Annotated in this window: 53 protein-coding genes (1 of these 53 running past the window's edge); 27 read left to right on the top strand and 26 right to left on the bottom strand. The window is 55.5% G+C overall.

Features of this window, described 5'->3' with window-relative positions:
- Window positions 1-86: 86 nt before the first annotated feature.
- Complete coding sequence (locus ACFX4U_RS19145; protein WP_313507583.1) at window positions 87-1076, top strand: bile acid:sodium symporter family protein; 990 nt, start codon at window positions 87-89, stop codon at window positions 1074-1076.
- Here ACFX4U_RS19145 and ACFX4U_RS19140 read toward each other — a convergent pair.
- The 3 genes from ACFX4U_RS19140 to zipA form a co-directional block, all read right to left on the bottom strand.
- On the bottom strand, window positions 1073-1288 hold the full coding sequence (locus tag ACFX4U_RS19140) for a DUF3820 family protein (RefSeq protein ID WP_200550229.1): 216 nt from the start codon (window positions 1286-1288) through the stop codon (window positions 1073-1075). The two genes, ACFX4U_RS19145 and ACFX4U_RS19140, sit on opposite strands and share 4 nt — an antisense overlap.
- A complete protein-coding gene (gene ligA / locus ACFX4U_RS19135; RefSeq protein ID WP_313507584.1) occupies window positions 1289-3307 on the bottom strand; it encodes an NAD-dependent DNA ligase LigA in 2019 nt (672 codons plus the stop codon).
- Window positions 3308-3377: 70 nt separating this feature from the next.
- The gene (gene zipA, locus ACFX4U_RS19130; RefSeq protein WP_313507585.1) at window positions 3378-4364 is read right to left on the bottom strand and encodes a cell division protein ZipA; all 987 of its coding nucleotides are present in this window, start codon (window positions 4362-4364) and stop codon (window positions 3378-3380) included.
- Between the two features lie 226 nt (window positions 4365-4590).
- Here zipA and cysZ point away from each other — a divergent pair, with 226 nt between their 5' ends.
- The 5 genes from cysZ to crr all read left to right on the top strand — a co-directional run bounded on the left by cysZ (window position 4591) and on the right by crr (window position 9432).
- Window positions 4591-5352 (top strand): sulfate transporter CysZ, encoded by a 762-nt coding sequence (gene cysZ, locus ACFX4U_RS19125; RefSeq protein WP_249881173.1) that lies wholly within the window; start codon window positions 4591-4593, stop codon window positions 5350-5352.
- A 140-nt stretch (window positions 5353-5492) separates the two neighbouring features.
- On the top strand, window positions 5493-6464 hold the full coding sequence (gene cysK, locus ACFX4U_RS19120) for a cysteine synthase A (protein ID WP_017458913.1): 972 nt from the start codon (window positions 5493-5495) through the stop codon (window positions 6462-6464).
- Window positions 6465-6847: 383 nt separating this feature from the next.
- Complete coding sequence (ptsH, locus tag ACFX4U_RS19115) at window positions 6848-7105, top strand: phosphocarrier protein Hpr (protein ID WP_007370907.1); 258 nt, start codon at window positions 6848-6850, stop codon at window positions 7103-7105.
- Between the two features lie 50 nt (window positions 7106-7155).
- Window positions 7156-8883 (top strand): phosphoenolpyruvate-protein phosphotransferase PtsI, encoded by a 1728-nt coding sequence (gene ptsI, locus ACFX4U_RS19110; protein ID WP_249881172.1) that lies wholly within the window; start codon window positions 7156-7158, stop codon window positions 8881-8883.
- A 39-nt stretch (window positions 8884-8922) separates the two neighbouring features.
- The gene (gene crr / locus ACFX4U_RS19105; protein WP_017458915.1) at window positions 8923-9432 is read left to right on the top strand and encodes a PTS glucose transporter subunit IIA; all 510 of its coding nucleotides are present in this window, start codon (window positions 8923-8925) and stop codon (window positions 9430-9432) included.
- A gap of 45 nt (window positions 9433-9477) precedes the next feature.
- Here crr and pdxK read toward each other — a convergent pair whose 3' ends face one another.
- The 10 genes from pdxK to ACFX4U_RS19055 form a co-directional block, all read right to left on the bottom strand.
- The gene (gene pdxK, locus ACFX4U_RS19100; protein ID WP_313507586.1) at window positions 9478-10317 is read right to left on the bottom strand and encodes a pyridoxine/pyridoxal/pyridoxamine kinase; all 840 of its coding nucleotides are present in this window, start codon (window positions 10315-10317) and stop codon (window positions 9478-9480) included.
- Window positions 10318-10334: 17 nt separating this feature from the next.
- Entirely contained in the window at window positions 10335-11246 is a 912-nt protein-coding gene (gene cysM, locus ACFX4U_RS19095; RefSeq protein ID WP_313507587.1) for a cysteine synthase CysM, read from the bottom strand.
- Window positions 11247-11347: 101 nt separating this feature from the next.
- Complete coding sequence (gene cysA / locus ACFX4U_RS19090) at window positions 11348-12442, bottom strand: sulfate/thiosulfate ABC transporter ATP-binding protein CysA (RefSeq protein ID WP_313507588.1); 1095 nt, start codon at window positions 12440-12442, stop codon at window positions 11348-11350.
- Window positions 12432-13307 (bottom strand): sulfate/thiosulfate ABC transporter permease CysW, encoded by an 876-nt coding sequence (gene cysW, locus ACFX4U_RS19085; protein WP_305735369.1) that lies wholly within the window; start codon window positions 13305-13307, stop codon window positions 12432-12434. Before cysW ends, cysA begins: the two co-directional genes overlap by 11 nt.
- On the bottom strand, window positions 13307-14137 hold the full coding sequence (gene cysT / locus ACFX4U_RS19080; protein WP_017458920.1) for a sulfate/thiosulfate ABC transporter permease CysT: 831 nt from the start codon (window positions 14135-14137) through the stop codon (window positions 13307-13309). Before cysT ends, cysW begins: the two co-directional genes overlap by 1 nt.
- Window positions 14137-15153 (bottom strand): sulfate ABC transporter substrate-binding protein, encoded by a 1017-nt coding sequence (locus ACFX4U_RS19075; RefSeq protein ID WP_313507589.1) that lies wholly within the window; start codon window positions 15151-15153, stop codon window positions 14137-14139. Before ACFX4U_RS19075 ends, cysT begins: the two co-directional genes overlap by 1 nt.
- A gap of 163 nt (window positions 15154-15316) precedes the next feature.
- Window positions 15317-16216 (bottom strand): Dyp-type peroxidase, encoded by a 900-nt coding sequence (locus tag ACFX4U_RS19070; RefSeq protein WP_313507590.1) that lies wholly within the window; start codon window positions 16214-16216, stop codon window positions 15317-15319.
- Window positions 16217-16308: 92 nt separating this feature from the next.
- Window positions 16309-16884, bottom strand: a complete 576-nt coding sequence (locus ACFX4U_RS19065; RefSeq protein ID WP_313507591.1) for an RpoE-regulated lipoprotein — start codon at window positions 16882-16884, stop codon at window positions 16309-16311.
- A gap of 60 nt (window positions 16885-16944) precedes the next feature.
- Window positions 16945-17394, bottom strand: coding sequence for a DUF2919 domain-containing protein (locus tag ACFX4U_RS19060; RefSeq protein WP_305735366.1), 450 nt, complete (start codon window positions 17392-17394; stop codon window positions 16945-16947).
- Window positions 17381-17806, bottom strand: coding sequence for a GNAT family acetyltransferase (locus ACFX4U_RS19055; RefSeq protein ID WP_131406597.1), 426 nt, complete (start codon window positions 17804-17806; stop codon window positions 17381-17383). The genes ACFX4U_RS19060 and ACFX4U_RS19055 overlap by 14 nt, the downstream gene beginning before the upstream one ends.
- A 213-nt stretch (window positions 17807-18019) precedes the next feature.
- Between ACFX4U_RS19055 and amiA the strand changes: the two genes are divergently transcribed.
- Window positions 18020-18895, top strand: a complete 876-nt coding sequence (amiA, locus tag ACFX4U_RS19050; RefSeq protein WP_065370399.1) for an N-acetylmuramoyl-L-alanine amidase AmiA — start codon at window positions 18020-18022, stop codon at window positions 18893-18895.
- A complete protein-coding gene (gene hemF / locus ACFX4U_RS19045) occupies window positions 18892-19794 on the top strand; it encodes an oxygen-dependent coproporphyrinogen oxidase (RefSeq protein ID WP_305735364.1) in 903 nt (300 codons plus the stop codon). Before amiA ends, hemF begins: the two co-directional genes overlap by 4 nt.
- A gap of 193 nt (window positions 19795-19987) precedes the next feature.
- Here the strand turns inward: hemF and ACFX4U_RS19040 are convergent, their stop codons facing one another.
- Both ACFX4U_RS19040 and maeB read right to left on the bottom strand, forming a co-directional pair.
- Window positions 19988-21136 (bottom strand): integrase core domain-containing protein, encoded by a 1149-nt coding sequence (locus tag ACFX4U_RS19040; protein WP_380218643.1) that lies wholly within the window; start codon window positions 21134-21136, stop codon window positions 19988-19990.
- A gap of 476 nt (window positions 21137-21612) precedes the next feature.
- Entirely contained in the window at window positions 21613-23892 is a 2280-nt protein-coding gene (gene maeB / locus ACFX4U_RS19035) for an NADP-dependent oxaloacetate-decarboxylating malate dehydrogenase (RefSeq protein ID WP_313507593.1), read from the bottom strand.
- Window positions 23893-24172: 280 nt separating this feature from the next.
- On the opposite strand from maeB, the gene tal reads away from it, so the two are divergent.
- Entirely contained in the window at window positions 24173-25123 is a 951-nt protein-coding gene (gene tal / locus ACFX4U_RS19030; RefSeq protein WP_305735361.1) for a transaldolase, read from the top strand.
- A 20-nt stretch (window positions 25124-25143) separates the two neighbouring features.
- Complete coding sequence (tkt, locus tag ACFX4U_RS19025) at window positions 25144-27138, top strand: transketolase (protein WP_313507594.1); 1995 nt, start codon at window positions 25144-25146, stop codon at window positions 27136-27138.
- Between the two features lie 36 nt (window positions 27139-27174).
- Here tkt and ACFX4U_RS19020 read toward each other — a convergent pair whose 3' ends face one another.
- The 4 genes from ACFX4U_RS19020 to aegA form a co-directional block, all read right to left on the bottom strand.
- Window positions 27175-28113: a hypothetical protein gene (locus ACFX4U_RS19020; protein WP_313507595.1), complete on the bottom strand. Its 939-nt coding sequence runs from the start codon at window positions 28111-28113 to the stop codon at window positions 27175-27177.
- 49 nt (window positions 28114-28162) lie between these two features.
- Window positions 28163-29206, bottom strand: a complete 1044-nt coding sequence (locus ACFX4U_RS19015; RefSeq protein ID WP_313507596.1) for a DUF1176 domain-containing protein — start codon at window positions 29204-29206, stop codon at window positions 28163-28165.
- Between the two features lie 122 nt (window positions 29207-29328).
- Window positions 29329-29904 carry a GDP-mannose pyrophosphatase NudK gene (gene nudK / locus ACFX4U_RS19010; RefSeq protein ID WP_313507597.1) on the bottom strand — a complete coding sequence of 192 codons (576 nt, stop codon included), beginning with the start codon at window positions 29902-29904 and terminating at the stop codon, window positions 29329-29331.
- Window positions 29905-29986: 82 nt separating this feature from the next.
- Entirely contained in the window at window positions 29987-31966 is a 1980-nt protein-coding gene (aegA, locus tag ACFX4U_RS19005; protein WP_313507598.1) for a formate-dependent uric acid utilization protein AegA, read from the bottom strand.
- A 223-nt stretch (window positions 31967-32189) separates the two neighbouring features.
- Between aegA and narQ the strand changes: the two genes are divergently transcribed.
- Window positions 32190-33884, top strand: coding sequence for a nitrate/nitrite two-component system sensor histidine kinase NarQ (narQ, locus tag ACFX4U_RS19000; RefSeq protein ID WP_313507599.1), 1695 nt, complete (start codon window positions 32190-32192; stop codon window positions 33882-33884).
- A gap of 199 nt (window positions 33885-34083) precedes the next feature.
- The gene (gene acrD / locus ACFX4U_RS18995; RefSeq protein ID WP_305735354.1) at window positions 34084-37197 is read left to right on the top strand and encodes a multidrug efflux RND transporter permease AcrD; all 3114 of its coding nucleotides are present in this window, start codon (window positions 34084-34086) and stop codon (window positions 37195-37197) included.
- A 100-nt stretch (window positions 37198-37297) separates the two neighbouring features.
- On the opposite strand, the gene ypfM is transcribed toward acrD, so the two are convergent.
- Complete coding sequence (ypfM, locus tag ACFX4U_RS18990) at window positions 37298-37357, bottom strand: protein YpfM (RefSeq protein ID WP_100181659.1); 60 nt, start codon at window positions 37355-37357, stop codon at window positions 37298-37300.
- Between the two features lie 184 nt (window positions 37358-37541).
- Between ypfM and ACFX4U_RS18985 the strand changes: the two genes are divergently transcribed.
- The 4 genes from ACFX4U_RS18985 (at window position 37542) to ACFX4U_RS18970 (ending at window position 39775) form a co-directional block, all read left to right on the top strand.
- Window positions 37542-37979 carry a GNAT family N-acetyltransferase gene (locus ACFX4U_RS18985; RefSeq protein WP_086870854.1) on the top strand — a complete coding sequence of 146 codons (438 nt, stop codon included), beginning with the start codon at window positions 37542-37544 and terminating at the stop codon, window positions 37977-37979.
- 91 nt (window positions 37980-38070) lie between these two features.
- Window positions 38071-38427, top strand: coding sequence for an ArsC family reductase (locus tag ACFX4U_RS18980; protein WP_200550208.1), 357 nt, complete (start codon window positions 38071-38073; stop codon window positions 38425-38427).
- Window positions 38428-38430: 3 nt separating this feature from the next.
- Window positions 38431-39558, top strand: a complete 1128-nt coding sequence (dapE, locus tag ACFX4U_RS18975) for a succinyl-diaminopimelate desuccinylase (RefSeq protein ID WP_305735352.1) — start codon at window positions 38431-38433, stop codon at window positions 39556-39558.
- 16 nt (window positions 39559-39574) lie between these two features.
- A complete protein-coding gene (locus tag ACFX4U_RS18970; protein WP_017458940.1) occupies window positions 39575-39775 on the top strand; it encodes a YpfN family protein in 201 nt (66 codons plus the stop codon).
- A 41-nt stretch (window positions 39776-39816) separates the two neighbouring features.
- Here the strand turns inward: ACFX4U_RS18970 and ypfH are convergent, their stop codons facing one another.
- From ypfH to dapA, 6 genes are all read right to left on the bottom strand, one after another.
- The gene (gene ypfH, locus ACFX4U_RS18965) at window positions 39817-40515 is read right to left on the bottom strand and encodes an esterase (protein WP_313507600.1); all 699 of its coding nucleotides are present in this window, start codon (window positions 40513-40515) and stop codon (window positions 39817-39819) included.
- A 77-nt stretch (window positions 40516-40592) separates the two neighbouring features.
- A complete protein-coding gene (locus ACFX4U_RS18960; protein WP_313507601.1) occupies window positions 40593-42596 on the bottom strand; it encodes a GNAT family N-acetyltransferase in 2004 nt (667 codons plus the stop codon).
- 10 nt (window positions 42597-42606) lie between these two features.
- Window positions 42607-43473 (bottom strand): neutral zinc metallopeptidase, encoded by an 867-nt coding sequence (locus ACFX4U_RS18955; RefSeq protein WP_380218642.1) that lies wholly within the window; start codon window positions 43471-43473, stop codon window positions 42607-42609.
- A gap of 132 nt (window positions 43474-43605) precedes the next feature.
- The gene (gene purC / locus ACFX4U_RS18950) at window positions 43606-44319 is read right to left on the bottom strand and encodes a phosphoribosylaminoimidazolesuccinocarboxamide synthase (RefSeq protein ID WP_017458944.1); all 714 of its coding nucleotides are present in this window, start codon (window positions 44317-44319) and stop codon (window positions 43606-43608) included.
- A gap of 106 nt (window positions 44320-44425) precedes the next feature.
- Entirely contained in the window at window positions 44426-45460 is a 1035-nt protein-coding gene (gene bamC, locus ACFX4U_RS18945; protein WP_020454676.1) for an outer membrane protein assembly factor BamC, read from the bottom strand.
- Between the two features lie 16 nt (window positions 45461-45476).
- A complete protein-coding gene (gene dapA, locus ACFX4U_RS18940; RefSeq protein ID WP_380218641.1) occupies window positions 45477-46355 on the bottom strand; it encodes a 4-hydroxy-tetrahydrodipicolinate synthase in 879 nt (292 codons plus the stop codon).
- 145 nt (window positions 46356-46500) lie between these two features.
- On the opposite strand from dapA, the gene ACFX4U_RS18935 reads away from it, so the two are divergent.
- The 11 genes from ACFX4U_RS18935 to ACFX4U_RS18885 form a co-directional block, all read left to right on the top strand.
- The gene (locus ACFX4U_RS18935; protein ID WP_305735347.1) at window positions 46501-47073 is read left to right on the top strand and encodes a glycine cleavage system transcriptional repressor; all 573 of its coding nucleotides are present in this window, start codon (window positions 46501-46503) and stop codon (window positions 47071-47073) included.
- Window positions 47073-47543: a thioredoxin-dependent thiol peroxidase gene (bcp, locus tag ACFX4U_RS18930; protein ID WP_020454679.1), complete on the top strand. Its 471-nt coding sequence runs from the start codon at window positions 47073-47075 to the stop codon at window positions 47541-47543. The genes ACFX4U_RS18935 and bcp overlap by 1 nt, the downstream gene beginning before the upstream one ends.
- Window positions 47544-47811: 268 nt before the next feature.
- The gene (locus ACFX4U_RS18925; protein WP_305735346.1) at window positions 47812-48432 is read left to right on the top strand and encodes a 4Fe-4S dicluster domain-containing protein; all 621 of its coding nucleotides are present in this window, start codon (window positions 47812-47814) and stop codon (window positions 48430-48432) included.
- On the top strand, window positions 48432-50453 hold the full coding sequence (hyfB, locus tag ACFX4U_RS18920) for a hydrogenase 4 subunit B (RefSeq protein ID WP_313507603.1): 2022 nt from the start codon (window positions 48432-48434) through the stop codon (window positions 50451-50453). Before ACFX4U_RS18925 ends, hyfB begins: the two co-directional genes overlap by 1 nt.
- 13 nt (window positions 50454-50466) lie before the next feature.
- On the top strand, window positions 50467-51414 hold the full coding sequence (locus tag ACFX4U_RS18915; RefSeq protein WP_305735344.1) for a respiratory chain complex I subunit 1 family protein: 948 nt from the start codon (window positions 50467-50469) through the stop codon (window positions 51412-51414).
- Window positions 51415-51430: 16 nt separating this feature from the next.
- On the top strand, window positions 51431-52870 hold the full coding sequence (locus tag ACFX4U_RS18910; RefSeq protein ID WP_305735343.1) for a hydrogenase 4 subunit D: 1440 nt from the start codon (window positions 51431-51433) through the stop codon (window positions 52868-52870).
- A gap of 11 nt (window positions 52871-52881) precedes the next feature.
- Complete coding sequence (gene hyfE / locus ACFX4U_RS18905) at window positions 52882-53532, top strand: hydrogenase 4 membrane subunit (RefSeq protein WP_017458953.1); 651 nt, start codon at window positions 52882-52884, stop codon at window positions 53530-53532.
- 4 nt (window positions 53533-53536) lie between these two features.
- On the top strand, window positions 53537-55120 hold the full coding sequence (gene hyfF / locus ACFX4U_RS18900) for a hydrogenase 4 subunit F (RefSeq protein ID WP_305735342.1): 1584 nt from the start codon (window positions 53537-53539) through the stop codon (window positions 55118-55120).
- A gap of 20 nt (window positions 55121-55140) precedes the next feature.
- Complete coding sequence (locus ACFX4U_RS18895; protein ID WP_313507637.1) at window positions 55141-56850, top strand: hydrogenase large subunit; 1710 nt, start codon at window positions 55141-55143, stop codon at window positions 56848-56850.
- An 11-nt stretch (window positions 56851-56861) separates the two neighbouring features.
- Entirely contained in the window at window positions 56862-57410 is a 549-nt protein-coding gene (gene hyfH / locus ACFX4U_RS18890) for a hydrogenase 4 subunit H (RefSeq protein WP_017458956.1), read from the top strand.
- On the top strand, window positions 57407-57671 hold the start of the coding sequence (locus ACFX4U_RS18885) for an NADH-quinone oxidoreductase subunit B family protein (RefSeq protein WP_305735341.1). It continues 512 nt past the right edge of the window; the window shows 265 of its 777 coding nt (coding positions 1-265); the start codon lies at window positions 57407-57409; its stop codon lies off the right edge, out of view. Before hyfH ends, ACFX4U_RS18885 begins: the two co-directional genes overlap by 4 nt.

Below are 57671 nucleotides of genomic sequence, written 5' to 3'. Positions count from 1 at the left end.
ATAAATTCATGAATGGATGCAATAAATCAATTTTATTTCTCAAAACAGAAAAAGCACAATAGCGACACCGACTTTCAGGAGTGCACATGAAACTTTTTCGTATCCTTGATCCTTTTACGCTCACGCTGGTGTGTACCGTTTTGCTGGCCTCTTTCTTCCCGGCGCGCGGCGGCTTTGTGCCGTTTTTCGAAGGGCTGACCACCGCCGCGATTGCATTATTGTTTTTTATGCACGGTGCAAAACTGTCGCGCGAGGCGATCATCGCTGGCGGTAGCCACTGGCGTTTACATCTTTGGGTAATGTGCAGCACGTTTGTGCTTTTCCCGGCGCTCGGCGTGCTGTTTGTCTGGTGGTCGCCGGTGAATGTCAGCCAGGAGCTGTACACCGGTTTTCTGTATTTGTGCATTCTGCCTGCGACCGTTCAGTCGGCGATTGCCTTTACCTCACTGGCGGGCGGAAATGTCGCGGCGGCGGTTTGCTCCGCATCAGCTTCCAGCTTACTCGGCATCTTCTTGTCGCCGTTGCTGGTTGGCCTGCTGATGGATCTTCACGGCGCAGAAGGCAGCCTTGAGCAAGTGGGCAAGATCATGCTGCAACTGCTGCTGCCGTTTGTACTGGGCCACCTTTCACGCCCGTGGACCGGCGCTTTTGTGGCGAAACATAAGAAGTGGATTTCAAAAACCGACCAGACGTCGATTTTGCTGGTGGTTTACTCCGCCTTTAGCGAAGCGGTGGTGAACGGTATCTGGCACAAAGTGGGCGTCGGCTCACTGCTGTTTATTGTCGTAGCGAGCCTGGTGTTGCTGGCGATTGTCATCGCGGTAAACGTGGTCGTCGCGCGTAAGTGCGGATTCAATAAAGCTGATGAAATCACTATTGTTTTCTGCGGTTCGAAAAAGAGCCTCGCCAACGGTATTCCCATGGCCAACATTCTGTTCCCGACGTCGGTGATCGGGATGATGGTGCTGCCGCTGATGATCTTCCATCAAATTCAGCTAATGGTCTGCGCCGTGCTGGCGCGCCGTTATAAACGTCAAACAGAGCAACAGCAGGCGCAGGCAGCGGCGAAAGCCTAATTGCGTTTCAGGGGCTGTACCAGATGGCTCAGCCCTTCCGTTTTGATCAGTAATGTTATCTGCATCAACTCACCCAATCGCCCGGCGGGAAACGAATCCTTCCGGGCAAACCACAGCAGATACTCTTCGGGCAGATCGATAAGCCGCCGCCCCTGGTATTTACCAAACGGCATGATGGTATTAGCAATCTCGACGAGTTGTTCCTTTTCCATTTACGCTCCCAGCAGGCGGATCATCTCGGCCTCGTCAATCACCTCAATCCCCAGCTCCTGCGCCTTCGCAAGCTTAGAGCCCGCGGCTTCCCCGGCAATCACCAGATCCGTTTTCTTCGACACGCTACCCGCAACTTTTGCGCCTAGCGCTGTTAAACGTGCTTTGGCGTCATCACGCGAAAGCTGGCTCAGGCTACCGGTCAACACAATAGTTTTTCCGGCAAACGGGCTGTCGATCTCGTCGGCTTTGACGATAACCGGTGCAGGCCAGTGAATGCCAACATCCTCGACTAACTGGCGGATAACCTCGCGGTTGCTCTCTTCATTGAAGAAGTTGTCCACGTGCTTCGCCACGACAACACCGACATCCGGGACTTTTTGCAGCTCGTCAACGCCTGCTGCCATCAGCGCCTCCAGCGTACCAAAATAAGCCGCCAGACCGGCAGCCGTAGCTTCACCAACCTCGCGGATACCGAGCGCGTAGAGGAAGCGGGCAAAGGTCGTCTCTTTGGCTTTCTCCAGCGCATTGACCACGTTCTGTGCCGATTTTGGCCCCATGCGATCAAGCCCGGTCAGCTTACCGGCCGTAAGACGGAATAAGTCTGCCGGTGTATGGACGTACTCTTTTTCCACCAGTTGGTCGATTATCTTGTCGCCCATACCATCCACATCCATCGCGCGACGGGAGACAAAATGCTTCAGCGACTCTTTACGTTGCGCACCGCAGATTAACCCGCCGGTACAGCGGGCAACGGCTTCGCCTTCAACACGCTCAACATCGGAACCACACACCGGGCAGTGTGTCGGAAAAAGCACTTCACGGGTTTCTTGCGGACGCTCGGAAAGCACCACATTGACCACCTGCGGGATCACATCACCGGCGCGGCGAATCACTACTTTGTCGCCAATACGCAGACCAAGACGGTCAATTTCATCGGCGTTGTGCAGTGTAGCGTTGCTGACCAACACCCCGGCAACGTGTACTGGCTCAAGCCTGGCGACAGGCGTAATCGCACCGGTACGCCCGACCTGGAATTCCACATCACGCACAAAAGTCATCTGCTCCTGCGCCGGGAATTTGAAGGCGACTGCCCAGCGCGGCGCGCGGGCGACAAAACCCAGTTGTTCCTGTAAATCGAGCGAATCGACCTTAATCACCACACCGTCAATATCAAAACCGAGCGTTGGGCGATCGGCTTCAACCTGGTGGTAGAAGGCCAACACCTCTTCCGGCGTGCTGCACAGACGTATGCGGTCACTTACCGGCAGCCCCCAGGCTTTGAACTGCTGCAAACGCCCCAGATGGCTGCGCGGCAGTTCGCCCCCTTCGAGAATGCCGATGCCATAGCAGAAGAAGGTTAGCGGGCGTTTGGCGGTGATACGCGGATCGAGCTGGCGCAATGAGCCTGCGGCGGCGTTGCGCGGGTTGGCAAAGACTTTCGCCCCGGTACGACGCGCATCTTCGTTGATTTTTTCAAAACCCGACTGCGGTAAAAACACTTCACCACGCACTTCGAGGCGGGCGGGAATATTGTCGCCGTGCAGCTTGAGCGGGATGGCGCGGATAGTGCGCACGTTTGTGGTGATGTCCTCTCCGGTGGTGCCATCGCCGCGCGTTGCCGCACGCATCAGCACACCGTTTTCGTAGAGAATACTCACCGCCAGGCCATCCAGCTTTAGCTCGCAGCAGTAGGTAAGCGCGTCGGTGCTTTTCAGCCTGTCCTGCACACGTTTGTTAAAAGCGAGGAAACTCTCTTCGTCAAACACGTTGTCCAGCGACAACATCGGCACTTCATGGCGTATCTGGCTAAAAGCCGTAAGCGGCGCTGCGCCAACACGCTGCGTTGGCGAATCAGGTGTCACTAAATCAGGGCGCTGCGCTTCAAGCTCACGCAGTTCACGCATCAGACGATCGTACTCGGCGTCCGGGATCTCCGGCGCGTCCATAACGTGGTACAGATATTCATGATGGCGAAGGCTGGTTCGCAGTTCTGTCAGTTGTTGTTCAATTGAGTCCATATCGCACCATCAATGATAAAAAACCCCCGACTGGCGGGGGTTCTGGAAGGAAATAATGTTCGTGGTCCCGTTACGCGTTGGCGTCTTTGACCTCGCGAATACGATCCTGGTATTCACGTAATTTCTGCGGCGTCATCATCCGACGCTGATCGTCCAGCACCACGCCGCCAACTTCATCGGCGATATGCTGTGCAGATTGCAGCATCAGTTTAAAGTTTTGCAACTCGTCGCCATAGGAAGGCACCTGCATAAAGATGGTGACGCCTGGCGTTGCCATCTCGCTCATCGTATCGACATCAAACGTGCCGGGATTGACCATATTGGCCAGGCTGAAAAGCGCCGGGCCACTGCCGTCCGGGCTGAGATGACGATGAAAAATGCTCATATCGCCGAATTTAAACCCGGCCTGCAAAATGCTGTTCAGCAGCACTTCGCCATTCAACGTGCTGCCATGATGTGCAGCAACGTTCATGATAATGACAGTTTCTTTGCGCTGCGGTTTTTCCACTGGCGCTTCGACAACCGGTTCAGGTTCCGGCTGAGGTGCGGGCTGCGCAATTTCAGGTTGCGATTGATACTGCGGCGCAGGCTGCTGAGGTGCCACTGGCTGTTGTGGCGCTACGGGCTGTTGCGGCGCGTGACGCACCGGTTGTGTTTCAAAGGCAGGAGCTTGCACTGGGCGCTCCGGCTGCTGCTGGGAATAAGGCTGCTGCGCGTGGTGCGGTGGCTCTTCAGGTTGAACAGGCGGTGCCGACGGGCGCGGCTGAGCCGACGCATAGGGCGGCTTATATTGGTGCTGACGCGGCGCGTCCTGCTCGTTACTGGCTCCCGGCGCGTGATTCACTTTATGAACACGCACTTCACCTACGCCTTCGTCTTCTTCGACATCCTCGTCATCCAACTCGTCGTCGTCACGTCTCGACTTCATGCGTTTTAATGGGCGATCCCGGAACATGGACGAACGTTCTTTGCGACTGGTCCAAAACCCATGAACCAGCAAAGCAATTATGGCGATCGCGCCAACAATGATTAATATCAGACGCAAATCCTGCATCATTATATTCTCTGTTGTTCTAACACCTTGCCACCACGGCAAACATTTACTCACTAAGAGTATTTGCCCATTACGTCAAGTGCAAGTGCGCGCGTGTCTTTCGCAGCATAAAGATGAACGAAATTGTGCTTTTTGCTGTTTTTTCGAACATTTCCGAACGGGTTTCCCCCGTCTGATGAATATTATAAGCTGCAGTTTTCGGTCGTCATGAAAGGAGTATGGCCAGATTATGGTTTCATCATCCCCGTCTGTTGCTCGCAGCGGCATGTTTTACTTTTCCCAGGGCTGGAAACTGGTCACACTGCCAGGCATTCGTCGCTTTGTGATCTTGCCGTTAATGGTGAATATTTTGCTGATGGGCGGCGCGTTCTGGTGGCTGTTTACCCGCCTGGATAGTTGGATCCCTTCGCTGATGAGCCATGTGCCGGACTGGCTGCAATGGCTGAGCTATTTACTGTGGCCAATTGCCGTTGTCTCAATTCTGTTGGTCTTCGGCTACTTCTTCTCAACCCTTGCGAACTGGATTGCCGCTCCCTTTAATGGCTTGCTGGCAGAACAGCTGGAAGCACGCCTTACCGGCGCGACACCACCCGACGTCGGCGTTTTTGGGCTGCTCAAAGATGTACCGCGCATCATGAAGCGCGAATGGCAAAAACTGGCCTGGTATCTGCCCCGCGCCTTGCTGCTGCTGGTGCTTTATTTTATTCCCGGTATTGGGCAAACCGTCGCCCCGGTGCTGTGGTTCCTGTTCAGTGCTTGGATGTTGGCTATCCAGTATTGCGACTATCCGTTTGATAACCATAAGGTGCCGTTTAAAGCGATGCGCGTTTCCTTGCGCGAACGCAAGGTTATTAATATGCAATTCGGTGCGCTCACCAGCCTGTTTACGATGATTCCGGTGTTGAATTTGGTCGTGATGCCCGTAGCGGTGTGTGGCGCAACGGCGATGTGGGTCGATTGCTACCGGGAAAAACACGCGGTCTGGCGATAAGGATTTATTCCGTTTCTTATTCCATACTGATTAGCATTATTTCGCCGCAGCATATAGATATGCGATTTCCTTACTTCCCCAACAACAGTAAGTGCGTATGCTGAGGTGGTTCCCAAATTTCATACAGTTAAGGACGGGCTATGAGTAAGATTTTTGAAGACAACTCGTTGACGATTGGTCATACGCCGCTGGTTCGACTGAACCGCATCGGTAACGGCCGCATTCTGGCGAAGGTCGAATCACGTAACCCAAGCTTCAGCGTAAAATGCCGTATCGGTGCCAATATGATTTGGGATGCCGAAAAACGCGGGGTGCTGAAACCGGGCGTAGAACTGGTTGAACCAACCAGTGGCAACACTGGGATCGCACTGGCCTATGTCGCCGCTGCGCGCGGCTATAAACTGACGCTGACCATGCCGGAAACCATGAGTATCGAACGCCGTAAATTGTTGAAGGCATTAGGCGCAAACCTGGTACTGACGGAAGGCGCAAAAGGCATGAAAGGCGCTATCCAGAAAGCGGAAGAAATTGTCGCCAGCGATCCGGCGAAATTTCTGCTGTTGCAGCAATTCAGTAACCCGGCTAACCCGGAAATTCATGAAAAAACCACCGGCCCGGAAATCTGGGAAGACACCGATGGCCAGGTTGATGTGTTTATCTCCGGCGTAGGCACTGGCGGTACGCTGACTGGCGTAACGCGTTATATCAAAAATACCAAAGGCAAAACTGACCTGATCACCGTCGCGGTCGAGCCAACTGATTCTCCGGTTATTTCTCAGGCGCTGGCAGGCGAAGAGCTGAAACCTGGTCCGCACAAAATTCAGGGCATCGGCGCGGGTTTTATTCCCGGCAACCTGGATTTGAAACTGATCGATAAAGTTGTCAAAATCACCAACGAAGAAGCCATCAGTACCGCGCGTCGTCTGATGGAAGAGGAAGGTATTCTGGCGGGTATCTCTTCGGGTGCAGCCGTCGCGGCAGCGCTGAAATTGCAAGAAGACGAAACCTTTACCAATAAGAATATCGTGGTGATTTTACCTTCTTCTGGCGAGCGTTATTTGAGCACCGCGTTGTTTGCCGATCTGTTTACTGAAAAAGAATTGCAACAGTGATGCCAGATTGTTAAATCAGCACAAAAAAGCACCGATTGCGGTGCTTTTTTGTGGCATATATCAAATTTTTGCCCTACCTGGCATTGCCTGAAACCTCCTGGTCTGGTATTTAACCATCACATTTATTTTGATGCGCGAAATTAATCGAAGGCAAGATTTCACCAAGCTGAATCGATTTTATGATTTGGTTCAATTCTGCCTTTCGCTGCATAATGTTTAATGACGAGCGAAACGTCAGCAGCCAGAAGCGCCAGCGTTTGGTTGCGCCAGGCAGGCTTCTGTAGTTTGTCCCGTTGCGCCGGCGCTAACAATACAGGCTAAAGTCATGCCGCCAGGCTAGACTTTAGTTCCACAACACTAAACCTATAAGTTGGGGAAATACAATGTTCCAGCAAGAAGTTACCATTACCGCTCCGAACGGTCTGCATACCCGCCCTGCTGCTCAGTTTGTTAAAGAAGCAAAAGGCTTCTCTTCTGAAATCACTGTGACTTCTAACGGCAAAAGCGCTAGCGCGAAAAGCCTGTTCAAACTGCAAACTTTGGGCCTGACTCAAGGTACTGTTGTGACGTTGACCGCTGAAGGCGAAGACGAGCAAAAAGCGGTTGAGCATCTGGTTAAACTGATGGCAGAACTTGAGTAAGTTTTACTTACGGGTTCTTTTCAAGATCAGTCACAAGTAAAGGTAGGGTTATGATTTCAGGCATTTTAGCATCCCCGGGTATCGCTTTCGGCAAAGCACTGCTGCTGAAAGAAGACGAGATCGTCATCGACCGGAAGAAAATTTCTGCCGACAAGGTTGACCAGGAAGTTGAGCGTTTCCTGAGCGGTCGTGCCAAAGCATCGGCACAGCTGGAAGCAATCAAAACGAAAGCGGGTGAAACTTTCGGTGAAGAAAAAGAAGCCATCTTCGAAGGGCATATTATGCTGCTGGAAGATGAGGAGCTGGAGCAGGAAATCATAGCCCTGATTAAAGATAAGAACATGACTGCCGATGCGGCAGCGCATGAAGTTATCGAAGGTCAGGCAACAGCCCTGGAAGAGCTGGATGATGAATACCTGAAAGAACGTGCCGCTGACGTACGTGACATCGGTAAGCGTCTGCTGCGCAACATCCTGGGTATGCCGATTATCGATCTGAGCGCGATTCAGGAAGAAGTGATTCTGGTTGCAGCTGATCTGACACCGTCAGAAACCGCTCAGTTGAACCTGAAAAAAGTGCTTGGTTTTATCACTGACATCGGTGGTCGTACTTCCCACACGTCTATCATGGCGCGCTCCCTTGAGTTGCCAGCAATTGTGGGCACCGGTAGCGTCACCACTCAGGTCAAAAATGGCGATTATCTGATCCTCGATGCGGTTAACAACAAAGTCTACGTTAACCCGAGCGACGAAGAGATTGAGACACTGCGCGCGGCGCAAACTCAGGTTGCCGAAGAAAAAGCCGAACTGGCGAAACTGAAAGATCTGCCGGCGATCACCCTTGATGGTCACCAGGTAGAAGTATGTGCCAACATCGGTACCGTTCGCGATATCGCGGGCGCTGAGCGCAATGGCGCCGAAGGTGTTGGTCTGTACCGTACCGAATTCCTGTTCATGGATCGCGACGCCCTGCCGACTGAAGAAGAGCAGTTTGAAGCCTACAAAGCGGTGGCAGAAGCCTGCGGTTCTCAGGCAGTTATCGTCCGTACCATGGACATTGGCGGCGACAAAGAGCTGCCGTACATGAATTTTCCGAAAGAAGAGAACCCGTTCCTGGGCTGGCGTGCAGTACGTATCGCCATGGATCGCAAAGAGATCCTGCGCGACCAGGTACGAGCGATTCTGCGCGCTTCCGCTTTCGGTAAACTGCGAATTATGTTCCCGATGATCATCTCTGTCGAAGAAGTGCGCGCACTGAAGAAAGAGATTGAGATCTACAAACAAGAATTGCGTAACGAAGGCAAGGCGTTTGACGAGAGCATCGAAATTGGCGTGATGGTGGAAACTCCTGCTGCCGCGACAATTGCCCGCCATCTGGCGAAAGAAGTCGATTTCTTTAGTATCGGTACCAATGATTTGACGCAGTACACCCTGGCGGTAGACCGTGGTAATGATATGATTTCACATCTTTACCAGCCGATGTCACCGTCTGTACTCACCCTGATCAAGCAAGTTATTGATGCTTCTCATGCGGAAGGTAAATGGACTGGCATGTGTGGTGAGCTTGCTGGCGACGAACGTGCTACACTTCTGTTGCTGGGGATGGGTCTGGATGAATTCAGTATGAGCGCCATTTCTATCCCGCGCATTAAGAAGATTATTCGTAACACAAACTTCGAAGATGCGAAGGTGTTAGCAGAGCAGGCTCTTGCTCAACCGACAACGGACGAGTTAATGACGCTGGTTAACAAGTTCATTGAAGAAAAAACAATCTGCTAATCCGCGAGATGCGCCCAAATTACTGCTTAGGAGAAGATCATGGGTTTTTTCGATAAACTGAAATCTTTGGTTTCTGATGATAAAAAAGACACCGGAACCATTGAGATTATTGCCCCGCTTTCTGGCGAAATCGTCAACATTGAAGATGTACCGGATGTTGTATTCGCTGAGAAAATCGTTGGTGATGGCATTGCTATCAAACCGACCGGTAACAAAATGGTAGCCCCGGTTGATGGTACTATCGGTAAAATCTTTGAAACCAACCATGCCTTCTCTATCGAATCAGATAGCGGCATTGAACTGTTTGTTCACTTCGGTATCGACACCGTTGAACTGAAAGGTGAAGGTTTCAAACGCATCGCAGAAGAAGGCCAGCGCGTAAAAGTTGGCGATCCGGTAATCGAATTTGATCTGCCGCTGCTGGAAGAGAAAGCCAAGTCAACCCTGACGCCGGTGGTTATCTCCAACATGGACGAAATCAAAGAGCTTATCAAACTTTCTGGTAGCGTAACCGTGGGCGAAACCCCGGTGATCCGCATCAAAAAGTAATGCGTAATGCATAAAAGAATGGCGCCGAAAGGCGCCATTTTTGCTTTACTGCGGCGGTAAAATCAGCTCGTCATAGCCTTTTTCCAGCGTATATCCCATCACTTCTACGACCCGATCGCCCGCAGCCTGTATCGCCATGTCAAGCGCTTTTCCCTGAACAATGCCGCTCACCAGTTCAGAACAAAACAGATCGCCAGTGCCTTTGAGATCTGTCGCCACACGCGGATAACCACTCACATGAACCGCATCAGCGGTAACCAGTACCACGTGGATTTGCTCATCGTGTTGCTCAACCGGCGCACTGGTGATCGCCACCCAATGCAGCGATTCCGATAACAGGCCTTTTGCCGCCTCAATCGCGCTTTGCAAATCCCGGCATGGCTGACCACTCAGCACTTCCAGCTCGAAAACATTTGGCGTGATCCCCTGCGCCAGTGGCAGCAGATGTTCACAATATGCCTGCGGAATTTCTGGTTTTACGTAGATGCCGCTGTCGGTATCGCCAATCACCGGATCAACCAGAATTAATAATTGCGGATGTTTTTCCCGCAACACTGTGAGCCATTGAGCCAGCAGTTTTATCTGGCTGGCGCTGCCCATATAACCGGTCGTGACAGCTTTAACGCTGCGCAGAACATCACGCTCTTCCAGCGCCTGTAAATAGCCGCTAAACCACTCGTCGGGAATGACGCCGCCGTAAAAGGTGTCATAGTGCGGCGTGTTGCTGAACAGCACGGTCGGCACGGCCAGTACGTTCAAATGGTGCTGGCGAATATTCGGCACCGCTATGCTGTTGCCCACGCTACCGTAGACAACCTGTGATTGTACGGCAACGATATCGGCCTGCTGCGCCCGGGTCTTATCCCTGAACAGGATCATCTCCATTAGCTCTCCTTAACGGGTTAAATCCCCGCGCCCTGCGAATAACTCTCTTCACCAAATACGCCAGTAGAAAGGTAGCGATCGCCGCGATCGCAAATAATGGCGATGATCACCGCGCCTGGGTTCGCTTTCGCCACCCGCATCGCCCCTGCTACTGCGCCGCCGGAACTGACACCGCAGAAAATGCCTTCCTGCACCGCCAGCGCGCGCATGGTATTTTCCGCTTCGCGCTGATGGATATCCAGCACCTCATCAACCAGAGACGCGTTAAAAATCCCCGGCATATATTCAGCAGGCCAGCGGCGGATACCAGGAATACTGCTGCCCTCTTCCGGCTGTAATCCGACAATCGTCACTTTTTTATCCTGCTCGCGCAGAAAACGCGATACCCCGGTAATGGTACCGGTAGTGCCCATACTGGAGACAAAATGCGTGATTCGCCCGCTGGTCTGTCGCCAGATTTCCGGGCCGGTGGTGGTGTAATGTGCGTAGGGGTTATCCGGGTTGTTAAACTGATCGAGCAGTTTGCCTTCACCGCGCGCCGACATGGCCAGCGCCAGATCGCGCGCCCCTTCCATGCCCTGCTCTTTGCTGACCAGAATCAGCTCCGCACCGTAGGCGCGCATCGCAGCGCGGCGCTCCTGGCTCATATTGTCCGGCATCAACAATTTCATGCGGTAGCCTTTCAGCGCGGCGATCATCGCCAGCGCGATACCCGTATTACCGCTGGTCGCTTCAATCAGTACGTCGCCGGGTTTGATCTCCCCGCGCTTTTCTGCCTGCACAATCATCGACAGTGCAGCTCTGTCTTTTACCGATCCCGCCGGATTGTTGCCTTCCAGTTTGACCCAGATTTCGCTACCGTTATCCGGCGTCAGGCGTTGCAATTTGACCAGCGGCGTATTGCCAATGGTTTGTTCTAATGTGTTCACAATCGCTGTCCAATAAAAAACCCGGTCGCAAGATGCATACCGGGCTTGTAGGCCAGATAAACCTGTATGTTATCCGGCAGAAACCACGTCTGTTTAAGCTATCAGGCAGAATCAGCCAGAGCAAGTTCCACGCGAGCCTCAATGCGTTCATTCCCGTTGTATAAACGGGCATGTTGCAGGCCAACAAACAGACGCTCACCGCGCTGCGGAGGTTGCTCATCGCGCATCACCACCGTCAACGGCTCCGGGTTCCAGCCCAGCGGCTGCACAACCAGTTGGGTGTAATGGCCTTTCGGGCTGGCTTCCAGCACCTGTACCGGCAGCGGAGAATCGAGACTAGTGCGGCGGCTGACATCCACTTCCCACGGGCGCAGGAACAGATCGACATCTCCCTGGTAAGCCGGGGTATAACCGAGAGGCCAGCGGTGCGCGCCCACATGGAACTGTCCGCCGCGCACCGTGCCTTTCAGGCGGTTAACCTCGCCCATAAACTCCAGTACAAAGCGGGTTGCGGGTTCGCGCCAGACCTGATCCGGCGCATCCGCCTGTTCAATATTTCCCTGGCTCATCACGACGACGCGATCGGCAACTTCCGTCGCCTCTTCCTGATCGTGCGTCACGAACACGCTGGTGAATTTCAGCTCTTCATGCAACTGACGCAACCAGCGGCGCAGCTCTTTACGCACCTGCGCATCAAGCGCACCGAAGGGTTCATCCAGCAGTAAAATTTGCGGCTCAACCGCCAGTGCACGCGCCAGCGCCACACGCTGTTTCTGTCCACCGGAAAGCTGTGCCGGAAAGCGTTCTGCCAGATGTGCTAACTGCACCATTTCCAGCAGTTGCGTCACTTTGGCTTTGATCGCCGCCGCATTAGGACGTTCTCGACGCGGCAGCACCGTCAGGCCGAAAGCGATATTGTCGAACACCGTCATATGACGAAACAGCGCATAATGCTGGAACACAAAACCAACGCGGCGCTCGCGCGCATGTAAACGGCTGACGTCAGTACCGTGAAAACGAATACGCCCGCTGCTCTGATGCTCTAGGCCAGCAATAATACGCAGCAACGTTGTTTTACCGGAACCGGACGGCCCCAGCAACGCCACCATCTGGCCGGAAGGGATATCCAAAGAGATATCATTCAGCACCTGGGTGCGACCAAAAGACTTCTTAATATTGGCAATCTCAATGCTCATGATTTCCCTCCTGTTGCTGGCGTTTTTCCTGATTATTCAAACGCCACTGCAACGCACTCTTTAAAAACAACGTCAAAATAGCCATCAAGGTCAGCAGGGCCGCGGCGGTAAACGAACCGACGGTGTTGTAATCCTGCTGCAGTAACTCAATTTGCAGCGGCAGCGACAGGGTTTCACCGCGGATAGAGCCGGAAACCACCGACACCGCGCCAAATTCGCCAATCGCCCGCGCGTTAGTCAGTACCACGCCGTATAACAGTGCCCAACGGATGTTCGGCAACGTCACGCGCTTAAACATCTGCCAGCCGGAAGCACCAAGCAGAATCGCTGCTTCGTCCTCCTGACTCCCCTGGCTTAACATCACTGGCACCAGTTCGCGCACCACAAACGGACAGGTAACAAACACGGTAACCAGCACCATGCCCGGCCAGGCGAACATAATTTGCAGATTATGCGCATCCAGCCAGCCGCCAAGCGGGCCGTTCGAGCCATAAAACAGCAGATAGATAAGACCTGCGACCACCGGCGAAACAGCAAAGGGAATATCCAGCAGCGTCAACAGTAACTGGCGTCCGGGGAAGTTAAAGCGCGTCACCAGCCAGGCCAGCAACGTGCCGAATATCAGGTTCAGCGGCACCGAGATCAGCGCAATCAGCACCGTCAGCCAGATGGCATGCAGCATGTCAGCATCGGCGAGGTTTTGCAGTACTGGTGCCAGGCCTTTGCTGAATGCCTGCACGAAGATATAAACCATCGGCACAACGAGGATAAACGCAGAAACAAGGACGCCCGAACCAATCAAAAACCATTTGCCCCAGTTCACCTGAGGTTTGTCATAGCGTTTCAATTCAGTTATTTCCGCCATTAGTGACCTACCACACGCTGACCAAAGCGGCTTTGCAGAGTGTTAATGGAAAACAGCAACAGCAGAGAAGCCGCCAGGATCACCGAGGCAATCGCGCTCGCCGCCGGGTAATCAAACTCCTGCAGACGCACAAAAATCATCAGTGAGGTGACTTCGGTCTTCCAGGCGATGTTACCGGCAATAAAGATCACCGCGCCAAACTCGCCAAGACTACGGGTAAACGACAACGCGACGCCCGCCATCAGCGCTGGAGAGAGTTCCGGCAGCACCACTTTGCGAAAACTTTGCCAGCGCGTCGCGCCCAGGGTTTCCGCCGCTTCTTCATATTCCGGCCCTAACTCTTCCAGTACCGGCTGGATGGTGCGTACCACAAACGGAATGCTGGTAAACGCCATTGCCACTGCAATACCGAGCCAGGTATAGGTCACTTTGATATCAAACTTCGCTAACCATTCGCCGTAAAAACCATTCACCGAAAACAGTGATGCCAGCGTCAGACCCGCCACGGCCGTGGGCAGCGCAAAAGGAAGATCCATTAACGCATCCAGCAGTGTACGGCCCGGAAAGCGGTAACGCGTGAGGATCCACGCCATCAGCAAGCCAAACACGCCATTAAAAACGGAAGCGACAAACGCAGCAATCAGCGTGACTTTATAGGCGGCCACAACCTGCGGATTAGTGACCACCTCCCAGTATTGCGCCCAGCTCATCTGCGCCAGCTGCATCACCAGCGCGCTCAGCGGCAACAGCAGTATCAGACAAACAAAAAACAGGCTGCTGCCCAGGCTTAAACCGAAGCCAGGCAGCACGCGTTTTGATCCTGCAAACATCACTTACGCCCCGCCGCCAGCAACGTGTCCAGTTCACCACCGCTGGCGAAATGGGTTTTCATCACCTCAGGCCAGGAACCAAACTTGTCTTCTACACGGAACAGCGCTGTCTGCGGGAATTTATCGCTCAGTTTTGCCATTACTTCCGGGTTGTTCACGCGATAGTAATAATCGGTAATGATGGTTTGCGCCTGAGGGCTGTAAAGCCAGGTGAGATAAGCTTTCGCCGCTTTTTCCGTGCCGTTGGCCTTCACGTTTTTATCCACCCACGCCACCGGGAATTCAGCCAGGATGTTGACCTTCGGTACGACAACCTCAAAACCCTGCGCTTCATACTGCTTGCGGATGTTATTCACTTCCGATTCAAACGAGATCAGCACATCGCCAAGCCCGCGCTCAACAAAGGTGGTTGTCGCGCCGCGACCGCCAGTGTCGAACACTTCAACGTTTTTGAGGAACTGGGTCATAAACTGCTGAGTTTTGGCTTTGTCACCGCCATCCGCTTGATCCGCTGCGCCCCAGGCTGCCAGATAGGTGTAGCGCGCATTGCCGGAGGTTTTCGGGTTCGGGAAAATCAGCTTCACATCACTGCGCACCAGATCGTTCCAGTCGTGAATGTTCTTCGGGTTACCTTTGCGTACCAGAAACGCCATCGTCGAGTAGAACGGCGAACTGTTATTCGGCAAACGGCTCTGCCAGTCTGCCGGGATCAAGTTGCCTTTGTCGTGCAGGATCTGCACATCGGTGACCTGGTTATACGTCACAACGTCCGCTTTCAACCCTTGCAGGATCGCCAGCGCCTGCTTTGAGGAGCCAGCGTGAGATTGCTTAATGGTCAGCTTGTCACCGCCGTTATCTTTCGCCCATTGCTGTTCGAACGACGTGTTAAGGGCCGCAAATAGCTCGCGTGATACATCATAAGAGCTGTTAAGCAGTTCCGTCGCTTGTGCCTGAGCGGCCCACAGCGTCAGCGCTGCCAGCGTCAGATATCCTTTTTTCAGTAAATTAACGGCCATTGCGCACCCTTATAAGCTGATGACATTTCGTCACTCAGTTTATTTATAACGGGTGTGAAACCAGTAACGGTTTTATATACCAATTGGTGATTTGGAATCAGAAAAGAATATAAGCAGAAGGGAGTAGTGACCGGGTTTCCCCGGCCAGGCAGAGGTGCGTGGTTTACAGCGCCAAGAGCTTATCCAGCGACGGGGCGAAGTAGTAGCCACCGGTCACCGGGCGGGTAAAACGCAGCATCGCGTCGCGCTTACCGTCGGTATCGCCAAACATGCTCAGCAGTTGCTGCTCAATGTTGTACAGACGGGCACAATAGGTGCAGAAATAGAGCCCATGCGTGCCGCTGGCGGTGCCATAAGGCAGGCTCTGGCGGACGATTTTCAGCCCTTTGCCGTTCTCTTTCAGATCAACACGCGTCAGGTGTGATGTGTCCGGGCGCGCATCGCCATCGATCTCTTCATTGGCCTCTTTGGTGCGACCGATCATCATCTCCTGATCGCCCACGCTCATGCGGTTAAGCTGCCTGAGGTTATGCTCCCAACGCTGCACCATCACGTAGCTGCCTCCGGCGTCCACACCATCCTGAATAATGGCAACCTCGCGGCGTTTCTCATCGCCAGCCGGGTTTTCCGTACCATCGATAAAGCCACTCAAATCGCGCTCTTCGACCCAGCGGAAACCGTGTGTCTCTTCTTTAACCTCGATCGCGTCGCCGAACGCCGCCAGTGCGGCCTGAGCGACAGAGAAATTCACATCGTGGCGCAGAGAAAGAATGTGGATCAGCAGATCTCGCTGTGTTGCGGGCGCCAGGCCTTTGCCATACGCCGGAAAATCTTTTAGCTCGTCTGCGCCTTCAGCACCGTTCAGCGCGCGCCAGGTCTTGTTGCCAAAGGCAATGGTCGCGCCCAGAGCCGCATCGGGGAATTGCAGTTGAAAGGTCGCCAGCTTATCGGCGAATACGCGGCTCGCCACGCGCAGGGCATCGGTGTCCCCGTTTACGTTGGCTTCAATCCAAATCGCCGCACGGCAATGTTCTGGCAAAATGCCGCTTTGAACCTGGGACATGACTCCTCCTGGAAAAAACAGGCCACGAAACCGTGGCGATAATCGCGGTATTGTACCTGTTTTTCCCGCAGCAGCAGCGAGTTAAGATCAAATTAACGGCGCCAGATAAGCTTGCTCACTTTCCAGTTTTTCAGCGCATCATCGGATGGCATTAACCCTTCCGGGCCGCTCCACTGGCCGGTAAACACATAGCTGATATGCTGGCTACCCGGCGCTTTACACTCGACGCCCACGCTGTCATCGCCAGCGCCTTTCACGCAATTACCGAACGCTTTATCAAACAGCGAATTGAACGGTGCGCCGATTTTTACCCCTTTATCCGTGGCAATATTACTATCGAGCACATCAATACGGCTGACCGCGCCGTTTTCACCGTTCACCACCAGCGCCAGTTTGTCGTCTTTTAGCGCTTCAAAATAACGAACGATGCTGCCTTTTTCCGTCTTCATACCGCTACGCAGATGGTAATCACCACCCAGCGCATCCTGAATTGCCTGCTCGTTTAGCGGCGTGCTGGCGGTGATGTTACCCACTCTGTTGTCGCTCACCTCGACAGATGAACCAAACCAGTTCCACGGATAGGCCGCCGACCAGTTGACGGAAGCCAGCGTCGAGCAGCCGGTTAACGCCAGCGGCAGAACGCAAATAAGTGTACGCAGGGATTTCATGCTTCATTCCTTTTATTCATTGAACGCCTGTTGGAGTCCCGGAAGTGAAAAAAGTGCCGCTCAATGTTGAGCAAGGGAAAAACAGGCCCGAAGACGCCGGTTTGCTGCCAGCCACCACAGCGCGAAAAGATCGGCAATAACCAGAAACAGCCCAACGCCGGAAAGCGCCTCGCCGGTATACCAGCGCCAGGGTTGCCATACCAGCAACGCCAGTTGCGCCAGCAATACCAGCGGGTAGAGCGCGCGCCACAGGCGGGGAAAATGTTCGCGGCGACCGCTCAGTAAAAAGGCCAGGGCCGCCGGCATACCCGGCAGCAAGCCCAGCCAGAAATCATCGTGATCGGGGTAAAACAGTGCGAGCAATGCGTCGCCCTGCCCGCGCGATGCCCCGGCAATAACAAACAGCACCCAGGTGCGCGCCTGGAGCAGCAACACGCACCAGAAGAGAAATGGGAGTTTCAGGCGACCGTGGTTATCGTAATCGGCGGGATAAATCTCAGTACTCTTCATCTTCAATCAAACGCTTGCCCAGACTGGCCGAATCCATATGTTCATAACCGAGGCGCTCATACATGCCGATAACCATCTCGTTATCTTCCCGCACCATCAGGTTAATTTTCGGGCAACCGCGGGCAATCAATTTTTTCTCCAGCCGGTTCAACAAGGCGTTAGCGATACCGCGCCCACGAAACTCGGGATGAACGCCGAGGTAATAAGCTGAACCGCGATGACCGTCATAACCGCCCATCACCGTGCCGACCACTTCACCACCGACTTCGGCAACCAGAAACAGACTCACATCGTGATTCACTTTGCGCTCAATATCCATTTCCGGATCGTTCCATGGTCGCAACAGCTCACAACGCTCCCACAAGGTGATCACTTCTTCGAAATCTTCCTGGCGAAAAACGCGTATCTCCATGGTATTCCCCGTCATTTTCAGCTGTGTAAACGTAGATTATGGCCCTAAGCGCCGCTGTCGCCAATATCCGGCATCTTCGGCGCTGAAATTTGGCATAATGTCACTCTGTCACGTATTGAAATGAAAAGTAAAACATTAGTTCGCACGGATAGTCGTAACGGCAAACACGATACGCTATAACACCAGGGACCACGAATAAGACAATTCAGGCGTATGAGCACCTTTAAACCTTTAAAAACACTTACCTCGCGTCGTCAGGTGCTGAAAGCAGGCCTGGCCGCCCTGACATTAACGGGCATGTCTCGTGCTATCGCTAAGGACGAGACACCACTCAAAACCACCACCGGGCACAGCAAGCCGAAAGCAAAGAAAGCTGGCGCAAAACGCATTGTGATGCTTGATCCGGGCCACGGCGGTATTGATACCGGCGCGATTGGACATAACGGTTCGCAAGAGAAACACGTGGTACTGGCGATCGCCAAAACCGTCCGCGCCCAGTTGCGTGCGCAGGGAATTGATGCGCGCCTGACGCGCACTGGCGATAAATTTATTCCGCTTTATGATCGCGTAGAGATTGCCCACCAGCACGGTGCCGATCTGTTTATGTCAATCCACGCCGATGGTTTCACCAACCCAAGCGCTGCGGGCGCGTCGGTGTTTGCGCTTTCCAATCGCGGGGCCAGTAGCGCAATGGCGAAATACCTGTCGGATAAAGAAAACGCCGCCGACGATCTGGCCGGCAAGAAAGACAGAGACAAAGATCACCTGCTCCAGCAAGTACTGTTCGATTTGGTGCAAACCGACACCATTAAAAACAGCCTGACGCTCGGCTCGCATATTCTCAAGCAGATTAAACCGGTACACCGCCTGCATAGCCGTAACACGGAACAGGCGGCATTTGTGGTGCTAAAATCGCCTTCAATACCGTCCGTACTGGTGGAAACCTCGTTTATCACCAATCCGGCGGAAGAGAAGCTGCTCGGTACAGCCGCGTTTCGCCAGAAAATCGCCAGCGCCATTGCCGACGGCGTACTCAGCTACTTTAGCTGGTTTGATAATCACAAAGCCCATACGAAGAGACGCGGATGACCACGCCTGATATCCACCCGGTTAAAAACGCCCTGCTGCATTTGCAGGACAAGATCTGTGACCAGCTGAGCGCCATTGATGGCGGCGCATTTATTGAAGATGCGTGGACGCGTGCGGCAGGCGGCGGCGGGCGCAGCCGTGTGCTGCGTGATGGCGGCGTGTTTGAACAAGCGGGCGTCAATTTTTCGCACGTCCACGGCGACGCAATGCCCGCTTCAGCCACCGCGCACCGCCCGGAGCTGGCAGGTCGCAGTTTCGAAGCGATGGGCGTTTCGCTGGTGGTTCACCCGCGTAATCCGTATGTGCCCACCAGCCATGCCAATGTGCGCTTTTTTATCGCCGAAAAACCCGGTGCGGAACCGGTGTGGTGGTTTGGCGGCGGCTTTGATTTAACGCCCTACTACGGTTTTGAAGAGGATGCTCGCCACTGGCACCGCACAGCGCGCGATATCTGTTTGCCGTTCGGCGAAGAGGTGTATCCACGTTATAAAAAGTGGTGCGACGATTACTTCTACCTTAAACACCGTGACGAACAACGCGGTATCGGTGGGCTGTTTTTCGACGATCTCAATACGCCAGATTTCGATCACTGCTTTCGCTTTATGCAGGCGGTGGGCAACGGCTATCTCGAGGCTTATATGCCGATCGTTGAACGCCGCAAAGCTACGCCTTATGGCGAGCGTGAACGCGACTTCCAGCTTTACCGTCGCGGTCGTTATGTTGAGTTCAATCTGGTATGGGATCGCGGCACGCTGTTTGGCTTACAAACCGGCGGGCGCACTGAATCCATTCTGATGTCGATGCCGCCGCTGGTGCGCTGGGAATACAATTATCAACCCGCCGAAGGCAGCCCGGAAGCTGCCCTCAGCGAGTTTATAAAAGTCAGAGACTGGGTTTAATTTCTTTAATTCTCAGACCGGATAAAGTGCGCTATTCAACAGATATGTCACTGATGAGGTATTGTTCCGTTCAGCAGATGTTCAACAGTTTCTGAAACTTCACATACAGTGAACGGGAAAAGGGGAGCTGCCGTGTATGAACCGGTCACATGGGTTACAGATCTGACCGGTCACATGGGTGACACTTTTTGCTTCAGTCGGCCCGGATTATACGATGATTCCGTCTGTCGTACCGGGCCAGTATCAGTTCACCAAAACCTATTTCGTCCAGCTCTTCCCCGACCTGCTTCATCCATACCCATTCTCCCCTCAGCGCTTCTGATAAAAATATCCGTGTGCTGTTAAAGCATAAATCGCCTTTTAATGAGACACGCAGTGTCCGGGCATCATCCGGTACGGGCATTGCCTTCAGCGGGCCGGTAAAGATGCGCTCTGACGGATACCAGACCGAACCAGGTGTTTTTCCGCCCAGCGCCCTGGGGGGGCGTATCTCATTAAATTCATGACGCCATGCATCCATCCAGATCTGCTGCTCCTCAAGAGAAGTGAACTTCGCATGTCGCTTCAGCGCATCCTTCAGGGTGCGGTGCATCCGCTCATGTCTGCCGTTCTCGGTGGGTTTACCCGGCCGGATACGTTCCGGCAGGACACCACATTTAATCAGCCATACGGACATCTGGCTCAGCCTCCACAGACCGGCCCCGGCAAAGGGAGGACCATTGTCCGTACGCAGCACCTGCGGCATCCCGCACTCCCGGAATACCCGCTCAAGGCAGGGGATTACAAACCGGCCATCAGGCGTATAGGTGGCATCGCAGGCCAGCACAATCCTGCTGCAGTTATCGGTCAGCGTGAAGGGATGGCACCAGCGGCCGCCGGCATGGGTGAACTGCCCCCTGAAATCGGCGCTCCAGACATCGTTTGGTCGCACGGCAGAATGCAGCTCATGCCGCTGCGTGGGCTTAAAGGTGGGGGACTTACGTTTTTTAACCAGACCATGGCTGCGGAACAGCTCACCAATGGTACTGGTGGCAGGAACGCCGGTGATGTTCAGGTTAAGGAGGCGCTGCCTTATCTTCTCTGGCCCCCACAGGGGATGCTGGTGCTTCGTCTCCAGCAGCAGCCTCACCATGGGTTCAGGCGTTGTGCTCTGGTGGTGGCGCGCCCGGGAACGGTCACTGAGGGAGGTGGCATCATCGGGCGAAAAACGGGCCAGCCACTTGTAGCCGGTCTTACGGCTGATATTAAAGCGGCGGCACACCTCGGCAACCGTGAGGTTGCTTTCAAGGCAGGCCGCAACAAACTGCAAACGTTGCATGGTAACAGTCTCAATCCAGGGCACGGTAAACCTCCGTCAGCTGTTTACCGTACCGTTATAACCTGTTACCCATGTGCCCGGTTTAAAGTGTTACCTATGTGCCCGGTTCATACAGCCGCGCTCCCCTTTTCTATCCCCGCGTCTGTGCGATAAATCGGTGCTTCGCACTACACTCACCTCCCGAGTGCTTGTCTGCGGTCGGCTCAACTCGCGATTACTCGTCCCATCCGTGGGACTCGCCTATTCGGGGGACTCGCCTATTCGGGGCCAGCGCAAGCGCTGTTCAAAATTGCTCGCGGCAATTTTGTCTGTGGCTCGATTCGCCTCTGGCCGCCATCCATGGCGTCCAGACCTTGTCACTCATTCTTCGGTTCGCCGATTTCAGCGGCACTCAACCCATCGCGATTGAATTCAGCCCGGGCAGAAATAACGAGCGGCTTCCTTCAAAAACACAACCAACACGCGACAATCCGGTTATCGACGGTTCGTAGAAACAAACATTACAGTGGCTGCGTTTGCGCCTCCACCACCGCCAGCGCAACCATGTTGACGATACGCCGCACCGAGGCAATCGGCGTCAGCACATGCACCGGTTTCGCCACGCCCATCAGTACCGGCCCGACAGTCACCCCTTCCGAACTGGACACGCGCAGCAGGTTATAGCTGATTCGCGCCGCTTCTACGTTCGGCATAATCAGGATATTTGCCGCCCCTTTCAGCGGACTATCCGGCATACGTTCATGGCGGATAGTCTCATCCAGCGCCGCATCGCCATGCATTTCTCCGTCAATCATTAATTCCGGCGCGCGTTCACGCACCAGCGCTAACGTATCGCGCATTTTCACCGCCGCAGGCGCGTTCGATGAACCAAACTGCGAATGCGAAAGCAGCGCCACACGCGGTTCAATGCCGAAACGGCGGACAGTTTCCGCCGCCAGAATAGTAATCTCCGCCAGTTCTTCCGCGCTCGGATCCTCATTGACGTAAGTATCGGCGATAAAGGTGTTGCCGCTCGGCAGCAACAGCGCGTTCATCGCGCCTGCGGTATGGACGTTGTCGCGATAACCGAAGATCGGCTGCAGCACATTGAAGTGCTCGTGGTAATCGCCGATGGTGCCGCAAATCAGCGCGTCCGCTTCGCCACGATGTACCATGATCGCGCCAATAATGGTGGTATTGCCGATCACCGCGCGCTGCGCCTGCTCCTGCGTCACGCCGCGGCGTTTCATGATGTTGAAGTACTCCATCCAGTACTCTTTAAAGCGCGGATCGGACTCGTTATTGACGATTTCAAAATCCACATCCGGGCGGATTTGCAAACCGAGTTTCTGAATACGCATCTCAATGACGCTCGGACGACCAATCAGGATCGGTTTTGCCAGCCCTAACGTCACCAGTTCCTGCGTGGCATGCAGCACACGCGGCTCCTCACCCTCTGCCAGCACCACGCGTTTCGGTGCGTTGCGCGCCTGGGAGAAGATCGGCTTCATAAACAGATTGGTTTTGTAGACAAATTCAGTGAGCTTATCGACATAAGCATCGAAATCAGCGATAGGTCGCGTCGCCACGCCGGAATCCATGGCGGCTTTTGCCACAGCAGGCGCGATTTTGACAATCAGGCGCGGATCGAACGGTTTCGGGATCAGGTAATCCGGGCCGAAGCTGAGATCCTGATCGCCATAGGCCGAAGCCACTACCTCACTCTGCTCAGCATGCGCCAGTTCCGCGATGGCGTTGACCGCCGCCAGTTTCATCTCTTCGTTAATCGCCGTCGCGCCAACATCCAGCGCGCCACGGAAGATAAACGGGAAACAGAGCACGTTGTTCACCTGATTCGGGTAATCAGAACGCCCTGTGCAGATGATGGCGTCCGGGCGCACCGCTTTCGCCAGATCCGGCAGAATTTCCGGCTCCGGGTTCGCCAGTGCGAGGATCAACGGCTGGCGCGCCATGCCTTTCACCATCTCCGGGGTCAGCACTTTCGGCCCGGAACAGCCGAGGAAGATGTCCGAACCGGCAACCACATCCGCCAGCGTGCGTTTGCCGTCATCGTCAACGGCATAAGCGGCTTTGGTTTCCGCCATGTTCGGCTCGCGGCCTTTGTAGATAACGCCTTTCGAGTCGCAGACCACAATGTTGTGTTTCTGCATCCCAAGCGCCACCAGCAGGTTCATACAGGCGATCGCCGCTGCGCCCGCGCCGGAAACCACCATACGCACATCGGAGAGGTTCTTCTCGACCACACGCAGGCCGTTGAGAATGGCGGCAGTGCTGATAATCGCCGTACCGTGCTGATCGTCGTGAAATACCGGAATATTCATGCGTTCGCGCAGCTTCGCTTCAATATAGAAGCACTCCGGCGCTTTGATGTCTTCCAGGTTGATGCCGCCAAAAGTCGGTTCCAGCGCGGCGACGACATCAATCAGTTTATCCGGATCGTGTTCATCCACTTCGATATCAAACACATCGATTCCGGCGAATTTTTTGAACAGTACGCCTTTGCCTTCCATGACGGGTTTACCGGCCAGTGCGCCAATATTGCCAAGGCCGAGTACCGCAGTACCGTTGGATACCACGGCGACCAGATTGCCACGCGCGGTGTATTTGTAGGCCGCCAGCGGATCTTTTTCGATCTCAAGACAAGGCGCGGCGACGCCAGGAGAGTAGGCCAGTGCCAGATCGCGCTGTGTTGCCAGCGGTTTTGTCGGGGAGACCTGAATCTTCCCCGGACGGGGGAATTCGTGAAAATCGAGGGCACTTTGTTTTAGTTGGTCGTCCATTTGAGGTTCCTTTCACGTTGTTTGCAGAGTGAAACGTGCGATGTCTATCCCAATGCGCCGCATAGTATGGCCTCTGTCGCCCGCATAAACTTTGAACATAGCCAAAATCTCGCCATGACATAAACAAAATTGTTATCAATTTATCGCAACTTTGTTACGTGCCGCAAAACGCAGGGCGCGGGCGCGTCTGCTATGCTTTTTTGTTATGCACCTCTCATCCTCACAAAAGTGCGACAGAAAGCACTCCAGTAATCCATTGCTTTTAAAGGAGTTATTTTCCATGAATCACTTAGACGGCCTCAAACAATTCACTACCGTGGTGGCCGACAGCGGCGACATCGAATCCATTCGCCACTATCAGCCGGAAGATGCCACCACCAACCCTTCCCTGCTGCTGAAGGCGGCCGGGCTGGCGCACTTCTCGCATCTGATTGACGATGCCATTGCCTACGGCAAAGCGCGTGGTAAAACCCAGGAGCAGCAAGTGGCAGAAGCCAGCGACAAACTGGCGGTCAATTTTGGTGCGGAAATTCTGAAAAGCATTCCGGGGCGCGTCTCCACAGAGGTGGACGCCCGCCTCTCTTACGACAAAGAGAAAAGTATCGCCAAAGCGCGTCAACTGGTGGCGCTGTACAAAGATCAAGGCATCGATAAGTCACGCATTCTCATCAAACTAGCGTCGACCTGGGAAGGTATTCGCGCGGCGGAAGAGCTGGAAAAAGAGGGTATCAACTGCAACCTGACGCTGCTGTTCTCGTTTGCCCAGGCGCGCGCCTGTGCCGAAGCGGGCGTGTTTTTGATTTCACCTTTCGTTGGCCGCATTTACGACTGGTATAACGATCGCAAACCGCTCGACCCCTATGTGGTGGATGAAGATCCTGGCGTGAAGTCGGTACGCAATATCTACGACTACTACAAACAACATCGCTATCAAACCATCGTGATGGGTGCCAGTTTCCGCCGTACCGAGCAGATCCTCGCCCTGGCGGGCTGCGACCGTCTGACTATCTCTCCGGCACTGCTGAAAGAGCTACAAGCGCAAGAGGGCGTCGTTGAACGCAAGCTGGTGCCATCGCGCCAAACCTTCCATCGCCCGGAACCGTTAACAGAAGCGGAATTCCGTTGGGAGCATAACCAGGATCCGATGGCCGTCGATAAACTGGCCGACGGGATCCGTCAGTTCGCCGTTGATCAGCGCAGCCTTGAAGATCTGCTCGCCGCTAAACTTTAACCTTTGCCATGGAGTGAATTATGTCCCGTAGAGAGCTTGCTAACGCCGTTCGCGCCCTGAGTATGGACGCGGTGCAAAAAGCCAATTCTGGCCACCCTGGCGCCCCGATGGGGATGGCGGATATCGCCGAAGTGCTGTGGAATGATTTTCTGCGCCACAACCCGGCAGACCCCACCTGGTACGATCGCGACCGTTTTATCCTCTCTAACGGTCATGCCTCAATGCTGCTGTACAGCCTGCTGCACCTCAGTGGTTATGACCTGCCGCTTGAAGAGCTGAAAAACTTCCGTCAGCTCCACTCCAAAACCCCAGGCCACCCGGAAATCGGCTATACGCCGGGCGTGGAAACCACCACCGGACCGCTCGGGCAGGGGCTGGCGAACGCTGTTGGGCTGGCAATTGCCGAGCGCACGCTGGCGGCGCAATTTAACCGGCCGGGGCATGACATTGTTGACCACTACACCTATGTGTTTATGGGCGATGGCTGCCTGATGGAAGGCATTTCCCATGAGGTATGTTCGCTCGCGGGTACGCTGGGGCTTGGCAAACTGATCGGCTTTTACGATCACAACGGCATCTCGATTGATGGCGAAACCGAGGGCTGGTTTACGGATGACACCGCCAAACGCTTCGAGGCGTATAACTGGCATGTGATTGGCGATATCGACGGCCATTCACCCGAGGCGGTGAAAAAAGCTATCGAAGAAGCGCAACGCGTGAAGGATAAGCCGTCACTGATTATCTGCCGCACGGTGATTGGCTTCGGCTCGCCGAACAAAGCCGGGAAAGAGGATTCGCACGGCGCGGCGCTCGGTGAAGAAGAAGTGGCGCTCACCCGGCAGAAACTCGGCTGGAAATACCCGGCCTTCGAGATCCCGAAAGAGATTTACCAGGCGTGGGATGCCCGCGAGCGCGGGGCGAAACATCAGCATGAGTGGAATGAGAAACTGGCGGCCTGGGCTAAAGAGTACCCGGATCTGGCAGCCGAATTTACACGCCGCATGAGCGGTGAACTGCCGGAAAGCTGGGAAAAAACCACCACCGACTGGATCAATAAACTGCAGGCCAACCCGGCGAACATCGCCACCCGTAAAGCGTCGCAGAACACGCTCAACAGCTATGGGCCAATTTTGCCGGAGCTGCTTGGCGGCTCTGCGGATCTCGCGCCCAGCAACCTCACCATCTGGTCCGGCTCCACATCGCTGAAAGAGGATCAGGCCGGGAACTACATTCACTACGGCGTGCGTGAGTTTGGTATGACGGCAATTGCCAACGGTATCGCACACCATGGCGGTTTTGTGCCTTACACCGCCACCTTTTTGATGTTCGTTGAATATGCCCGTAACGCGGCGCGTATGGCGGCGTTGATGAAAGCCCGGCAGATCATGGTTTACACCCATGATTCGATTGGCTTAGGGGAAGACGGTCCAACGCACCAGGCGGTGGAGCAACTCGCCAGCCTGCGCTTAACACCGAACTTCAGCACCTGGCGTCCGTGCGACCAGGTTGAAGCGGCGGTCGGCTGGAAGCTGGCGATCGAGCGCCATCATGGCCCGACTGCATTGATCCTCTCGCGCCAGAACCTCACGCAAATGGAGCGAACCCCGGAGCAGGTGCAGGCCATCAGCCGTGGCGGTTATATCCTGAAAGACTGCGAGGGTACGCCGGATCTGATCCTGATTGCTACCGGTTCGGAGATGGAAATTACCGTCAACGCGGCGGAGCAACTGACTCAGGAAGGCCATAAAGTTCGTGTGGTATCGCTGCCGTCGACCGATATTTTCGACGCGCAGGATGAAGCCTGGCGTGAATCTGTGCTGCCCTCGGATGTGAGTGCGCGCGTGGCGGTCGAAGCCGGGATTGCCGATTACTGGTACAAATATGTCGGTCTGAAAGGGGCGATTGTCGGTATGACCGGTTACGGTGAATCAGCGCCTGCCGAGAAGCTGTTCCCCTACTTCGGCTTCACGGTCGAAAACGTGGTGGCAAAAGCCAAAGCGGTACTGAAAAAATAAGCGTGGGCGCGCCAGCATACGACTGGCGCGCCATTTTTATTTCACCACCAGCAACGGCTCACTCTCCTGCGGCGTCACGATATCTTCCTGCTTTTCATCCCACAGCGCTTTTTTCACCAGCACATTGCCGTTGTGTTGCGTGTCGCGTTTCACCAGCGTTGCGGCGTCATCGTCTTCCTGAATATTGATGTTAATGGGAAACGAAGGCAGCGCTTTCGCCCATTGCCCTTGCTGGATATCAAAGACATAAACCACCCGCCAGGCGCTGGTCCACCACTGCGGGAAAACAACCACCCGATCGCGTCCGCTATCATCGAGCTGCGACAGCGTTTCCACTCCGCCACCAATGCACTGCGGCACCATCGCGGGTTGTACAGCCGGGTTGCTGCTCCAGAGCTTACATTCACAGTCGCCCTCTTCATCGCAACTGCCGCCGGTTTTGGGATCGCGCGCGTTCACCCACACGACATCTTTGGTAATGCCGTCAAACTTACCTTTGGTCAAAAGCCCCTGTACCGACGCCTCTTTTTGATTCAGGCGGGTGAGCAAATCGGTTTCGCCGCTAATGCGCCAGCCCTCAGGCTGCTTGCTGAAAGTAAGCTGTGCCGGGTAGTTTTTTACCTGTTTTTCATCGAGTCCGGCTTGTTTGACAAACTCGACCTGAACCTGGCCCGCTTCATCTTCGGTGATATCAAGCGTGGTGATAATTCGCTGCGCATAGTGCGGTGAGTGAGAGGTGAACGCTTGCTGACGGCGCAGTACCTCGTCGCGCTCAAGATGCTGGCCAAACCATTGGACCTGAGCCGCATAGAGATCGCTGCCGGTTGCCTGGGCATTGCCATTCAGATGGCTATTCCAGACATCGACAAGCTGGGCGATGCTCTGTTTATCCGCTGAGGTCAGTTCAGCCTGGGCAGGCAGAACGGCAAAAAAGAGTACGCAGGCCGCAAGCCATTGTGGGTAAACGCGTTTCATTATTCCCTTCCCGATAACAATATCCGCAAGGGATTATGTCAGCGAAGGGTTAGCGCGTCACCCACAGCGTTGGCCACGCATCGGGGCCGTGCCAGCTATCGCAGGAGGGCTCCTGCGCGTACCGCACCAGGCGAAAGCGCTGGCCGTCAAAACGCCAGCGGCTCGACACGCCACAATCCGCCAGGCTGCGACCTTTGGAAAGTGTGGTCAGCTCGCGGGTTTTCTCATCAAACGCCGCGTTCATCAGTTCCATTTCATCGTTACCGTTATCCGGCGTGAAAGGCAGCAACAGGCGCACCAGCCGTGCGGCAAACGGTTTTTCCCGCGATACCAGCCACGCGCGTTCGACCATGTTATACGCACCCGCTTCACAGTCGATCACTAGCAACGCTTTATCATCAGTCAGCGCGCTCACGCGCACCTGGCGGCGCATCGGATCCAGCGAACACTGGCTGCTGTTCATTCGCCAGGTACCGTAATCCAGCAAATCGTTCAGTTCCTGGTGCGTCAGCGGGGTTGGTGCCACATTGGCCGAGGCGACCTTTTTCAACGCAGGTGCGGGCGGAACGCTTAACGACGGGCTATCGCCCTTTTTAATCCATGCCGTCTCGCTGCCGACGCGTTTTTGCAGCGCATCAATAAACAGCAGCGCCGCTTTTAGCCCGACCAGAGAAATCTCGCCCTTGCTGCCTTGTAGTGTAAGCGACTGGCCTTCCTGAATGTTTTTTAAAAACGAAGTGATGGCATCGGTGTTATCCGTCACCAGATGCCACGGAGTGGTTTGCCAGCGATCGCTCGCCAACGCCAGTGGCTGACCGTCAAACAGTAAACGCCCGGCAATCGGCGGTTCTTTAGTAATCGGCGCGTCGATGCCGCCATAATCGATACGTAGCGTGGCATCGGCACGCGCGCCAGCGCTGCGCTCCAGCGTCATTACCAGCCACTGATGCTCACCAATATTGCGTGCCACGCAAAAGTTCTGGTTATTACAGGTGACTTGCCAGTCGGAGAAGGTTTGTTGCGCGGGTGCTGCGCACAGCAACGGTGCGGCCAGAAGACCGAAGAGCAAAGTCAAAACGCTGCGGTAACGCATGGTTGGCACAACCCCGGAAGAATAGACGCAGAACCTGCGTATATTCTATTTCCCGGTTGGCTTGCTCAATCGGATTTGTCGGATAGCTTCATCTGAAAGCGGAGCTGATAACCTTATTAATTTCAGTCCATTAGGCCAGATGTTTGCAAATATTGCAGTAAAATCACCGTCTTGCCATCACAGATCTCACCGTTGGCGACCATCGTCAAGGCCTGCCGGAAGGGCAGTTCCAGCACTTCGATATCTTCATCTTCTACTCCGCCGCCGTTATTCACGCGCTGCGCGTCGTTATATTCCGCAATAAAGAAGTGGACAATTTCCGTGACCCCGCCCGGCGACATGTACAACTCAAATACTTTGCGCACCTCGCCAACTTCATATCCCGTCTCCTCAATCGCTTCCTTACGAATGCACACTTCCGGCTCATCGTCATCCAGTAACCCGGCGCAGGCTTCAATCAGGCGACCATCCACGCTACCATTCACCCAGGCGGCGATCCGGAACTGGCGGATCAGCAGCACACTCTGCTTTTCACGGTTATACAGCAAGATGGTGGCACCATCGCCCCGGTCGTAGACTTCACGTTTATGACGCACCACTTCACCGTCCTGACGGGTCAAATCGTAGGTGATATTGCGCAGGACAAAATAATTTTCAGAGAGGATTTTATCTTTGATAACTTCAATTTTCAGCGACATACAGGCTCCAGAGCGCTAATAACTTTGCGTAATACTACGCCGCGAAGTGTGATGCCGTGAAGCCTGTTTTATGGCAAACGCCTTAATGCTGCCCTGGTGCTTTGACGCCCAACCAGTCCATCATGCCCTGCGCGGCGTGGCGCCCCTCCGCCATCGCGGTCACCACCAGATCGGCTCCGCGCACCGCATCACCGCCGGCAAAAATTTTCGGGTTGCTGGTCTGGTAGCGATACTGGCTTTCGACACTGGCGGCAATACGCCCCCAGTCATCAACGCGCACACCGTGGCGCTCCAGCCACGGCATGGAATGCGGGTTAAAACCAAACGCCATGATCACCGCATCAGCAGGCATAACAAACTCACTGCCTTCAATCGGCACCGGACGGCGGCGGCCTTTGGCATCCGGCTCGCCGAGCTGTGTGCGCAGCAAGCGAATGCCGCAGACTTTGCCGCTCTTATCCAGCTCGAGGTTTACTGGCTGGACATTGAACTCAAACTCAGCCCCTTCATCCCGCGCATTTTTCACCTCTTTTTTCGAGCCAGGCATATTGGCTTCGTCGCGACGGTAGGCACAGGTCACTTTGCTCGCGCCATGGCGCAGTGCGGTACGGACACAGTCCATTGCCGTATCGCCGCCGCCAAGCACCACGACATTGCGCCCCTCGGTGTTGATAAACGGCTCGTCGGCGCTGTCCGGCAACCCCATTAACTGACGGGTGTTAGCAATCAGGAACGGCAGCGCATCGTAAACGCCCGGAGCGTCTTCATTTGGCAAACCGGCTTTCATTGAACGGTAAGTGCCAACGCCCACAAACACCGCGTCGTAATCGCTGAGCAGCGTCTCCAGCCCGATGTCTTTACCGATTTCACAATTGAGTTCAAAGCGAATGCCCATCGCGCTGAAAATTTCACGACGGCGCGCCAGCAGCGATTTATCCAGTTTAAAAGCGGGGATGCCAAAGGTGAGCAAACCGCCGATTTCCGGGTGACGATCGAACACCGTGGCGCTCACGCCGTGGCGAGCGAGCACGTCAGCGCAGGCGAGACCTGCCGGGCCAGCACCGATAATCGCGATATGTTTATCTACCGCCGCAACCTGCTGTAAATCGGGCCGCCAGCCCTGCGCCAGCGCCTGATCGGAGATATAGCGTTCAATATTGCCGATCGTGACCGCGCCATACTCATCGCGCACCGTACATGCCCCTTCGCACAGCCGGTCTTGCGGGCAGACGCGCCCGGTGATTTCCGGTAAGCAGTTGGTTTGATGCGAAAGTTCGACCGCAGCCGCAATATCACCCTCTTTTACCCGCTCGATCCACTGCGGAATATGGTTATGCAGCGGGCAGATCCATTCGCAAATGCTGTGGTCGCCGCACTTCAGGCAGCGCTCCGCTTCACGATTGGCCTGATCGGCGCGAAACGGTAGATAGATTTCATCAAAACCGCTTTTACGCGCCGCCAGTGGCAATTTATCTGGCTCACCGCGCGACGTCGTTTTACGCATCTGCCGCACTTTGCGGTCGTTAAAGGCGGGAGTCAGCGCCGCGACACTGTGCCACGGCTGCGCCTCATGGCTGGCAGTTCGCAGACGGCGAGATTTAGCAAGCTCTGCCAGCGCGTCGCTGTTCACCAGTTGCAGCGCATCGGCCGGGCAATTCTGCGCACAGGCCGGGCCTTCCGCCCTGCCCTGGCAGAGATCGCATTTGTGCGCGGTGGCTTTTACCAGCCCGTCGCCAATTGGCGTGACCAGCACTTGCATGGTGCCAAACGGGCAAGCCACCACGCAGGATTTACAGCCAATGCACTTTTGCTGATTGACCTGAATCGCCTCATCAACGCGGCTGATTGCGCCATTCGGACAACTGCGGGCACAGGGCGCAGCTTCACAGTGTTGGCAAGTCACCGCGCTGCGGTGCTGCTGATGTTTAACCACGGTGATCCGTGGATGAAAATGTCCGGCGCTTAATACATGTTGCTCATTATTGTGCGCCATCACACACGCGACTTCGCAGGCACGACATCCTATACATTGCTGGCTATTCGCCATAATAAAACGATTCATGGCACCCTTCTTTTCTGGTTTAATAAACCTTATTTTTTATATGAGCATTGTATTTACCGGGGCAGCACGACACAGGCAATGTTCAATTGCCCAGAAAGGTTATCTATTTGTCACGAGCTTGTAGCAGATCAATTTATTTCAGGATTTCTGAAAAATTATTTCATTCGATGGACGTTCAGGCCGATGTTTCCTGTACGTAATATCAGGATTGGGAAGCGCTGCAGTGATAGTCAAAAAACCTGTTTCAGGAAGCCTGGCCAGAGCCTTTTTCTCTCTTGTTTTACTGTCGCTGCTCTCCACCGGAGTGGCACTCGTCACGCTTGCCAGCAGCCTGCGGGACGCGGAAGCCATTAATATAGCCGGGTCGCTGCGTATGCAAAGTTACCGTCTTGGTTACGAGCTGCAAAAACAGACCGCCGAATTACAACCCCACCGCCAGATTTACCAGCAGACGCTGAACTCTCCCGTATTACAAACCCTGAACCGCTGGTACGTGCCGCAGGAAGTGCAGCAACGTTATGGGCAATTGCACGAAAACTGGCGCCAGATGGAAAAACATCTGATTCAGGGCGACCAGCAATGGTACGAGCAAAATATCCAGGCTTATGTCGGGCAAATTGATTTGTTCGTGCTGGCGCTCCAGCACTACACCGAACGCAAGATGATGCTGGTAGTCGCTATTTCGCTGCTGGGGGCTGCCGGGATTTTCACGCTGGTGTTTTTTACGCTGCGCCGTATTCGCCAGCGGGTCGTCAAACCGCTTAATAACCTGGTCGCCGCTTGCCAGCGTATCCAGCAAGGGCAGTTTTCCTTGCTGCCGCTCGATAACAAACTCGATAACGAACTGGGTTTACTGGCTTCAACGTTCGACAGAATGTCCGGGCAACTGTTTAAGCTCTACCGCTCGCTGGAAACATCGGTAGCAGAAAAAACCCGCGATCTGCATGAAGCCAACAGTCGCCTGGAAGTGATGTACCAGTGCTCGCAGGCGCTCAACACCAGCCAGATCGATGCTCTTTGTCTGCACCATGTGTTGCAGATCGTCTACGACCATCAGGCAGCCTGCTTCCTGGAACTGGTTGTTGATGACAACTGGCGCATTCAGCAAGGTGAGGCCGATCCCACGCTGCCGGTGAACAGCTTGCCGGTAAATATGCAGGAGAACGTGCTGGGCGAGCTGCGCTGGCAAAGCCACCAGCAGCCGCTCTCCGCGCCGCTGATGTGCAATATCGCCACCATTCTTGGACGCGGTCTCTATATCAACCAGGCGCAGAAGCACTACCAGCAATTAATGCTGATGGAAGAACGTGCGACCATCGCCCGCGAACTGCACGATTCTCTGGCGCAGATGCTCTCCTATTTGCGTATCCAGCTGGCGCTGCTTAAGCGCTCCGTGCCGGACGATAACGCCCCGGCACACCTGATCATCGACGACTTTTCGCGCGGTCTGAACAATGCCTGGCAGCAGTTGCGTGAGCTGCTCACCACGTTCCGCCTCTCTTTACAGCAAAGTTCGCTACCCGCCGCGCTGCGTGAAGCGCTGGATGTATTGCAGAGCCAGACCAGCGCGAAGCTGAATCTGGATTGCCGTTTACCCACGCAGGCGCTGGATGCGCAACAGCAAATGAACGTTTTACAAATTGTGCGTGAAGCGGTCATCAACGCGATTAAACATGCGCAGGCCAGTGAAATCACCGTCAGTTGTGTGACCGACCCTGACGGACTGCATTCGGTTTACATCCGCGATAACGGCATCGGTATGAACAGCACGCAGGAGCCCGCCGGGCATTATGGGTTGACGATCATGCGCGAGCGCGCCGAGCGCCTTGGCGGTGTGCTGGAAATCATCTCACCGCCGGGAAGCGGCACGCAGGTGCAGTTTCGCTTTCCGATACTGGTCAGCGCGCAGCGTCAATAAGTGTAAAGAATTTAAAGTAAAATGATTTTGTGCAGGAGGAAATTTTGCTTAAGTGTGGTTATGCATAGTTATGCCTTAATCAGGCATGATAATTTACATTTTCTCCTTTTTTTCTCCACGATTGGTTTCTGCATTGCCGCTACATTGATGCAAGCAATGTCACTATAACGATGCGCAGCAATATGAGGTTTTATTTCTGATGGCGAATTTTTTTATTGATCGCCCCATTTTTGCGTGGGTGCTGGCGATCCTGATCTGTCTTACGGGGACACTTGCCATTATTTCTTTACCCGTCGAACAATATCCCGATTTAGCCCCGCCTAACGTCCGCATTACCGCTAATTATCCTGGCGCATCGGCGCAAACACTGGAAAATACCGTTACTCAGGTTATCGAGCAGAATATGACCGGCCTCGATAATTTAATGTATATGTCCTCGCAAAGCAGCGCCACCGGGCAGGCAACGGTGACTCTCAATTTCAGCGCCGGGACCGATCCTGATGAAGCCGTACAGCAGGTGCAAAACCAGCTGCAATCGGCGATGCGTAAACTCCCACAAGCGGTGCAAAACCAGGGCGTCACGGTGCGAAAAACCGGTGATACCAACATTTTAACCATCGCGTTTGTCTCCACTGACGGCTCGATGGATAAACAAGATATCTCCGACTATGTGGCGAGTAATATTCAGGATCCGATTAGCCGCGTAAACGGCGTTGGCGATATTGACGCCTACGGTTCGCAATATTCAATGCGTATCTGGCTCGATCCTGCCAAGCTCAACAGTTACCAGCTCACCGCTTCGGACGTCACCAGCGCCATTTCGTCGCAGAACGCGCAAATTGCCGTCGGGCAACTTGGCGGAACGCCGTCCGTTGATCGCCAGGCCTTAAACGCCACTATCAATGCGCAGTCGCTTTTACAAACGCCGGAACAGTTCCGCAATATTACGCTGCGCGTGAATCAGGACGGTTCAGAAGTGCGTCTTGGCGACGTGGCGACGGTGGAACTGGGCGCAGAGAAATATGACTACCTGAGCCGTTTTAACGGTAACCCCGCGTCCGGGCTGGGGGTGAAACTGGCCTCCGGCGCTAACGAAATGGCGACGGCAGAACTGGTGATTAACCGCTTAAACGAGCTGGCACCTTTTTTCCCGCACGGTCTGGAATATAAAGTCGCTTACGAAACCACCTCGTTTGTTAAAGCCTCGATTATCGATGTCGTGAAAACCCTGCTCGAAGCTATCGCGCTGGTGTTTCTGGTGATGTACCTGTTTCTGCAAAATTTCCGCGCCACGCTGATCCCCACTATCGCCGTGCCGGTCGTGCTGCTTGGCACATTCGCCGTGCTCTATGCATTTGGCTACAGCATCAACACCCTGACCATGTTCGCCATGGTGCTCGCCATCGGTCTGCTGGTGGATGATGCGATTGTGGTGGTGGAAAACGTCGAACGCATCATGACCGAAGAAGGGCTGTCGCCCAGGGAAGCGACGCGTAAATCGATGGGGCAAATCCAGGGTGCGCTGGTGGGGATTGCGATGGTGCTGTCGGCGGTATTTGTGCCGATGGCGTTCTTTGGCGGCACCACCGGCGCGATTTATCGCCAGTTCTCTATCACCATTGTTTCGGCGATGGTGCTTTCTGTGCTGGTGGCAATGATCCTCACACCGGCGCTGTGCGCCACGTTGCTCAAGCCGCTGCATAAAGGTGAGCTGCATGGGCAGAAAGGCTTTTTCGGCGCCTTTAACCGTATTTTCAACCGTAATGCCGATCGTTATGAAACCGCCGTCGGTAAAATTCTGCATCGCAGCCTGCGCTGGATTTTGCTCTATGTGCTGCTGATTGGCGGCATGGTGTTGCTGTTCCTGCGTCTGCCAACGTCGTTTCTGCCGCTGGAAGACAGGGGCATGTTTACCACCTCAGTGCAGCTGCCGAGTGGTGCAACGCAACAGCAGACGCTGAAAGTGGTGCAGAAAGTCGAAGACTATTTCTTCACCCACGAGAAATCGAATGTTGAATCCGTGTTTGCTACCGTCGGCTCCGGCCCCGGTGGTAACGGGCAGAACGTGGCGCGTTTGTTCATCCGCCTGAAAGACTGGGAAGCCCGCGACCCGAAAAGCGGTAGCGCGTTTGCCATTATCGAACGCGCCACCAAAGCGTTTAGCCGCATCAGTGAAGCCCGCGTTTTCGCCAGCAGCCCGCCTGCTATCAGCGGTATGGGGAGTTCGGCCGGTTTCGATATGGAATTGCAGGATCACGCCGGTGCAGGCCACGACGCTCTGATGGCGGCTCGCGATCGTCTGATTGAGATGGCGGCCAAAGATCCGGCGCTGACCCGCGTTCGCCATAACGGTCTTGATGACAGCGCCCAGCTGCAAATCGATATTGATCAGCGCAAAGCGCAGGCTCTGGGCGTGTCGATTGATGATATTAACAACACGCTGAAAACCGCCTGGGGCTCCAGCTACGTCAATGACTTTATGGATCGCGGGCGCGTGAAAAAAGTCTACGTACAAGCTGCGGCGAAATACCGCATGTTGCCGGACGATATCAACCTCTGGTATGTGCGAAATAACAACGGTGGAATGGTGCCATTCTCCGCGTTTGCCACCTCGCGCTGGGAAACCGGCTCGCCGCGCCTTGAGCGCTACAACGGTTATGCCGCAGTGGAGATTGTCGGCGAATCCGCACCCGGCGTCAGCACCGGTACGGCGATGGATGTGATGGAGAAACTGGTTAGCCAGTTGCCTACCGGTTTTGGCCTGGAGTGGACCGCCATGTCTTACCAGGAACGCCTTTCCGGCGCGCAGGCACCGGCGTTATATGCGGTCTCCCTGCTGGTCGTATTCCTGTGCCTTGCAGCGCTGTATGAGAGCTGGTCTGTGCCGTTCTCGGTGATGCTGGTGGTACCGCTTGGCGTGATTGGCGCGCTGCTGGCAACCTGGATGCGTGGGCTGGAAAACGATGTGTACTTCCAGGTCGGGTTGTTGACGGTAATAGGGCTGTCGGCGAAAAACGCGATACTCATCGTCGAGTTTGCCAACGACATGAATGCGAAGGGCGAAGATCTGCTGGTCTCCACGCTGCACGCCTGCCGCCAGCGTTTAAGGCCGATCCTGATGACCTCGCTGGCGTTCGTTTTCGGGGTGCTGCCAATGGCAACCAGCACCGGCGCGGGCTCCGGCAGCCAGCATGCGGTGGGAACCGGTGTGATGGGCGGGATGATTTCCGCCACCGTGCTGGCGATTTTCTTTGTGCCGCTGTTCTTCGTGCTGGTGCGCCGCCGTTTCCCGCTCAAAGCGCGCGCGCAGTAATTTCTGCATAACAAAAAGGCGACCTGGTGGTCGCCTTTTTCATGTGTCGGTTCACATTGTTATTTATTAAGCCGTCACTGCTTAATCGTTCGTCAGGAAATTATTTACGAAGCATACCTTCGATAAAGTCTTTCCAGTTCCCCAGTTCATGTTCAATCATAACTACCTCTCTTATTATTCTGGCAATTCTACTTAAACCCGTAACAACATTGAAGAGATGTTAATCAATTGCTTCAATCGCTATTAGCGGGGTACTTTTAATGCTTGCGATAACTATGAGCCGATGTCATGTCATTTAATGTGAATAACGGCAATATTCCATAAAAACTTTAGGGCCAAATGAAATGACGATCACATTGTTCGATAAATCAGCAATTGAAGCGGTGGACTGGCTGGCGTTAACGGCGCTGATTGCCGCAGGCGGTCTTAATCAGCGCGACCCGCTGCAGGTCGAGCAGGCGTGGCGTAACAGCACCTTCTGCTGGTTTGGCTACCATAACGGGGAGCTGGTCGCCACAGCGCGCGCAATCAGCGATCTGACATGGGCCAGCTATGTTGCGGATATTGTGGTCGCGCCGGAAATGCAGGGACGCGGTTATGGAAAACAACTGATGTCTGACATTGTCAGAACATTATTACCGTTCGGCAAAACCTTTATTTATTCCGTACCGGAAAAGACAGGATTTTATCAACAATATGGTTTCCGTTTTTTAACCACTGGCATGGTATGCGCAACACCTGAAAGTTTATTCAAACTGGAACAGAGTGGTTATATCCGCTGACATTTGCTTATCAGACAAATCACAGGCAAATTAAAATCCGTTATTCTAATTTCTTGCACAAATAACCAACAAAGAGACAAAAGGATTCACCATGATCACCATGTACGGCATCAAAAACTGCGACACCATCAAAAAAGCGCGCCGCTGGCTCGAAGCGCAGCGGGTGGAATACCGTTTCCACGATTACCGCACAGACGGTATTCATGCAGATTTACTGCGTACATTTGTTGATGAACTCGGCTGGGAAGCACTGCTAAACACCCGGGGCACCACCTGGCGCAAGCTGGATGAAGCCCAGCGCGCAGCCATCACCAATGATGATGCTGCCATCGCGTTGATGCTTGAAATGCCTGCAATTATCAAACGCCCATTGCTCTGCGCGCCGGGTAAGCCTATGCTGCTGGGTTTCAATGAATCCAGTTATGAGAAGTTTATTAACGAGGTGTAGTTTATGTCGTGCCCGGTTATTGAGCTGACACAGCAGCTTATTCGTCGCCCTTCTCTGAGCCCCAATGATGCAGGATGCCAGGCGCTAATGATTGAACGTCTGCGCGCTATCGGTTTTACCATTGAGCCGATGGATTTTGGCGACACGCAAAATTTCTGGGCATGGCGCGGGCAAGGCGAAACGCTGGCCTTCGCTGGCCATACGGATGTGGTGCCGGCTGGCGATGCGGACCGCTGGATCAACCCGCCTTTTGAACCAACCATCCGCGACGGCATGCTATTTGGTCGCGGCGCAGCAGACATGAAAGGTTCGCTGGCGGCGATGGTTGTCGCCGCCGAGCGTTTTGTCGCCCAGCATCCGCAGCATAAAGGCCGTCTGGCATTTCTTATCACCTCTGACGAGGAGGCCAGCGCCACCAACGGCACCGTCAAAGTGGTCGACGCGCTGATGGCGCGTAACGAACGGCTGGATTACTGCCTGGTTGGTGAGCCTTCCAGTACGGAAGTGGTGGGCGATGTGGTAAAAAACGGTCGTCGTGGATCGATGACCTGCAACCTGACCATTCACGGTGTTCAGGGGCACGTTGCCTATCCGCATCTGGCGGATAACCCGGTGCATCGCGCCGCGCCAATGCTCAATGAGCTGGTGGCCATCCAGTGGGATCACGGCAACGAATACTTTCCGCCGACCAGCATGCAGATTGCCAATATCAAAGCCGGAACCGGCAGCAACAACGTTATCCCTGGCGATCTGTTTGTGCAGTTCAACTTCCGCTTTAGTACCGAACTGACCGACGAGATGATCAAAGCTCACGTGCAGGCGCTGCTGGAAAAACATCAGTTGCGTTACAGCGTGGAGTGGTGGGTTTCCGGGCAGCCTTTCCTGACGGGGCGCGGCAAGCTGGTGGATGCGGTGGTCAATGCCATTGAGCACTATAATGAGATCAAACCGCAGTTGTTAACCACCGGCGGCACGTCAGATGGCCGTTTTATCGCGCGTATGGGCGCGCAAGTGGTTGAACTCGGGCCGGTGAACGCCACCATTCACAAGATCAACGAATGTGTGAACGCGGCGGATTTGCAACTGCTCGCCCGTATGTATCAACGCATTATGGAACAACTCATCGCCTGATGGCCTGGAGGATGACATGGATTGGCTGGCAAAATATTGGTGGATTCTGGTACTGGTTTTTTTACTTGGCGTACTGATTAATGTGATCAAAGACCTGAGCCGGGTCGATCACAAAAAATTCCTCGCTAACAAGCCGGATCTGCCACCGCATCGTGATTTCAACGACAAATGGGACGACGATGACGACTGGCCGAAACAGGATCAGCCGAAAAAGTAAGCCTCACATAATTCACCCCCTTTCGGGGGTGAATTTTTTGCTCATAAAAACTCAATAATATCGTCGTCATTCGGCTTGCCGCCGCTTAACGCTTCATCGAAATAGTGCTTCGGCACGGTGTAGCGCAAATGTTTGAGCGCCAGCTCAATACTGCGATCATCAATGGCATGGCCCAGATTGTCGACAATATCCAGCGTGATATCGCCGCCTAGCGTTTGCACTGCTTCCTGCGCCTTCACCGCCCAGGCCAGATCGATAACCCGGTCTTCACCGCCGTGAATCAGGTGAATGGTCTGCGCCGTGGAAACCGCCTGCGGCAGCGTGGCGTAACGCCCGTTGAACGCAATCACCCGCGAAGCCAGATCCGGCTGCGCTTTCAGCCCTTCCAGCGCCATAATCGCCCCTTGCGAAAAACCAATCAGCGCCGTGGCTAACGCGTTTACACCGCTTTGCTGCTGCCAGTAACGCACAACGTCAATAAATTGCGGCATCACAGCATCAATGCGTTGCTGACGATTTTCTTCCGTCACGCCTGCCACGGAAAACCACTGGCGGGCCGGTGGTGCGCCGCAGGTTTCGACGCCGCCAATACTGACGATCAGCGCATCGGGAAAGTGCGGTGCAAACCAGCTGCCGATTTGTCCCATGGAGACCGGGTTATCGCCAACGCCATGAAACAACAGCAGTAATTGTTTTGCCGGGGATTGCGGACTTTGCACAACGAAATGGTCATGTTTCATGGTTGTCTCCTTAAATCGTTGAGTGCAGTTTACGCCCGGGAGCCATAATGACCATGCCATTTAACTGAATGAGTTAGTTAAAAAAATTGCAGTTTCTGCACCTGTGTTTTCAGATTGAGTGCGCGCTCAGCATCCAGTTGCAAGAGCGCCTGTTCACACTCCCGGCGCTGAGATAGCAGCAGCGCTTTACGCCCGCTCAGCGATAAACGCTGGCATAACGCCTGTTCGCTTTCGCCATCGCTTACCCGTCCTCGCAATGCCAACAATGGCAAATGCGCGTGCGCCAGCAAACGGCATAACGCGCCGTAAGCCGCCGAAAGTGGTCGATGCGCAAAAGCGAAACCGGCCAGCTCCAGCCAGTCCTCTTCACTAAGCGTAGTCGACTGAACAACAGGCAGAGACAACGTTTCCTCGCGCCAGTCGGCAAGCCAGGGCAGATCGCGCGCCAGGCGAGTCTGTTCCCGCACCAGCAGCGCTTCGCCAGCCGCCGTCAGCGGGATTATCGCCATGGCGGTAAAACAGCCGCTGCTCGCTTCGCGATGGCTGCCAAGGCGCACCAGCGAAAAACCGCAGCGCTGCCAGAAGCGCCATAATTCTGGCGTATAGCCAAAACTGACGGAGAGGTAATCACACTTCGTTGTATGCGCTCGCGCATGGGCGATGAGCGCACTGCCAATCCCCGTACGCTGGCAAAAAGGATGCACAGCAATGCGGCTGATACGCCGCCCGCGCAATGTTGCCGCCAGCGGGCTACCGCCGTGCGCGGCCAGCGATTGTGCGACCAGATTACCGCGCGGACGGCGAAAACCCGCCCACACCGCCTGGCTAAGCCCGGCACTTAACCCACCCTCGTCCACCAGCCAGAGCGCGGCCACCGCCGTTTTTGCCCGGCAAGCCTGCCAGAAATGCTGCCCAGGCGCATCCATCATGCGTCGCAGATCGAGCGGTGACGTGCGGTAATGGGCGCTCGCCAGCAGACGATAAATCGCCGCCGTCTCTTGCCAGGCCCGTGCTGGTAACGGCTGCATGGTGATGTCACCTGTCGGCGGTTCAACGACAGGTTCATCGTCAAACAGCAACAGGGCGCTAATTACCTGCTCCAGCGGGCAGCCCTGCGCCCAGCGCAGCGGCGTGGAGAGCGTGTAATGGCGTAACTGCGGAAACCCGGCACAGAACTTCAGCAAAAAACCCTGCCCGGTGCCTTCATAACCCTGTACGGTGGTGGTGAGCAATGCGCGAGGGAAAGCGGAAACCAGCGCATGCAGCAGCGGCCCAGGAATGGCAGCAGCTTCATCCACCACCAGCCAGCCCGGCTGTGTTCCCTGCGCCGTTATCTGCTGGAGCAACGCATCCGGGGCGATAAAGTTGAACCGCTCGCCGGCGTATTTCGCCAGCACATCGGTGGCGGCGCGCGCAGGTGCGGTGACCGTGACAGGCTCAGATATGCGGGCAATATGCATCCCCGCCAGCGCCGATTTTCCTCGCCCGCGCGGTGCCGTCACCACCGCGACACCTGGCGGCATGCGACGAAGTTGCTCAAGGATCTGCGCCTGCTCGTGCTCGGGTGCGCCAGTTGCCGCGTGCCATTCAGGCCGGGAAGGAAAGTCCGGAAGAGAAAAAGGTGACGCTTGCTGCCACACCACGGTTTGTGGATCGTCACGGAGCGTACGGCAAAAGTGATCAATAAAAACCGGGGTCGGGATCGGCTCGGCGGTGTCGCTCCATCGCAGGCTGTCTGCATCCGGCTGCTGCGGCCACAGCGCGAACGGCGGTGTGAGCATCACCAGCCAGCTACCGGCCGTGAGCGTCCCGCCAAGGGCGGCGAAAGCGGCGACATCAAATCCTTCACGCGCATCGAACACGGCATGACGGAATTCCCGCCCGAGCAAGGTAGTTAATGCGCGAGGTTGAATGTGTTGTGGCCAGCCGCTGTTTTCACCGACCCACAGCCAGTCGCCGGGAAGCGAGTCGCGCAGTGTGCCCGCCTGCGCCTCACTCCACGCAGGCTGACCGGCAATCACCAGCAAGCGACGGATCCCTTCCCGCGCCATGCGGGCGCTCAGTTCAATCAGCTGTTGCATCACGAGATGATTACAACTGCCCGCTGAATGTATTGCATTGCGCCGGATCGCCGCTGTCCATTCCGCGTTTGAACCAGGTGTAACGCTGTGTCGAGGTACCATGCGTGAAGCTATCCGGGAATGCGACGCCCCGACTGCGCTGCTGTAAGCGGTCATCACCAATGGCTTGCGCGGCGTTTAATGCCTCTTCGACATCGCCCGGTTCCAGCACGCCCTGCTGCTCCATGCTGTGGCCCCAGACGCCCGCATAACAATCGGCCTGCAACTCCATGCGCACCGACAGAGCATTCGCCTGTTGTTGCGTGGCGTTTTGTTGCAGACCGCGCACTTTGGCTTCTGTCCCCAAAAGTTTTTGCACGTGATGACCGACTTCATGGGCAATCACGTAGCCCTGGGCGAAATCGCCGCCCGCGCCGAGCTTGTTTTTCATCTCATCGTAAAAAGAGAGATCGATATAAATTTTGCTGTCTGCCGGGCAGTAAAACGGCCCCATAATGGATTGCCCGGTGCCGCAGCCGGTATGGGTGCTGCCACGGTACATCACCAGCGTCGGCTGTTGATAATGTTGTCCCATTTTTTCAAACAGCTGGCCCCAGGTTTCTTCGGTGGTGGCGAAAATGACGCGGGTAAAATGCGCAGACTCATCCTCGTGCGGGTTCGCGGCGCGCTGTTGTTGCGTGGGTGGGCTCACCGGTTGCCCGGTCAGTAAACTGGTGAGATCAACACCGTAATAGCTCGCGACAATCACCACCAACAGCAGGATTATCCCGCCCTTGCCACCCGGTAAACGAAACCCAGGCCCGCGCATCGACGGCCCACCCGACTCATTACGTCGGTCTTCTACGTTGTCACTCTCTCGACGGCCTTGCCAGCGCATAACTACCTCACTATCCCAATGATGGACTCAGTGTATATATGATCGTAGGCGCAGAGGGAAGGATTAGCACAGGAAAAAAGTGAGGAAATCCGGAGGATGCAGGCATCCTCCAGAAGTAACGCGAGGTGAAGATCAGTCCAGTTTCACGCCAAGACGGTGCGCCACGGCTTCATAGGCTTCAATCAGGCCGCCAAGGCTCTGACGGAAACGGTCTTTGTCCATTTTATCCAGCGTCTCTTTATCCCACAGGCGGCTGCCGTCCGGTGAGAACTCGTCGCCGAGCACCACTTCGCCTTTAAACAGGCCAAATTCCAGTTTGAAATCAACGAGGATCAAACCAGCGTCATCAAACAGTTTGCTCAGCACATCGTTGGCTTTGTAGGTCAGCTCTTTCATGCGCGCCAGATTTTCTTTGTTCACCCAGCCGAAGGTTTCGCAGTAGGATTCGTTCACCATCGGATCGTGCATCGCATCGTTTTTGAGGAACATATCGAACAGCGGCGGATTCAGTTCAATCCCCTCTTCGATGCCCAGACGTTTTACCAGCGAGCCTGCCGCACGGTTACGAATCACGCACTCTACCGGCACCATATCCAGTTTTTTCACCAGACATTCGGTATCAGAAAGCAGCGCTTCCATCTGGGTCGGGATGCCCGCTTCTTGCAGTTTGGTCATAATGAAATGGTTAAACTTGTTGTTCACCATGCCCTTACGATCAAACTGTTCAATGCGCGCGCCATCCCCTGCTGACGTATCGTTACGGAATTCGAGCACCAACAGGTCCGGGTTTTCCGTACTGTACACGGTCTTCGCTTTGCCGCGATACAACTCAGCTTGCTTTTGCATCTTCATTACTCCAGGTGTGATTACAAGGCTAATTTGGCTATTTTACGCCGACGCACACGTTTGCGTCACCATAATAAAAAAAGGCCGGAACATCCGGCCTTGAGGATTATCGGTTAAACGCCGCCTGGAAGGCTGCGACTAACGCGTCGTTCTGCGATTGTGTCAGCGTGTGACCTTTCGGATCGATGAACTGGAGGCTGCTGCGGTTATCCAGATCGCCGACCTGCAGTTTATAGTCGCCGGAGGCCAGACCCGGATCGCGCGCGCCCAGTTCCTGCCAGCTGCTGTCGGACAGCGGCTTGTAGGTCACTGCAATGCTGCCCGTTGAGCGGGTGCTGTCGGTGACTTTCATGCCCACTTTTTCCAGCACGGACGGCAGACGTTGCCACACCACGTTAAACGGCCCACGCACCACCAGCATCGGCAGACCGGTATCATCGGCGGCGCTCTGGACGTTCAGCGTAGAGACGCTGCGGTTTTCCGCCGCGTTTTGCGCGTCAGTTGCGGTTTTATCCAGACCGGAGGAGATCACGTTCAGCATTTCGGTGCTGTAGCGCTGCAACGATGCGGCGTCCGCCACCGGTTTGCCCGCCTGTTCCAGATTCACCAGCTTGACGACGACCGCCTGCTGGTAACCCTGCGGTTTCACCGAGATTTGATAACGACCACGATACTGCTGATCTTCATCCAGACGGTTCCAGTCAACCCAACCGGTGGTCAGGGTCTGCGTGGCATCGTCACGTTTGTCGATGCTGTAGTTTTTCCCCTGAAGAATGCTGACCACCTGCGGCCACAGCGTGCTGTTGCGGCCGTTTTCAACCATCAGCGTCGCGGTGTCACCGGTAAACTGGGTGCGCGCACCGCTCACCAGCGCCAGCGGCTGAGCTGGCGGACGAATGTCCAGCGCTTTACCTACCGCGCCGCTGCCGTTAGCAACAGGGATGGTGTAATCACCGTTTTGCACCGGAAGGATCATCCCTGCGGGCGCGTGAAGTTCAGCAAGCGGAGCCGCATCCAGATAGGATTCGTCACCGCTAACCTGACGCTTATAACGTGAATCGGAACTACAGGCGGCGAGCAACATCACAAGTGAAACACCCGCTACCTTCGCCAGGCGCGACTTCTGTACTGAGTAAGCCATCAAATCTCCCTAAACTTTACAGCAGACCGGCATGCTTAAGCGCAGTGCGGACAACGTCACGACCGTGGTCGGTGATGGGCGTCATCGGCAGACGCAGCGTGTCGGTTGCTACAAGCCCCAACTCCATACATGCCCATTTAACGGGGATTGGATTGGGTTCGACAAATAGTTTGTTGTGTAACGGCATCAAACGCTGGTTGATTACGCGTGCTTCGGCGTAATTCCCCTCGGCCGCCAGTTTGCACATGTCAGCCATATCGCGCGCCGCCACGTTGCTGGTTACGGAAATCACACCGTCACCGCCGAGCTGCATAAAGTCCAGCGCGGTGGCATCGTCGCCGCTCAGCAGAATAAAGTCGTCTGAAACCAGCTCTTTGATCTGGTAAACACGACTTAAGTTCCCGGTCGCTTCCTTAATACCGATAATATTTTTAATTTTCGCCAGGCGACCCACGGTTTCCGGCAGCATATCGCAGCCGGTACGCGACGGCACATTATACAGAATTTGCGGCAGGTCAGTATGTTCGGCGATGGCTTTAAAATGCTGGAACAGCCCTTCCTGAGTCGGGCGGTTGTAGTAAGGCGTAACAGTCAGGCAACCCACCACGCCACTGCCGTTAAAACACTGGGTCAGGCTGATGGCTTCCGCGGTAGCGTTCGCGCCCGTCCCGGCAATCACAGGGATGCGCCCGTCGGCCAGTTCAACCGTCATCTTCACCACGTCAGCATGTTCATCATGGCTCAGCGTGGCGGATTCACCGGTAGTCCCTACCGAAACGATCGCCGTGGTTCCGTTGGCGACATGGTAATCAATCAGTTTTTTCAGGCTTGACCGGCAGACTTTACCTTGCGAATCCATCGGCGTGATAAGCGCGACAATACTTCCCGTGAACATGGGCCATCCTCTGTGCGAACAAGATTCTCAATGGTACGTGCGGTGCCGTCAGAAAAGCAAGAGACCTGAGGCTCTGTGGCGGTTGTATGCCGGTTTTTTTTATGCTTTCCTTATGATTACCTCATGTTTGACAGGAAGCTCAGGTTTGACAACCTCATCACAACACTTTTTGGTTATCACTGCGCTGGGGGCCGACAGGCCTGGCATTGTGAACACGATCACACGCCACGTCAGCAGCTGCGGCTGTAATATCGAAGACAGCCGTCTGGCGATGCTGGGGGAAGAGTTCACGTTTATAATGCTGCTTTCGGGCTCGTGGAACGCTATCACGCTTATCGAATCGACCTTACCGCTGAAAGGCGCCGAGCTGGATTTGCTGATTGTGATGAAGCGCACCGATGCCCGTCCGCGTCCTGATATGCCAGCCACCGTGTGGGTGCAGGTTGAAGTCCCCGATTCGCCCCACCTGATTGAGCGTTTCACTGCGCTTTTCGACGCACACGAAATGAATATTGCGGAGTTAGTCTCCCGTACACATCCCGGTAATCTTACCGTTGCGCCAACGTTATTTATCCAGATAACCGCTCATAGCCCCGCGTCACAGGACGCGTCAAATATTGAGCAGGCGTTCAAAGCCCTATGTACAGAATTGAACGCGCAAGGCAGTATAAACATCGTCAACTATTCCCAGCATGATGAACAGGATGGAGTTAAGTAATGAATCCACTGAAAGCCGGTGATATCGCACCGAAATTTAGCTTGCCCGATCAAGACGGTGAACAAGTAAATTTGGCCGACTTCCAGGGACAGCGTGTTCTGGTCTATTTCTACCCGAAAGCCATGACACCAGGCTGTACTGTCCAGGCCTGTGGCCTGCGCGATAACATGGATGAGTTAAAGAAAGCGGGTGTGGAAGTGCTGGGTATCAGCACCGACAAACCAGAGAAACTTTCCCGCTTTGCCGAAAAAGAGCTGCTCAACTTTACGCTGCTCTCAGATGAAGACCATCAGGTCTGCGAGCAGTTTGGCGTCTGGGGTGAAAAAACCTTTATGGGCAAAACCTACGACGGTATCCACCGTATCAGCTTCCTCGTGGACGCTGACGGTAAAGTTGAACATGTGTTTGATGACTTCAAAACCAGCAATCACCACGACATCGTGGTTAACTGGTTGAAAGAGAACGCCTGACAGTAACGCACCTTTTCTCAGGGCGGCCCGATCGGGTACGCCCTTTCCTTTGCGTCTCCCCTGCCAATATTTGACCACGATCACACTTCACACCGTGATGTCGACACTTGTGCCGACAGGTTAATTTTCGCTCTACGCTGACCATCACTTTTGTTCGTCCCGCCAACTTCAAAAACCAACAACCTTTTGAAATTTAAAAATTTATAACTTTGGCACAGCTTATGCTAAAGCAGGCTCAATGTTTTTACCTCGATTCCAGGGAGCCGAAATGAACCGCTTTGTGATTGCCGATCCCGAGTGGTGTATAGGATGCAATACCTGTCTTGCCGCCTGCTCGGATGTGCATAAAAGCCAGGGCCTGCAGCACCATCCCCGGCTGACACTCGTGCGCACACCCAGCAAAACCGCGCCGATACTGTGCCGCCACTGTGACGACGCGCCGTGCAAACAGGTGTGTCCGGTTAATGCCATTTCGTTTCAGGATGATGCCGTTTATCTCAACGAAACGCTGTGCATTGGCTGCAAACTGTGTGGGCTGGTGTGTCCGTTCGGGGCGATCACGCCCGCCGGCAGCCGCCCGCTCAATATTCCCGCCCGTTACGAGCATCACATTGCCGAAGAACAACTGCGCGATGTGCCCGGCAGCGCGCCCAACGATCACCCGTTTTTACGCTGGAACGCGGGGGTGCAAACCATCGCGGTGAAATGCGATCTCTGCGACTTTCTACCCGAAGGCCCTGCCTGTGTACGGGCTTGCCCTACGCAAGCGCTACATCTGGAAACCGAAAGTACGATGCAGAAACAGCTCAAGGCCCGTCGGGAGCTGGCCGCACTGAACTCAACCGATGTGACCTTTCCTCCTCTTCCCTCTTCGCCGGAGCAACGCTAATGGATGCCCTGCAATTATTGATGTGGTCAATCGTGGTGTACGTCACCGGAGGCGTCCTGTCGTTGTTGCTTGCCCGCAGTCAGGAACTGGCGATCAACGTCGCCGGGATCGCCGCCATGATCGGCGGCGTGCTGGGGATCGCCAGCGCCCTGAGCGCATTGCACGGCGGCGTGCCGCTGAGTTTTCAGGCCATTGGCCCGTTTGATTTCGCCCATTTCGTGGTACGCATGGATAGCCTGAGCGCTTTCATGGTGCTGGTGATTTCACTGCTGGTCACGTTGTGCGGGCTCTATTCACTGGCGTATGTGCGGGAATACATCGGCAAAGGTGCCGGTGCGATGGGCTTTTTTATGAACCTGTTTATCGCCTCGATGGTAGGCCTGGTGGTGATGGATAACGCGTTCTGGTTCATCGTGCTGTTTGAAATGATGTCCCTTGCCTCGTGGTTTTTGGTTATCACCGACCAGGATGAAGAGTCGATCCGCGCCGGGATGCTCTACTTCTTTATCGCCCACGCCGGGTCGGTATTGATCATGATCGCCTTCTTCCTGATGTGGCGGCAGAGCGGCAGCCTCGATTTCGCCAGTTTCCGCGCACTCACGCTGGAGCCGGGCACCGCGTCGGCGGTCTTCCTGCTGGCCTTTTTCGGTTTTGGCGCCAAAGCCGGGATGTTGCCGCTGCACAGCTGGCTGCCGCGCGCCCACCCGGCTGCACCGTCGCACGCCTCGGCGCTGATGTCCGGCGTGATGGTGAAAATTGGTATCTTCGGCATTATCAAAGTCGGTATCGACCTGCTCGGTCACAGCGGTATTCCATTGTGGTGGGGCGTAGTGGTGCTGGCGTTTGGCGCAGTGTCGTCGGTGCTTGGCGTGCTGTATGCGTTGGCAGAGCACGACATCAAACGTCTGCTGGCGTGGCACACCGTCGAGAACATCGGCATCATTTTGCTGGGTGTCGGCGTCGGCATGGCGGGCATTGCCTTACATCAACCGGTAATTGCCGCCGTCGGCCTGCTCGGCGCGCTGTTCCACCTGCTTAACCACGCACTGTTTAAAGGCCTGCTGTTTCTGGGGGCCGGGGCGATCATTTTTCGCCTGCATACCCGCGATATGGAAAAAATGGGGGCACTCGGCAAACGGATGCCATGGACGGCTGGCGCATTTCTGGTGGGCTGTCTCGCCATTTCAGCAATGCCACCACTGAACGGCTTTATTAGCGAGTGGTACACCTATCAGTCGCTGTTCTCTCTGACCCGTATCGACGCGATCATCCCGCGCCTCGCTGGCCCCATTGCCATTGTGATGCTGGCGATCACCGGCGCGCTGGCGGCAATGTGTTTTGTGAAAGTTTACGGCGTCAGTTTTTGCGGCAATGCGCGCAGTGAAAAAGCCGATCAGGCACGCGAAGTGCCATGGCCGATGATTGCCGCCATGTCCGTGCTGGCGCTGCTGTGCGTGGCGCTCGGCGTGGGTGCAAGCTGGGTGGCCCCGCAGTTAATGCATATCGCGCTGAGTTTAACGCCACCAGCAGCACTTGCCGCCGCCGAAGGCGCAACGCTTATCCCCGGTGATGCGCAGCAAGCGATGCTGACGCCTTCCGCCGTGTTCCTGCTGTTACTGCTTTTGCCCCTGCTGCCCGGCGTGCTGTGGTTTCTCAACCGCCAGACGCGCGGCGCGTTTCGCCGCAGTGGCGATGCCTGGGCCTGCGGTTACGCATGGGAAAAAGGCATGGCCCCTTCCGCTGGCAGTTTTACCCAGCCGCTGCGCGTGATGTTTGGCCCGCTTTACCAGCTACGTAAACAGCTCGACCCAGCTCAGCCCTTACAGCGCAGCCTGGGCGGAATTACGCAGGCGGCAACGCGAACGGAGCCGTTCTGGGACGAGAAAATCATTCGCCCGCTGGTCAGCGCGACGCAGCGCGTGGCTCGCGTGGTGCAGTACCTGCAAAGCGGCGATTTCCGGCTCTACTGCCTGTATGTGATTGCCGCGCTGGTGATCCTGCTGCTGACGATCGCGCTGTGAAGAGGAGACAACAATGTTAGAACAGACATCTGCGTGGTCACTCGGGGTATTTGCCCTCTGCCAGGCGGCCCTATTGCTGGCGCTGACGCCGCTGTTTACCGGAGTGTCCCGGCAAATCCGCGCCCGCATGCACTCCAGAAAAGGGCCGGGGATCTGGCAGGATTACCGCGACTTACAAAAGCTGCTAAAACGCCAGGCTGTCGCGCCGGCTTCATCTGGCCTGATGTTTCGCGCCATGCCATGGGTGTTGCTCAGCAGCATGCTGCTGGTGGCGATGACGCTGCCGCTGTTTATCCGCACCGCGCCCTTTGCCGGAGCGGGCGATTTAATCACCCTGATTTATCTCTTTGCCCTGTTCCGTTTCTTCTTTGCCCTTTCCGGTCTGGATACCGGCAGCCCCTTCTCCGGCCTCGGCGCCAGCCGCGAACTGACGCTGGGGATTCTGGTGGAGCCGATGCTTATCCTTTCGCTGCTGGTGCTGGCGTTACTGGCAGGATCCACCCAAATCAGCGCCATCAGCAACACGCTGGCGGCGGGCTGGATGTCGCCGGTCGCCACGCTACTGGCAATGCTGGCCTGCGGGTTCGCCTGTTTTATTGAGATGGGCAAAATCCCGTTCGACGTGGCGGAAGCGGAGCAGGAGTTGCAGGAAGGTCCGCTGACCGAATATTCCGGCGCGGGTCTGGCGCTGGTGAAATGGGGCGTCGGTCTGAAGCAGGTGGTGATGGCCTCACTGTTCCTCGCGCTGTTTTTCCCCTTCGGCAACGCCGTCACGCTCAGCGCGGGCGCGATGGCGCTGTCGCTGGTGGTCACGCTGCTGAAACTGCTGGTGGTGTTTGTGCTGGCATCGGTGGTGGAAAACTCGCTGGCGCGCGGGCGCTTTTTGCTGACGCACCGCCTGACCTGGCTCGGCTTCAGTCTGGCTGCGCTGTCCTATGTCCTCTGGTTAACCGGTTTGTAAGGAGCGCGGAAAAATAATGGAAACTCTTGCTCTGACGACGCTACTGCTGCCCTTTATCGGCGCGCTGGTCGTCTCGCTTTGCCCACGGAAAACCGCGCCGCAGCTTGCCACGCTCTTCGCGCTTCTGGCAACGCTTGCCACCGTGCTGCTGGCCTGGCGCTTTTACCAGGCGGGCAGTGAAACCGCGGATATGCCACTGCTGGCGGCGGGTCAGGTGGTGCTGTTTGGTCTGTTAGTCGACCGCATCAGCACCCTGATCCTGTTTGCGGTGGTCTTTCTTGGCCTGCTGGTGGCGCTCTATTCGACCGGTTACCTGACGCGCAGCAACCGCGAGCATCCGCACGACGGCAGCAACCGTTATTATGCGTTCCTGCTGGTGTTTATCGGTGCGATGTCCGGTTTAGTGCTCTCCTCCACGCTGCTCGGGCAGTTGCTGTTTTTCGAGATCACCGGCGGCTGTTCCTGGGCACTGATTAGCTATTACCAGAGCGAAAAATCCCAGCGCGCGGCGATGAAAGCGCTGCTTATCACGCACGTCGGTTCGCTTGGCCTGTATCTGGCGGCGGCCACGCTGTTTTTGCATACCCACACGTTTGCGCTGAGCGCCATCAGTCAGCTACAAGGCCCGGCGGCGTATCTGGTGTACGGCGGCATTCTGTTTGCCGCGTGGGGCAAATCCGCCCAGTTGCCGTTGCAAGCCTGGCTGCCGGATGCGATGGAAGCACCAACCCCGGTGAGTGCTTACTTACACGCCGCGTCAATGGTGAAAGTGGGCGTCTACATTTTTGCCCGCGCGATCGCCGAAGGCGGACACATTCCTCACATCATCAGCTGGATTGGCGTGGGCATGGCGACGCTGACGCTGGTATACGGCTTTTTGATGTATCTGCCGCAAAAAGATATGAAACGGCTGCTGGCGTGGTCGACCATCTCGCAACTGGCTTGGATCTTCCTTGCCCTGTCGCTGTCGACCTTCGGCTCGCCGCTGGCCTTCAAAGCGGGGATTGTTTACATCTTCAACCACGCCTTTGCCAAGAGCCTGTTTTTCCTCGTCGCGGGCGCACTGAGTTACAGCTGCGGTACTCGCCTGCTGCCGCGCTTGCGCGGGGTGATGAAGACATTGCCGCTGGCAGGCATTGGCTTTTGCGTTGCCGCACTGGCGATCACCGGCGTGCCGCCATTTAACGGTTTCTTCAGTAAATTCCCCCTCTTCGCCGCCGGGTTTGCCCTGTCGAATGACGACCCGATTTTACTGGCGGTAATGATTCTGGCGCTGGTGGAATCCGTCGCCAGCTTCGGCTGGTTTATTTATTGGTTCGGGCGCGTGGTGCCAGGTGAGCCGAGCGAAGAAGTGGCGCAGGCTGCACCGCTGCCGTACGCGATGAAACTGGTGCTGGTGATTCTGATTGTGATGTCGCTGTGCTCAAGCGTGATCGCTGCGGCGTGGCTTGGATAAGGGAGTCGATAATGACGGGAACACTGCTTGTTAACAACCTGGCGGGGCTGATGATGTTCACCTCGCTGCTGGTCACCTGCGCCAGACGCTACTCCGTCTCCTGCTGGTTGTATGCCCTGCAATCGCTGGTGCTGGTCTCTATCTTTTTTACCCTGTCGCAGTTGCTGGACGCCGAACAGTTGCTGATGTGGTCGTTCAGCGCGTTCTTCACCAAAGTGCTGCTGGTGCCGCTAATTATGGGCTACGCCTTTCGCAAGATGGCGCAATCCGGCGTTGGGGAACGGCTGTTTGGTCCGGCAACACTGGTGCTGATGGCGGCGGCAATTGTGCTGCTGTGCTGGTTTGTGGTGCGCCCGGTGCAGTTACCGATGATAGCGCAGCTCAAACCGGCGCTCGCCGTTGCGCTCGGTCACTTCCTGCTTGGGCTGCTGTGCATTATCAGCCAGCGCAATATCCTGCGGCAAATCTTCGGCTACTGCCTGATGGAGAACGGCTCGCACCTGGTGCTGGCGCTGCTCGCCTGGCGCGCGCCGGAGCTGGTGGAGATTGGCATCGCCACCGACGCCATTTTCGCGGTGATTGTGATGGTGCTGCTGGCACGGAAAATCTGGCGTACTCACGGCACGCTGGATGTCAACACGCTGACGGCGCTGAAGGGGTAACACCATGAGTCATACCTTGATGTTCACGTTGTTACTGCTGACGCCGCTGCTGGTTTCTGCGCTGTGCTTCGCCTGCCGCCTGAGCGGCAATGCGGCGCGCACGCTGGTTACGGTGGTGCATACGCTGGGGATTTCGCTATTGCTGGTTATCGCCCTGTGGACGGTCGCGGAAGCGGTGCGCGAAGGGGAAATTTTCGCCGCCAGCCGCTGGTTGCATATCGACAGCCTGAGCGGGCTGTTCCTGTCGCTGCTGGGCGTCATCGGTTTTATCACCGGCCTCTATTCAATTGGCTATATGCGCCATGAAGTCGATCACGGTGAAATCAGCGTGCCGACGCTCTGTTACTACTACGGTTTTTTCCACCTGTTCCTGTTCACCATGCTGCTGGTGGTCACCAGCAACAACCTGATTGTGATGTGGGCGGCGATCGAAGCCACCACGCTCAGTTCCGCGTTTTTGGTCGGTATTTACGGGCAGCGCTCATCGCTGGAAGCGGCATGGAAATACATCATCATCTGTACCGTTGGCGTGGCGTTTGGCCTGTTCGGTACGGTGCTGGTGTACGCCAATGCCGCCAGCTTTATGGCGCAGCCTGATCACGCCATTTTCTGGACCGAAGTGCTGAAAGAGAGCGGTCAGCTCGACCCGACGCTGATGGTGCTGGCGTTTGTGTTTGTGCTGATTGGCTTTGGTACCAAAACCGGGTTGTTCCCGATGCACGCCTGGCTGCCGGACGCGCACAGCGAAGCGCCGAGCCCGGTAAGCGCCCTGCTCTCAGCGGTGCTGCTCAACTGCGCACTGCTGGTGCTGATCCGCTACTACATCATTATTTGTCACGCCATCGGTGACAGTTTCCCCAACCGGCTATTGCTGATTTTTGGTCTGCTGTCGGTGGGTGTCGCCGCGTTCTTCATTCTGGTGCAGCAGGATATGAAACGCCTGCTGGCTTACTCCAGTGTGGAGAACATGGGGCTGGTAGCCGTTGCACTCGGCATCGGCGGCCCGCTCGGTATTCTGGCGGCGCTGCTGCACACGCTCAATCACAGTCTGGCGAAAACGCTGCTGTTCTGCGGCTCCGGTAATGTGCTGCTGAAGTACGGCACACGCAATATGGATGTGGTGTGCGGGATGCTGAAAGTGATGCCGTTTACCGCCGTACTGCTCGGCGGCGGCGCGCTGGCGCTGGGCGGTATGCCGCCATTCAATATTTTCCTCAGTGAGTTTATGACCGTTACCGCCGGACTGGCGGCGGAACATCTCGCCGTCACCATCCTGCTGTTGGTGTTACTGACGCTGGTGCTCGGCGGGCTGGTGCGCATGGTGGCGAAAGTGCTGTTCGCCACGCCGCCGCAACAGGTGGCAACTGGCGAACTGGGCTGGCTCACCACCGCGCCGATGGTGATTTTACTGGTGATGATGCTGGTGATGGGTACGCATATTCCTCAGCCGGTCAGCCGGTTACTGGCCAGCGCCGCCACCATCGTGCAGCAAAACAATGATGATCATCCCACCCAGCTTAGCTGGCTGTGGGCCAATGTTGATACCACCGCCGCATCGGCAACGCCGTCGCATCGTCAGGGAGAGTGAAAGTGAGTTATTTAGCAAGCGTGAATCTCCAGCAACCTCGCGGCAACGCCTGTCTTGCTGCATTGAAGGCGCAGTTTCCCGGCGCGGTGCTGGACGAGGAGCGCCAGACCTTCGAACAAGTCACTATAACGGTCAAAATCAACCTGTTGCCGGACATTGTGCACTACCTCTATTACCAGCATGACGGCTGGTTACCGGTGCTGTTCGGCAACGATGAACGCACTCTGAATGGCCATTACGCGGTCTACTACGCGCTGTCGATGGAAGGCGCGGAAAAGTGCTGGATTGTGGTGAAAGCGCTGGTCGATGCCGACACGCGCGAATTCCCGTCGGTGACGCCGCGCGTACCCGCCGCCGTATGGGGCGAACGTGAGATCCGCGATATGTACGGTCTGATCCCGGTCGGTTTGCCGGATCAGCGCCGGCTGGTGTTGCCGGATGACTGGCCGGACGATCTGCACCCGCTGCGCAAAGACACCATGGATTACCGTCTGCGCCCGGAGCCAACCAGCGACACGGAAAACTACACCTTTATCAACGATGGCGGCAATTCGGCGCGCATTGTGCCGATTGGCCCGCTGCATATCACTTCGGATGAACCGGGGCATTTCCGCTTGTTTGTCGATGGCGAACGGATTGTCGATGCCGATTATCGATTATTTTATGTCCATCGCGGCATGGAGAAGCTGGCGGAAACCCGCATGGGCTACAACGAAGTGACGTTTCTGTCGGACAGGGTTTGCGGCATCTGTGGTTTTGCCCATAGCGTGGCTTACACCACCTCGGTCGAAAACGCGCTCGGCATTGTGGTGCCGCAGCGGGCGCACACCATCCGTTCGGTGCTGCTGGAAGTGGAACGGCTGCACAGCCATCTGCTCAACATCGGTCTGTCCAGCCACTTTGTCGGCTTTGATACCGGTTTTATGCAGTTTTTCCGCATCCGTGAAAAATCGATGACCATGGCTGAGTTGCTCACCGGTTCGCGCAAAACCTACGGTCTGAATCTGATTGGCGGCATCCGCCGCGACATTCTGAAAGAGCAGCGCGTCAAAACTATTCAACTGGTGAAAGAGATGCGTGCGGAAGTGGCGCAACTGGTCGATATGCTGCTCTCCACGCCCAACATGGCACAGCGCACCCAGGGTGTGGGCATTCTTGACCGCCAGATAGCGCGCGATTTCAGCCCGGTCGGGCCGCTGATCCGTGGCAGCGGTTTTGCCCGCGATTTACGTTTCGATCATCCGTACGCGGATTACGGCAACCTACCGAAAACGCTCTTTACCTGGCCGGATGGCGACGTCTTTTCACGCGTTATGGTGCGGGTGAAAGAGGTGTTCGATTCGCTGGCGATGATTGAATTTGCCCTTGATAACCTGCCGGATACGCCGCTGCTGACCGAAGGGTTCAGCTATCAGCCGCATAAATTCGCACTCGGTTATGTGGAAGCGCCGCGCGGCGAAGATGTTCACTGGAGCATGCTCGGCGACAACCAGAAGCTTTACCGCTGGCGCTGTCGCGCGGCGACCTACGCCAACTGGCCGGTGCTGCGCTATATGTTGCGCGGCAATACCGTTTCCGATGCGCCGCTGATTATCGGCAGCCTCGATCCCTGCTATTCGTGTACCGACCGCGTGACGCTAGTGGATGTGCGTAAGCGTAAATCGACAACTGTGCCCTACAAAGAGATCGAACGTTACGGCATTGAACGTCGCCACTCGCCGCTGAAGTAAGGAAAGAAACGATGCTGAAATTGTTGAAAACCATTCTCAGAGCGGGCGAGCCAACGGTGAAATACCCGTTTGCACCGCTGGAGGTGTGTCCGGGGTTTCGCGGAAAACCGGAACTGGATCCGCAGCAATGCATCGCTTGCGGCGCCTGTACCACCGCCTGTCCGGCGAACGCGCTCACGCTGGAGACGGATGCCGGGGAGAACAGCCGCGTCTGGCAGTTGTTCATTGGTCGCTGCATCTACTGCGGGCGCTGCGAAGAGGTGTGCCCGACGCGGGCGATTCGCCTGTCGGAAGAGTTTGAACTGGCGGTCACTAACAAAGCCGATCTCTATGTGCGCGCCACCTTCCGCCTGCAGCACTGTCGCGAGTGCGGCGTGCCGTTCGCGCCAGAAAAATCCGTGGCGCTGGCAGTGGAGTTGCTGGCCCTGAACCAAAACGCACCGCATCAGCTGGAGAACCTGCGGGCGCAAGCCTCTCTCTGCCCGGCGTGCCGCCGACGCGCGGCGCTGGAGCATCGCGGCAGCGTTAACGTGCATTACTATCTTAAGGAGCAAGCATGAGTTCCGACCTGAAAGTGCTGAACCAGCATGTCAGCCAGCCGGTGCCGCTCGATGAATCCGCGCAGAAAATGAAGCAGCTCTTGCTGCGCGATATCCAGCGCTCTGCTTACGTTTACCGCGTCGATTGCGGCGGCTGCAACGGGTGTGAAATCGAAATTTTTGCCGCCATTACGCCGCTGTTTGACGCAGAACGCTTTGGCATCAAAGTGGTGGCCTCACCGCGCCACGCGGATATTTTGCTGTTTACCGGCGCGGTCACCC

Origin of the sequence: Kosakonia sp. YIM B13588, assembly GCF_042788165.1 — a bacterium.
Taxonomy (GTDB): Bacteria; Pseudomonadota; Gammaproteobacteria; order Enterobacterales; family Enterobacteriaceae; genus Kosakonia; species Kosakonia sacchari.
Note: the sequence above shows the minus strand (reverse complement) of the source record. Positions and strands in the feature narration are given on the sequence as shown.

Excerpts from the sequence above, each read along its gene's own strand:
- ACFX4U_RS19075 (WP_313507589.1), bottom strand. The coding sequence starts at position 15,153 with ATGGCCGTTAATTTACTGAAAAAAGGATATCTGACGCTGGCAGCGCTG.
- ACFX4U_RS19060 (WP_305735366.1), bottom strand. The coding sequence starts at position 17,394 with ATGAAGAGTACTGAGATTTATCCCGCCGATTACGATAACCACGGTCGC.
- cysT (WP_017458920.1), bottom strand. The coding sequence starts at position 14,137 with ATGTTTGCAGGATCAAAACGCGTGCTGCCTGGCTTCGGTTTAAGCCTG.
- ACFX4U_RS19070 (WP_313507590.1), bottom strand. The coding sequence starts at position 16,216 with ATGTCCCAGGTTCAAAGCGGCATTTTGCCAGAACATTGCCGTGCGGCG.
- hyfF (WP_305735342.1), top strand. The coding sequence starts at position 53,537 with ATGAGTCATACCTTGATGTTCACGTTGTTACTGCTGACGCCGCTGCTG.
- ACFX4U_RS18925 (WP_305735346.1), top strand. The coding sequence starts at position 47,812 with ATGAACCGCTTTGTGATTGCCGATCCCGAGTGGTGTATAGGATGCAAT.
- ypfH (WP_313507600.1), bottom strand. The coding sequence starts at position 40,515 with ATGAAACATGACCATTTCGTTGTGCAAAGTCCGCAATCCCCGGCAAAA.
- ptsI (WP_249881172.1), top strand. The coding sequence starts at position 7,156 with ATGATTTCAGGCATTTTAGCATCCCCGGGTATCGCTTTCGGCAAAGCA.
- hyfE (WP_017458953.1), top strand. The coding sequence starts at position 52,882 with ATGACGGGAACACTGCTTGTTAACAACCTGGCGGGGCTGATGATGTTC.
- ACFX4U_RS19065 (WP_313507591.1), bottom strand. The coding sequence starts at position 16,884 with ATGAAATCCCTGCGTACACTTATTTGCGTTCTGCCGCTGGCGTTAACC.
- hyfH (WP_017458956.1), top strand. The coding sequence starts at position 56,862 with ATGCTGAAATTGTTGAAAACCATTCTCAGAGCGGGCGAGCCAACGGTG.
- ligA (WP_313507584.1), bottom strand. The coding sequence starts at position 3,307 with ATGGACTCAATTGAACAACAACTGACAGAACTGCGAACCAGCCTTCGC.
- ptsH (WP_007370907.1), top strand. The coding sequence starts at position 6,848 with ATGTTCCAGCAAGAAGTTACCATTACCGCTCCGAACGGTCTGCATACC.
- ACFX4U_RS18985 (WP_086870854.1), top strand. The coding sequence starts at position 37,542 with ATGACGATCACATTGTTCGATAAATCAGCAATTGAAGCGGTGGACTGG.
- ACFX4U_RS18980 (WP_200550208.1), top strand. The coding sequence starts at position 38,071 with ATGATCACCATGTACGGCATCAAAAACTGCGACACCATCAAAAAAGCG.
- ACFX4U_RS19055 (WP_131406597.1), bottom strand. The coding sequence starts at position 17,806 with ATGGAGATACGCGTTTTTCGCCAGGAAGATTTCGAAGAAGTGATCACC.
- acrD (WP_305735354.1), top strand. The coding sequence starts at position 34,084 with ATGGCGAATTTTTTTATTGATCGCCCCATTTTTGCGTGGGTGCTGGCG.
- amiA (WP_065370399.1), top strand. The coding sequence starts at position 18,020 with ATGAGCACCTTTAAACCTTTAAAAACACTTACCTCGCGTCGTCAGGTG.
- hemF (WP_305735364.1), top strand. The coding sequence starts at position 18,892 with ATGACCACGCCTGATATCCACCCGGTTAAAAACGCCCTGCTGCATTTG.
- ACFX4U_RS18955 (WP_380218642.1), bottom strand. The coding sequence starts at position 43,473 with ATGCGCTGGCAAGGCCGTCGAGAGAGTGACAACGTAGAAGACCGACGT.
- aegA (WP_313507598.1), bottom strand. The coding sequence starts at position 31,966 with ATGAATCGTTTTATTATGGCGAATAGCCAGCAATGTATAGGATGTCGT.
- ACFX4U_RS19140 (WP_200550229.1), bottom strand. The coding sequence starts at position 1,288 with ATGGAAAAGGAACAACTCGTCGAGATTGCTAATACCATCATGCCGTTT.
- cysZ (WP_249881173.1), top strand. The coding sequence starts at position 4,591 with ATGGTTTCATCATCCCCGTCTGTTGCTCGCAGCGGCATGTTTTACTTT.
- bamC (WP_020454676.1), bottom strand. The coding sequence starts at position 45,460 with ATGGCTTACTCAGTACAGAAGTCGCGCCTGGCGAAGGTAGCGGGTGTT.
- cysA (WP_313507588.1), bottom strand. The coding sequence starts at position 12,442 with ATGAGCATTGAGATTGCCAATATTAAGAAGTCTTTTGGTCGCACCCAG.
- bcp (WP_020454679.1), top strand. The coding sequence starts at position 47,073 with ATGAATCCACTGAAAGCCGGTGATATCGCACCGAAATTTAGCTTGCCC.
- ACFX4U_RS18960 (WP_313507601.1), bottom strand. The coding sequence starts at position 42,596 with ATGCAACAGCTGATTGAACTGAGCGCCCGCATGGCGCGGGAAGGGATC.
- crr (WP_017458915.1), top strand. The coding sequence starts at position 8,923 with ATGGGTTTTTTCGATAAACTGAAATCTTTGGTTTCTGATGATAAAAAA.
- ACFX4U_RS18915 (WP_305735344.1), top strand. The coding sequence starts at position 50,467 with ATGTTAGAACAGACATCTGCGTGGTCACTCGGGGTATTTGCCCTCTGC.
- dapE (WP_305735352.1), top strand. The coding sequence starts at position 38,431 with ATGTCGTGCCCGGTTATTGAGCTGACACAGCAGCTTATTCGTCGCCCT.
- nudK (WP_313507597.1), bottom strand. The coding sequence starts at position 29,904 with ATGTCGCTGAAAATTGAAGTTATCAAAGATAAAATCCTCTCTGAAAAT.
- hyfB (WP_313507603.1), top strand. The coding sequence starts at position 48,432 with ATGGATGCCCTGCAATTATTGATGTGGTCAATCGTGGTGTACGTCACC.
- ACFX4U_RS18910 (WP_305735343.1), top strand. The coding sequence starts at position 51,431 with ATGGAAACTCTTGCTCTGACGACGCTACTGCTGCCCTTTATCGGCGCG.
- ACFX4U_RS19020 (WP_313507595.1), bottom strand. The coding sequence starts at position 28,113 with ATGAAACGCGTTTACCCACAATGGCTTGCGGCCTGCGTACTCTTTTTT.
- tal (WP_305735361.1), top strand. The coding sequence starts at position 24,173 with ATGAATCACTTAGACGGCCTCAAACAATTCACTACCGTGGTGGCCGAC.
- ACFX4U_RS19015 (WP_313507596.1), bottom strand. The coding sequence starts at position 29,206 with ATGCGTTACCGCAGCGTTTTGACTTTGCTCTTCGGTCTTCTGGCCGCA.
- purC (WP_017458944.1), bottom strand. The coding sequence starts at position 44,319 with ATGCAAAAGCAAGCTGAGTTGTATCGCGGCAAAGCGAAGACCGTGTAC.
- ACFX4U_RS19145 (WP_313507583.1), top strand. The coding sequence starts at position 87 with ATGAAACTTTTTCGTATCCTTGATCCTTTTACGCTCACGCTGGTGTGT.
- pdxK (WP_313507586.1), bottom strand. The coding sequence starts at position 10,317 with ATGGAGATGATCCTGTTCAGGGATAAGACCCGGGCGCAGCAGGCCGAT.
- maeB (WP_313507593.1), bottom strand. The coding sequence starts at position 23,892 with ATGGACGACCAACTAAAACAAAGTGCCCTCGATTTTCACGAATTCCCC.
- dapA (WP_380218641.1), bottom strand. The coding sequence starts at position 46,355 with ATGTTCACGGGAAGTATTGTCGCGCTTATCACGCCGATGGATTCGCAA.
- cysW (WP_305735369.1), bottom strand. The coding sequence starts at position 13,307 with ATGGCGGAAATAACTGAATTGAAACGCTATGACAAACCTCAGGTGAAC.
- tkt (WP_313507594.1), top strand. The coding sequence starts at position 25,144 with ATGTCCCGTAGAGAGCTTGCTAACGCCGTTCGCGCCCTGAGTATGGAC.
- zipA (WP_313507585.1), bottom strand. The coding sequence starts at position 4,364 with ATGATGCAGGATTTGCGTCTGATATTAATCATTGTTGGCGCGATCGCC.
- cysK (WP_017458913.1), top strand. The coding sequence starts at position 5,493 with ATGAGTAAGATTTTTGAAGACAACTCGTTGACGATTGGTCATACGCCG.
- ACFX4U_RS18970 (WP_017458940.1), top strand. The coding sequence starts at position 39,575 with ATGGATTGGCTGGCAAAATATTGGTGGATTCTGGTACTGGTTTTTTTA.